The sequence below is a fragment of the Aureimonas sp. Leaf324 genome, from assembly GCF_001423245.1.
GTDB lineage: Bacteria > Pseudomonadota > Alphaproteobacteria > Rhizobiales > Rhizobiaceae > Aureimonas.
The window spans coordinates 112228-167489 of record NZ_LMOH01000023.1 but is presented as its reverse complement, the minus strand read 5'-3'; the positions used below and the strand labels follow the sequence as shown (position 1 = coordinate 167489).

General features: G+C 67.3%; 59 protein-coding genes, 3 tRNA genes and 1 riboswitch (2 of these 63 only partly in view). Of the genes, 44 read left to right on the top strand and 18 right to left on the bottom strand.

Annotated elements, in window-relative coordinates:
* The 16 genes from ASF65_RS13055 to ASF65_RS12985 all read left to right on the top strand — a co-directional run.
* Positions 1-305, top strand: the 3' portion of a protein-coding gene (locus tag ASF65_RS13055; RefSeq protein WP_055889956.1) for an HNH endonuclease signature motif containing protein. The gene continues 28 nt to the left of window position 1, outside the view; only the last 305 of its 333 coding nucleotides appear in the window; the start codon falls outside the window, past its left edge; it ends in the stop codon at positions 303-305.
* On the top strand, positions 302-439 hold the full coding sequence (locus ASF65_RS21480) for a hypothetical protein (RefSeq protein WP_156369305.1): 138 nt from the start codon (positions 302-304) through the stop codon (positions 437-439). Before ASF65_RS13055 ends, ASF65_RS21480 begins: the two co-directional genes overlap by 4 nt.
* Positions 440-684: 245 nt before the next feature.
* Positions 685-1170 carry a hypothetical protein gene (locus tag ASF65_RS13050; RefSeq protein WP_055889953.1) on the top strand — a complete coding sequence of 162 codons (486 nt, stop codon included), beginning with the start codon at positions 685-687 and terminating at the stop codon, positions 1168-1170.
* Complete coding sequence (locus tag ASF65_RS13045) at positions 1167-2891, top strand: terminase large subunit (RefSeq protein WP_244486651.1); 1725 nt, start codon at positions 1167-1169, stop codon at positions 2889-2891. Before ASF65_RS13050 ends, ASF65_RS13045 begins: the two co-directional genes overlap by 4 nt.
* Positions 2888-4171, top strand: coding sequence for a phage portal protein (locus ASF65_RS13040; RefSeq protein WP_082505541.1), 1284 nt, complete (start codon positions 2888-2890; stop codon positions 4169-4171). Before ASF65_RS13045 ends, ASF65_RS13040 begins: the two co-directional genes overlap by 4 nt.
* The gene (locus ASF65_RS13035) at positions 4143-4820 is read left to right on the top strand and encodes an HK97 family phage prohead protease (RefSeq protein ID WP_055889947.1); all 678 of its coding nucleotides are present in this window, start codon (positions 4143-4145) and stop codon (positions 4818-4820) included. The genes ASF65_RS13040 and ASF65_RS13035 overlap by 29 nt, the downstream gene beginning before the upstream one ends.
* 22 nt (positions 4821-4842) lie before the next feature.
* Entirely contained in the window at positions 4843-6264 is a 1422-nt protein-coding gene (locus tag ASF65_RS13030; RefSeq protein WP_082505539.1) for a phage major capsid protein, read from the top strand.
* 65 nt (positions 6265-6329) lie between these two features.
* The gene (locus ASF65_RS13025; RefSeq protein WP_055889944.1) at positions 6330-6767 is read left to right on the top strand and encodes a hypothetical protein; all 438 of its coding nucleotides are present in this window, start codon (positions 6330-6332) and stop codon (positions 6765-6767) included.
* 3 nt (positions 6768-6770) lie between these two features.
* A complete protein-coding gene (locus ASF65_RS13020) occupies positions 6771-7364 on the top strand; it encodes a hypothetical protein (protein ID WP_055889942.1) in 594 nt (197 codons plus the stop codon).
* The gene (locus ASF65_RS13015) at positions 7364-7702 is read left to right on the top strand and encodes a hypothetical protein (protein ID WP_055889939.1); all 339 of its coding nucleotides are present in this window, start codon (positions 7364-7366) and stop codon (positions 7700-7702) included. Before ASF65_RS13020 ends, ASF65_RS13015 begins: the two co-directional genes overlap by 1 nt.
* Positions 7699-8295, top strand: coding sequence for a hypothetical protein (locus ASF65_RS13010; protein WP_055889937.1), 597 nt, complete (start codon positions 7699-7701; stop codon positions 8293-8295). The genes ASF65_RS13015 and ASF65_RS13010 overlap by 4 nt, the downstream gene beginning before the upstream one ends.
* Positions 8295-8690, top strand: coding sequence for a phage tail terminator-like protein (locus ASF65_RS13005; protein ID WP_055889933.1), 396 nt, complete (start codon positions 8295-8297; stop codon positions 8688-8690). Before ASF65_RS13010 ends, ASF65_RS13005 begins: the two co-directional genes overlap by 1 nt.
* A gap of 9 nt (positions 8691-8699) precedes the next feature.
* Positions 8700-8945 carry a hypothetical protein gene (locus tag ASF65_RS13000; protein ID WP_055889930.1) on the top strand — a complete coding sequence of 82 codons (246 nt, stop codon included), beginning with the start codon at positions 8700-8702 and terminating at the stop codon, positions 8943-8945.
* A 91-nt stretch (positions 8946-9036) separates the two neighbouring features.
* Complete coding sequence (locus ASF65_RS12995; RefSeq protein ID WP_055889926.1) at positions 9037-9501, top strand: hypothetical protein; 465 nt, start codon at positions 9037-9039, stop codon at positions 9499-9501.
* A gap of 102 nt (positions 9502-9603) precedes the next feature.
* Positions 9604-9963 (top strand): hypothetical protein, encoded by a 360-nt coding sequence (locus ASF65_RS12990; protein WP_055889923.1) that lies wholly within the window; start codon positions 9604-9606, stop codon positions 9961-9963.
* A 74-nt stretch (positions 9964-10037) separates the two neighbouring features.
* A complete protein-coding gene (locus ASF65_RS12985) occupies positions 10038-10238 on the top strand; it encodes a hypothetical protein (RefSeq protein ID WP_055889919.1) in 201 nt (66 codons plus the stop codon).
* On the opposite strand, the gene ASF65_RS12980 is transcribed toward ASF65_RS12985, so the two are convergent.
* Positions 10239-10562 (bottom strand): hypothetical protein, encoded by a 324-nt coding sequence (locus ASF65_RS12980; RefSeq protein WP_082505590.1) that lies wholly within the window; start codon positions 10560-10562, stop codon positions 10239-10241.
* Positions 10563-10614: 52 nt separating this feature from the next.
* On the opposite strand from ASF65_RS12980, the gene ASF65_RS12975 reads away from it, so the two are divergent.
* From ASF65_RS12975 to ASF65_RS12930, 10 genes are all read left to right on the top strand, one after another.
* Positions 10615-15885 carry a D-alanyl-D-alanine carboxypeptidase family protein gene (locus ASF65_RS12975; protein WP_055889913.1) on the top strand — a complete coding sequence of 1757 codons (5271 nt, stop codon included), beginning with the start codon at positions 10615-10617 and terminating at the stop codon, positions 15883-15885.
* Entirely contained in the window at positions 15882-17420 is a 1539-nt protein-coding gene (locus ASF65_RS12970) for a hypothetical protein (protein WP_055889910.1), read from the top strand. Before ASF65_RS12975 ends, ASF65_RS12970 begins: the two co-directional genes overlap by 4 nt.
* Complete coding sequence (locus ASF65_RS12965) at positions 17417-18301, top strand: hypothetical protein (protein ID WP_055889908.1); 885 nt, start codon at positions 17417-17419, stop codon at positions 18299-18301. The genes ASF65_RS12970 and ASF65_RS12965 overlap by 4 nt, the downstream gene beginning before the upstream one ends.
* Positions 18298-18726, top strand: a complete 429-nt coding sequence (locus ASF65_RS12960; protein WP_055889904.1) for a hypothetical protein — start codon at positions 18298-18300, stop codon at positions 18724-18726. The genes ASF65_RS12965 and ASF65_RS12960 overlap by 4 nt, the downstream gene beginning before the upstream one ends.
* A 3-nt stretch (positions 18727-18729) precedes the next feature.
* A complete protein-coding gene (locus ASF65_RS12955; RefSeq protein ID WP_055889901.1) occupies positions 18730-19074 on the top strand; it encodes a hypothetical protein in 345 nt (114 codons plus the stop codon).
* Positions 19071-19757 carry a hypothetical protein gene (locus tag ASF65_RS12950; RefSeq protein WP_055889898.1) on the top strand — a complete coding sequence of 229 codons (687 nt, stop codon included), beginning with the start codon at positions 19071-19073 and terminating at the stop codon, positions 19755-19757. The genes ASF65_RS12955 and ASF65_RS12950 overlap by 4 nt, the downstream gene beginning before the upstream one ends.
* 7 nt (positions 19758-19764) lie before the next feature.
* Positions 19765-20364: a DUF4376 domain-containing protein gene (locus tag ASF65_RS12945; protein ID WP_055889896.1), complete on the top strand. Its 600-nt coding sequence runs from the start codon at positions 19765-19767 to the stop codon at positions 20362-20364.
* Positions 20352-20870 carry a hypothetical protein gene (locus tag ASF65_RS12940; RefSeq protein WP_055889893.1) on the top strand — a complete coding sequence of 173 codons (519 nt, stop codon included), beginning with the start codon at positions 20352-20354 and terminating at the stop codon, positions 20868-20870. The genes ASF65_RS12945 and ASF65_RS12940 overlap by 13 nt, the downstream gene beginning before the upstream one ends.
* Positions 20870-21220 carry a DUF1353 domain-containing protein gene (locus tag ASF65_RS12935; protein WP_055889890.1) on the top strand — a complete coding sequence of 117 codons (351 nt, stop codon included), beginning with the start codon at positions 20870-20872 and terminating at the stop codon, positions 21218-21220. Before ASF65_RS12940 ends, ASF65_RS12935 begins: the two co-directional genes overlap by 1 nt.
* A 139-nt stretch (positions 21221-21359) precedes the next feature.
* Entirely contained in the window at positions 21360-22622 is a 1263-nt protein-coding gene (locus tag ASF65_RS12930) for an SGNH/GDSL hydrolase family protein (RefSeq protein WP_055889887.1), read from the top strand.
* 90 nt (positions 22623-22712) lie between these two features.
* Here ASF65_RS12930 and ASF65_RS21475 read toward each other — a convergent pair whose 3' ends face one another.
* From ASF65_RS21475 to ASF65_RS12915, 4 genes are all read right to left on the bottom strand, one after another.
* On the bottom strand, positions 22713-23123 hold the full coding sequence (locus ASF65_RS21475; protein ID WP_156369303.1) for a hypothetical protein: 411 nt from the start codon (positions 23121-23123) through the stop codon (positions 22713-22715).
* 1466 nt (positions 23124-24589) lie between these two features.
* The gene (locus ASF65_RS12920; protein WP_055889882.1) at positions 24590-24784 is read right to left on the bottom strand and encodes a hypothetical protein; all 195 of its coding nucleotides are present in this window, start codon (positions 24782-24784) and stop codon (positions 24590-24592) included.
* 249 nt (positions 24785-25033) lie between these two features.
* Positions 25034-25171, bottom strand: a complete 138-nt coding sequence (locus ASF65_RS21470) for a hypothetical protein (protein ID WP_156369302.1) — start codon at positions 25169-25171, stop codon at positions 25034-25036.
* 148 nt (positions 25172-25319) lie between these two features.
* A complete protein-coding gene (locus ASF65_RS12915) occupies positions 25320-25529 on the bottom strand; it encodes a hypothetical protein (RefSeq protein WP_055889879.1) in 210 nt (69 codons plus the stop codon).
* A gap of 206 nt (positions 25530-25735) precedes the next feature.
* On the opposite strand from ASF65_RS12915, the gene ASF65_RS12910 reads away from it, so the two are divergent.
* From ASF65_RS12910 to ASF65_RS12895, 4 genes are all read left to right on the top strand, one after another.
* Entirely contained in the window at positions 25736-25960 is a 225-nt protein-coding gene (locus tag ASF65_RS12910) for a hypothetical protein (protein ID WP_055889875.1), read from the top strand.
* Positions 25957-26499: a lysozyme gene (locus ASF65_RS12905; protein ID WP_055889872.1), complete on the top strand. Its 543-nt coding sequence runs from the start codon at positions 25957-25959 to the stop codon at positions 26497-26499. The genes ASF65_RS12910 and ASF65_RS12905 overlap by 4 nt, the downstream gene beginning before the upstream one ends.
* Positions 26499-26942 (top strand): hypothetical protein, encoded by a 444-nt coding sequence (locus ASF65_RS12900; protein ID WP_055889869.1) that lies wholly within the window; start codon positions 26499-26501, stop codon positions 26940-26942. Before ASF65_RS12905 ends, ASF65_RS12900 begins: the two co-directional genes overlap by 1 nt.
* A gap of 181 nt (positions 26943-27123) precedes the next feature.
* The gene (locus ASF65_RS12895) at positions 27124-27540 is read left to right on the top strand and encodes a hypothetical protein (RefSeq protein WP_055889867.1); all 417 of its coding nucleotides are present in this window, start codon (positions 27124-27126) and stop codon (positions 27538-27540) included.
* 157 nt (positions 27541-27697) lie between these two features.
* Here the strand turns inward: ASF65_RS12895 and ASF65_RS12890 are convergent, their stop codons facing one another.
* Complete coding sequence (locus ASF65_RS12890; RefSeq protein WP_055889865.1) at positions 27698-27937, bottom strand: hypothetical protein; 240 nt, start codon at positions 27935-27937, stop codon at positions 27698-27700.
* Between the two features lie 19 nt (positions 27938-27956).
* On the opposite strand from ASF65_RS12890, the gene ASF65_RS12885 reads away from it, so the two are divergent.
* On the top strand, positions 27957-28301 hold the full coding sequence (locus tag ASF65_RS12885) for a hypothetical protein (protein WP_055889861.1): 345 nt from the start codon (positions 27957-27959) through the stop codon (positions 28299-28301).
* 77 nt (positions 28302-28378) lie between these two features.
* On the opposite strand, the gene ASF65_RS12880 is transcribed toward ASF65_RS12885, so the two are convergent.
* Positions 28379-28451, bottom strand: a tRNA-Ile gene (locus tag ASF65_RS12880).
* A 141-nt stretch (positions 28452-28592) separates the two neighbouring features.
* Here ASF65_RS12880 and ade point away from each other — a divergent pair.
* Positions 28593-30299: an adenine deaminase gene (gene ade / locus ASF65_RS12875; protein WP_055889858.1), complete on the top strand. Its 1707-nt coding sequence runs from the start codon at positions 28593-28595 to the stop codon at positions 30297-30299.
* A 401-nt stretch (positions 30300-30700) separates the two neighbouring features.
* Here ade and ASF65_RS12870 read toward each other — a convergent pair.
* Positions 30701-30777 (bottom strand) — tRNA-Pro (locus tag ASF65_RS12870).
* A gap of 139 nt (positions 30778-30916) precedes the next feature.
* On the opposite strand from ASF65_RS12870, the gene ASF65_RS12865 reads away from it, so the two are divergent.
* The 5 genes from ASF65_RS12865 (at position 30917) to ASF65_RS12845 (ending at position 37740) form a co-directional block, all read left to right on the top strand.
* A tRNA-Gln gene (locus tag ASF65_RS12865) sits at positions 30917-30991 on the top strand.
* Between the two features lie 230 nt (positions 30992-31221).
* Positions 31222-32217, top strand: coding sequence for an inositol 2-dehydrogenase (iolG, locus tag ASF65_RS12860; RefSeq protein ID WP_055889856.1), 996 nt, complete (start codon positions 31222-31224; stop codon positions 32215-32217).
* A gap of 174 nt (positions 32218-32391) precedes the next feature.
* Positions 32392-33960: a Re/Si-specific NAD(P)(+) transhydrogenase subunit alpha gene (locus ASF65_RS12855; protein ID WP_055889854.1), complete on the top strand. Its 1569-nt coding sequence runs from the start codon at positions 32392-32394 to the stop codon at positions 33958-33960.
* Between the two features lie 13 nt (positions 33961-33973).
* The gene (locus tag ASF65_RS12850) at positions 33974-35410 is read left to right on the top strand and encodes an NAD(P)(+) transhydrogenase (Re/Si-specific) subunit beta (RefSeq protein ID WP_055889851.1); all 1437 of its coding nucleotides are present in this window, start codon (positions 33974-33976) and stop codon (positions 35408-35410) included.
* Positions 35411-36000: 590 nt separating this feature from the next.
* Positions 36001-37740 carry an EAL domain-containing protein gene (locus tag ASF65_RS12845; RefSeq protein ID WP_162239490.1) on the top strand — a complete coding sequence of 580 codons (1740 nt, stop codon included), beginning with the start codon at positions 36001-36003 and terminating at the stop codon, positions 37738-37740.
* On the opposite strand, the gene ASF65_RS12840 is transcribed toward ASF65_RS12845, so the two are convergent.
* Positions 37703-39133 carry a PLP-dependent aminotransferase family protein gene (locus tag ASF65_RS12840; protein WP_055889845.1) on the bottom strand — a complete coding sequence of 477 codons (1431 nt, stop codon included), beginning with the start codon at positions 39131-39133 and terminating at the stop codon, positions 37703-37705. The genes ASF65_RS12845 and ASF65_RS12840 overlap by 38 nt on opposite strands.
* Before the next feature lie 125 nt (positions 39134-39258).
* Here ASF65_RS12840 and ASF65_RS12835 point away from each other — a divergent pair, with 125 nt between their 5' ends.
* A complete protein-coding gene (locus tag ASF65_RS12835; protein WP_055889843.1) occupies positions 39259-40119 on the top strand; it encodes a DMT family transporter in 861 nt (286 codons plus the stop codon).
* Positions 40120-40128: 9 nt separating this feature from the next.
* Here the strand turns inward: ASF65_RS12835 and ASF65_RS12830 are convergent, their stop codons facing one another.
* On the bottom strand, positions 40129-40419 hold the full coding sequence (locus ASF65_RS12830) for a hypothetical protein (protein ID WP_055889840.1): 291 nt from the start codon (positions 40417-40419) through the stop codon (positions 40129-40131).
* Positions 40420-40467: 48 nt separating this feature from the next.
* Positions 40468-40572, bottom strand: a riboswitch (SAM-I-IV-variant riboswitch).
* A gap of 255 nt (positions 40573-40827) precedes the next feature.
* Here ASF65_RS12830 and ASF65_RS12825 point away from each other — a divergent pair.
* Complete coding sequence (locus ASF65_RS12825; protein ID WP_055889836.1) at positions 40828-41232, top strand: diacylglycerol kinase; 405 nt, start codon at positions 40828-40830, stop codon at positions 41230-41232.
* On the opposite strand, the gene ASF65_RS20960 is transcribed toward ASF65_RS12825, so the two are convergent.
* Positions 41207-41392 carry a DUF2256 domain-containing protein gene (locus ASF65_RS20960; RefSeq protein WP_082505535.1) on the bottom strand — a complete coding sequence of 62 codons (186 nt, stop codon included), beginning with the start codon at positions 41390-41392 and terminating at the stop codon, positions 41207-41209. The genes ASF65_RS12825 and ASF65_RS20960 overlap by 26 nt on opposite strands.
* Before the next feature lie 99 nt (positions 41393-41491).
* On the opposite strand from ASF65_RS20960, the gene ASF65_RS12820 reads away from it, so the two are divergent.
* Positions 41492-42184, top strand: coding sequence for an SDR family oxidoreductase (locus tag ASF65_RS12820; protein ID WP_055890288.1), 693 nt, complete (start codon positions 41492-41494; stop codon positions 42182-42184).
* A 4-nt stretch (positions 42185-42188) separates the two neighbouring features.
* Here the strand turns inward: ASF65_RS12820 and ASF65_RS12815 are convergent, their stop codons facing one another.
* The 7 genes from ASF65_RS12815 to ASF65_RS12785 all read right to left on the bottom strand — a co-directional run bounded on the left by ASF65_RS12815 (position 42189) and on the right by ASF65_RS12785 (position 49943).
* A complete protein-coding gene (locus ASF65_RS12815; protein ID WP_055889834.1) occupies positions 42189-43571 on the bottom strand; it encodes a deoxyribodipyrimidine photo-lyase in 1383 nt (460 codons plus the stop codon).
* Positions 43572-43600: 29 nt separating this feature from the next.
* Entirely contained in the window at positions 43601-44302 is a 702-nt protein-coding gene (locus ASF65_RS21700) for an ABC transporter permease (protein WP_244486691.1), read from the bottom strand.
* Between the two features lie 32 nt (positions 44303-44334).
* A complete protein-coding gene (locus ASF65_RS21695; protein ID WP_055889827.1) occupies positions 44335-45273 on the bottom strand; it encodes an ABC transporter ATP-binding protein in 939 nt (312 codons plus the stop codon).
* Positions 45270-46451 (bottom strand): ABC transporter permease, encoded by a 1182-nt coding sequence (locus tag ASF65_RS12800; RefSeq protein WP_156369322.1) that lies wholly within the window; start codon positions 46449-46451, stop codon positions 45270-45272. Before ASF65_RS12800 ends, ASF65_RS21695 begins: the two co-directional genes overlap by 4 nt.
* Positions 46452-46633: 182 nt before the next feature.
* Positions 46634-47263 carry a DUF4166 domain-containing protein gene (locus ASF65_RS12795; RefSeq protein ID WP_055889825.1) on the bottom strand — a complete coding sequence of 210 codons (630 nt, stop codon included), beginning with the start codon at positions 47261-47263 and terminating at the stop codon, positions 46634-46636.
* On the bottom strand, positions 47260-47685 hold the full coding sequence (locus ASF65_RS12790) for a thiol-disulfide oxidoreductase DCC family protein (RefSeq protein ID WP_055889822.1): 426 nt from the start codon (positions 47683-47685) through the stop codon (positions 47260-47262). The genes ASF65_RS12795 and ASF65_RS12790 overlap by 4 nt, the downstream gene beginning before the upstream one ends.
* Positions 47686-47786: 101 nt before the next feature.
* On the bottom strand, positions 47787-49943 hold the full coding sequence (locus ASF65_RS12785; RefSeq protein WP_055889819.1) for a TonB-dependent siderophore receptor: 2157 nt from the start codon (positions 49941-49943) through the stop codon (positions 47787-47789).
* A 185-nt stretch (positions 49944-50128) separates the two neighbouring features.
* Between ASF65_RS12785 and ASF65_RS12780 the strand changes: the two genes are divergently transcribed.
* From ASF65_RS12780 to ASF65_RS12765, 4 genes are all read left to right on the top strand, one after another.
* Positions 50129-51052 carry a methyltransferase gene (locus tag ASF65_RS12780; protein ID WP_244486650.1) on the top strand — a complete coding sequence of 308 codons (924 nt, stop codon included), beginning with the start codon at positions 50129-50131 and terminating at the stop codon, positions 51050-51052.
* Positions 51049-51786, top strand: a complete 738-nt coding sequence (locus ASF65_RS12775; RefSeq protein WP_055889815.1) for a pseudouridine synthase — start codon at positions 51049-51051, stop codon at positions 51784-51786. Before ASF65_RS12780 ends, ASF65_RS12775 begins: the two co-directional genes overlap by 4 nt.
* A 113-nt stretch (positions 51787-51899) precedes the next feature.
* Complete coding sequence (locus tag ASF65_RS12770; RefSeq protein WP_082505531.1) at positions 51900-53039, top strand: efflux RND transporter periplasmic adaptor subunit; 1140 nt, start codon at positions 51900-51902, stop codon at positions 53037-53039.
* Positions 53036-55262: the 5' portion of an efflux RND transporter permease subunit gene (locus tag ASF65_RS12765; RefSeq protein WP_055889809.1), read on the top strand. 926 nt of this gene lie beyond the right edge of the window; 2227 of the gene's 3153 nt are visible here — the first part of the coding sequence; its start codon is at positions 53036-53038; the stop codon falls past the right edge of the window. The genes ASF65_RS12770 and ASF65_RS12765 overlap by 4 nt, the downstream gene beginning before the upstream one ends.

Sequence of the window (55262 nt, the reverse complement as noted above, 5' to 3'; positions counted from 1 at the left end):
GCCTTCGCACCGCCCGCACCTCGATCGCGCCTCTGATGCGCGGGGATGCGGCGGCGCGCTCGGCCAAGCCGACAATGGACTTCTACGGCTCGGCGGCTTGGAAGAAAGTCCGGCTCGAGGTGCAGCGCGCCTGCAACCGGACGTGCCAGGGCTGTGGCAAGACGGACACCCGGATCTACGTGGATCACGTCGTCGAGCTGAAGGATGGGGGCGCGCCGCTCGATCGGGGCAACCTCGTCGGGCTGTGTGCACCGTGCCATGCGAAGAAGACGTCGCGCGAGCGGGCGAAGAGGGCAGGGCGATGAAGCTTTCGGACCTCCTGACGAAGGCTGAGGTCGAGGCTCGGCGCCTGTCGGCCCTCGGCGACGACGAGGCGGCAGAGACCATGCGCCTCTTGGCCCAGTTCGCCCGCGGCGTCGCCGAGGCCCTCGCCGGCTGACCCGCCGACCCCGTCGAGTGTGGCCGATCGGTCACAGAGGGGTGGGGGGGGTCGAAAGTTGACCCTTGGGGACCCTCCACCGTCACAGGGGTACTCACGCGGAGATTTAATTCGGGGCCGCGGGAAATCCGGGGCCGGGTTGGCGGGGCCGACTGTCTGGACACCCTGCGATGCAAGGGTTGAACGCGACGACGGGCCCCGGAACAGACCAATACTTTTCGCCCGATCGGGCTGGAGCCTAAGCCGTGTCCGACATCGTCGATCTCTTCGGCGACCCGGTGCCTTCCAACCATGGAGCCCGCGGGCGCCCCGCGCATGCGCCAAGCCGGGCGAGCCGTGACAAGGTGAACCTGCTGCTCGCGCTCGGCTGGTCGAACGAGCGGATCGCCAACGCGATCGGCGTCAGCGCCCCGACCCTGCGCAAGTGCTACCGGGGCGAGTTGAAGACGCGCCTCCTGGCGCGCGACCGGCTCGATGCCCGCGTCGCCGAGAAGCTGTTCGAGGGCGTGAACGCCGGCAACGTCGGGGCGGTGAAGGAATTCCGGAAGCTCGTCGAGCGGAACGATCAGATGGAGGCCGCGCGCAGCTTCGAGCGTCCGACTGCGCAAGTGGCAAGGCCGAAGGCGGAGAAGCTCGGAAAGAAGGAAGCGGCGCGCAAGGCCGCCGAGACCGCCGGCGCCGATTCCGAATGGGGCAGCGACCTGATGTTCCCTGGGAGCCGTCCGAATTGACCCCCTCGTGGTCCACGGCCTGCCCGGATTGGGAAGACCGCATCGTCGAGCGGCGCACGCTGGTGCCCGACCTGCCGCTGTTCGCGGACGAGGCGGAGAAGGCGCTGAGAATCTTCAACCGGCTGCGGCTGCCGGACGTGATCGGTCAGCCGACCATGGCCGAGGCCGGCACCGAATGGCTGCACCCGATCGTCTCGGCGCTGTTCGGATCCTACGACGAGCGATCGCATCGGCGCATGGTGCAGGAACTGTTCCTCCTGGTGCCGAAGAAGAACTCGAAGAGTTCGGGCGCTGCCGCGATCATGGTGGTGGCACTGATCATGAACCGGCGCCCGGAGGCCGAATTCCTCCTGATCGCCCCGACGAAGCAGATCGCGGACATCGCCTTCAAGCAGGCGTGGGGCATCATCCGCGCCGACCGGAGCCTGTCGGAACTGTTCCATCCGCAGGAGCACCTGCGGAAGATCACGCATCATACGAGCCGGGCCTCGCTGCAGATCAAGGCGGCGGACACGGACGTCATCACCGGTTCGAAGTCGACGGGCATCCTGATCGACGAGACCCACGTCTTCGCCAAGAAATCGAATGCGGCGGACATCTTCGTCGAGATCCGCGGCTCGCTGGCGGCGCGGCCCGATGGGTTCCTGATCCAGGTCACGACGCAGTCGAAGGAACCGCCGCAGGGCGTATTCAAGGCGGAACTGTCGAAGGCGCGCCGTGTGCGCGACGGGCAAATCCGGCTGCCGCTTCTGCCGGTGCTCTACGAGCTGCCGGCGCGGCTGATCGACAGCGACGGCTGGAAGGACCCGGCGACCTGGGGGCTGGTGAACCCGAACCTCGGGCGATCCGTCGACGAGCAGTTCCTCGCCAACCAGCTCTTGGTCGCCGAGGACGAGGGGCGTGAGGCGCTGGCGCTTCTTGCCTCGCAGCACTTCAACGTCGAGATCGGGCTGCGCCTGCGATCCGATCGGTGGGCCGGTGCCGACGTCTGGGAAGAGCGCGGGATCGACCTCAACCTCGAAGCGCTGCTCGAGCGTTCGGAGGTGGTCACCGTCGGCATCGACGGCGGAGGCCTCGACGACCTCTTCGGCCTCAGCGTCATCGGGCGCGAGCCGATCGAGGTTGAGGAAGAGGTCGAGGTCGACGGCATCAAGACGGTGCAGCGGACGAAGCGTTGGCTTGGCTGGTCGAAGGCCTGGTGCCACCGTGGCGTCCTCCAGCGGCGCAAGTCGATCGAGACGAAGCTGCTGGACTTCGAGAAGGCTGGGGACCTTGTGATCGTCGGCGACGAACTGGCTGACGTGACCGGCATCGTCGCCGTGGTCGAGCGTGTCATGGCGGCGGGGAAGTTGGCGGCGGTGGCGGTCGATCCTGCCGGCCTCGGCGAGCTCGCCGACGCCCTCGATGGCATCGGCATCACGGCCGAGAACAAGATGCTGATCGGCGCCCCGCAGGGCTTCGGCATGATGAACGCCATCAAGACGGCCGAGCGCAAGCTGACAAACGGCACCTTCCACCACGCCAAGAGCGGCTTGATGGACTGGTGCGTCGGCAACCTGAAGATCGAGCCGACGGCCACGGCGATCCGCGCAACCAAGCAGAACGCCGGTGACGCCAAGATCGACCCCGTGATGGCGATGTTCGACGCGGTCTTCATGATGGCGACGAACCCCAAGGTCTCCACCTTCAACGCTGCCGAGTGGATTGCGAGCTACGGATGAACTGGCTTTCAAGATTCCTCCGGCTTGGCGGCACCAAGGACATCGAGCCGTGGCGCGGCCAGCAGGTGTCCACCGAGAACGGCAACAACTTCGTCACCAATCAGGTGACGGTCGCCGACTATCGCGATCAGCGGCTCACCTCAGGCGGAGGCGTCGTGGGGCTTTCGGCTACCTGGGCCTGCGTCCAGCTGATTGCCGGTACGATCGCCTCGCTGCCGCTCGTCGTCTATCGGACCGATGCGGACGGTATCCGAAGGGTGGCGAAGGATCACCCGCTCTACTTCGTGCTGCATGACAGCCCGAACTATGACCAGACGGCCGTCGACTTCTGGGAAATCATGGCCGCCAGCATCGAGCTGCACGGCAACGCCTACGCGGTGATGGAACGTCGCACCGGCGGCGCGCTGAACGCCCTTCACCCGATCCGCCCGGATCTGGTGAAGGTGCGGCGGCTCCCAGGTGGCGCGCTGGAATACGAGTGGACGGAGGACAACGTCCGTCGGGTAAAGCGGGGCGAGAACGTCCTCCACATCCGCGGGCCCCTCGGCGACGCGGTGTCCGGCGCATCCACCCTGTCGATCTGCCGTGGTGTCTTCGATGACGCGCTCTGGACCGAGTCCGCGGCCGGGGCGATGTTCCAGAACGGCGTCAGCCCGAGCGGCGTGCTCTCGACCCCCGACACGGTTCGGCTCTCGCGCGAGCAGCGCGACGAACTCGAGGTGCTTCTTCAGCAGAAGTATGCCGGCGCGCTCCGGCAGGGGCGCCCCATGCTGCTCGACGGCGGCCTGAAGTGGACGCAGCTGTCGATCGACCCGCAGGACGCGCAGATGCTCGAAAGCCGCAAGTTCAGCGGCGAGCAGATCTGCCGGATCTTCGGCGTCCCTCCCGCCATGGTTGGGTTCGGCGACAAGGCGTCGAACTGGGGGACGGGCAAAGAGGTCGACGTGCTCGGCTTCCAGAAGTTCACGCTGCGCAAGCGGCTCAAGCGGATCGAGCAGGCGCTCGTCAAGCAGCTGGTGCCGCTGGCGGAGCGCCGCTCGCAGGGGCTGGTCATCGAGTTCAACTTCGAGGGGCTTCTGCGGGGTGACACCGCGAGCCGGTACGAGGCCTACGAGCGCGCGATCCGCATGGGTCTGGCGACGCGCAATGAGTGCCGCGCCCTCGAAAATCTGCCGCCGGTCGACGGCGGCGACGTCGTGACGGTGCAGATGCAGGACATCCCGCTCGCCCAGGCGATCAACGGAGGCCGAGATGGACAAGACGACAGCGCCGCTTCTTGAGATCAAGGCGCTCAAGGACTCGGGCGAGTTCGAAGGCTACGGCTCGACCTTCGGCGGCGAGCCGGACGCTTATGGCGACGTGATCGCCGATGGCGCCTACGCTGACAGCCTCGCTTCGCATCAGGCCAAGGGCACGATGCCGAAGCTCTTCTGGCAGCACGACCCGCGCGAGCCGATCGGCAAGTGGCTGTCGGCGAAGGAGGACAGCCATGGGCTCCTCCTCACTGGCAAGCTGAACATGGACGTGCAGCGGGGTCGCGAAGCCTACGCGCTGCTGAAGGCGCGCGACATCGACGGTCTGTCGATCGGCTACCGGATCAAGGAATACAGCGTCGACACCGAAACCGGTGTCTGGACCCTGCAGAAGCTCGACCTCGTCGAGGTCAGTGTGGTGTCCGTCGGCGCGAACGAGAACGCGGTCGTGCAGAGCGTCAAGGCCGCCAAGGCCGCGCACGACCTTTCGGAACGACTGAAGGCCGGGGACCGGCTGACGGAACGTGAGTTCGAGACCTGGCTCAAGGGATTGGGCTTCTCGAACTCGCAGGCGGAGCGCGCCGCGCGCGTCCACCTGAAAGGGCAGGGGGAACCTGCCGAAGCGGCTGATGATGGCGTCGCCTTCCTGCGCGCCTTGACGGGCCACGCGGCCTAACCCTTCCCAGGAGAACACACCCATGAACCTTCGTTCGATTGTCGCCTTCGCGACGATCGCGCTGCTTGGCGTCATCACGTCGGCCAGCGCGCATGCCGCCGTCGGTCCCATCGGGCCGGCTGAACTGTCGGCGCTCTCGCATCTGGCGCCGGTCGCCGCCGGCGGGATCGCCTATCTCGCTGCCGGCCTCGCAACGCTGCCGTTCGGCCCGCGCATCGCATTCGACGTCGCCGATCGCCCCGGTGGCGGCAGCAAGTCCGCGGCCGAACTGGCCGCCGAGGTGAAGCGCGACTTCGAGACCAAGCACGACAAGGTCAAGGAGATCGCCGAGCAGGCCCTCGCCGAGGCCAAGAAGGGCGCGCCGCTGTCCGAGAAGGCGAAGGAACTCGCCGACGAGGCGCTGACCGGCATGAACGAGACGAAGTCGCGTCTCGACGAGCTCGAGCAGAAGTTGGCGCGCGGCGGCGGCGGTGAAGAAGGCCCCCGCACGGCGGGCGAGCGTTTCGTCGAGGACGACCAGTTCAAGGCCTTCGCGTCGCAGACCCGCCCCCGCGGGCGCGTCCTCGTTGAGGTGAAGGACATCACCTCGCTCTCGACCGACGCGCCCGGCTCGGCGGGTGCGCTGGTCAACAGCGATAGGCGCGGTCTTCAGGTGCAGCTTCCGCAGCGCCGCCTCACGGTCCGTTCCCTCATCCTGCCCGGCGAGACGGCGAGCAACGCCATCGAGTACGAGCAGGAGAAGCTGTTCACGAACGCCGCCGCGCCGGTCGCTGAGGGGGCTCTCAAGCCTCAGTCCGAGCTGCAGTTCGAGGACAAGACGGCGACGGTCCGCACGATCGCGCACTGGATGCGGACGTCGGTGCAGATCCTCGCCGATGCGCCCGGCCTGCGTTCGATCATCGACCAGCGCCTGCGCTTCGGCCTGGCCCTCGCCGAGGAAAACCAGCTGCTTAACGGCTCGGGCACCGGGCAGAACCTGCTCGGCCTCGTGACGGCTGCGACCGCCTATGCGGCGGCCGGTGGTCTTACGGCGACCACGCAGGTCGACGTCCTGCGCCTGATGATCCTGCAGGCGGCGCTCGCCGAGTATCCGCCGAACGGCATCGTCATCAACCCCATCGACTGGGCGGCGATCGAGATGGCCAAGGACGCCGGCGGCAACTACATCATCGGCAACCCGCAGGGCACGCTGTCGCCCACACTGTGGAGCCTGCCGGTGGTACCGACGCAGGCGATGGGGGTCGACAAGGCCCTGGTCGGCGCCTTCAACCTCGCGGCGCAGATCTTCGACCGGCAGGATGCCACGGTCGACGTCTCGACCGAGGACCAGGACAACTTCGTCCGCAACAAGGTGACGATCCGCGCCGAGGAACGGCTCGCCATGGCGATCTATCGCCCGCAGGCGATCGTCTACGGCGATCTCGGCCGCGTCCCGAACAACTAAGCCGGTCGGCTCGTCACGAGGGGCTGGCGCAAGCCCGCCCCTCTCACGAACCGAAGGAGCGAACCATGGTCAAGGTCATCACCACCAAGCCCCTCGATGGGGAACCGGCAGGCGTCGAGCGCGAGTTCGACCATGCGGAGTTCGAGATGCTGAAGGGCTTCGGCGCCGTGCGCGAGATCGGCGACGAAAGCCTGCGGTCCGATGGCCCGACAGTCGAGGAATATGTCGCGGCCGGCTACCAGGCGACCGGTTATCCCCCGTCGGGCTATGCCAGCCTCAGTTCGGAAGGTGAGATCGCCGCAGCGATCGCAACGCAGGCATCCCCGTCGCTCGGTAGTTCGAACGCGGGCGCCGGTGACGGCGGCGGTGCCGGTGCCGGAGACGTCGGTACCGATGCGGCCCCCGACGTCAGCGGCGAGAAGACCGCGCCGGACGTCGAGAACAAGGCGGCTCCCGAGGTGGTGAACAAGGCCGCACGCAAGCCGGCGAACAAGGCCAACTGATCCATGCGGCCTGTCCTCGTCTCTCCGCCGGCGCAGCGCCCGATTGAGCCTGAGGCTGTCATTGCGAACGTGGAAACGCTCGCCGATGCGGCGCCCAGCGTCATCGGCGTTCTGATTGACGCTGCCGTCAGCCATCTCGACGGCTGGTCGGGCACGCTTGGACGATGCCTGGTGGAGCAGACGTGGAAGGTCACCTATGGCTCGCCCGCCTGCCGCCTTCTGATCCCGTTCCGCGACCTGATCGCGGTTACGTCCGTCAAGGTGGCAGGTCAGGACATTCCGACCGCGAGTTTCACCGTCAGGGACTGCGCAGAAGGCCATCGCTTGTCGCCGATTGCCGCTTGGCCCATCGGTGAGGTCACGATCGAGTTCACTGCGGGATATGGCGGCGCCGAGCAGGTGCCGGCGGCGATCAAGCAGGCGATCACGCTTATGGTGACGAACCTTTACGCGCAGGCCAGCGAGGACGGGCGCAGCCGGTCCTTCACGGTCGACGGCGCCTTCACCGAGGCATTCAATAGCCCGGAGCAGCAGGGCGCGCAGTCGAACGCCGCCGTGCGGATGCTGCTGGCTCCGTTCCAGCTTATAGCGATCTGATGAAGCCTCGCGCTGCGTATCGTCGTCTCTTCTCGCGCGGGGGCCGCCGGGTCTCCATCGAACGCCGGGTGGCGAATGCCGACCCGATGCGAGTCGAGGGCGTGCGTGCGCGGATCCGCGAGGCAACCGACGAAGAGATCGCGGGCGGTATCCGATCGACAGAGCGGCGGGTTCTGATCCTGGCCGAAGACGTTCCGGCGGGCATGCTGCCGCTGGTGACGGACGACGCGGTGCTGGTGGACGGGTTGCGTATGACGTTCACGCAGCGGCCGGACGACCAGACGCATCGCGACGGCGAGATGCTGCTCGCGATCGCCGGGGTGGTGTCGAGCGCATGAAGATCGAGCCCCTCACGCAGCAGATCGCCGTGTTCGTGAACGAGATCAAGTCGCCGCAGGCGCGCTCGGCGCGTCTGGCGCAGGTCGCGAAGGATGGGATCGCCGAGATCCGCAAGTCCAACGCGGCGGCGAGCGGTGGGCGCGATCATCCGCCGGAAGTGTCCGTCGATGGCCGCCGCGGTGCGCCGCTGGAAAGCGTGAAGCCCGACGGCATGATCGTCGCGCAGTTCGACCCGCTGCGGAACGTCTTGGAATGGATCGGCGAGGCGCTGGTCGAGGAATCGCCGGTTCGCTCCGGTCGCTACGCTCGCAGCCATGTGCTGCTGGTTGACGGTGTCGAGCAGATCATTGGAACGGAGGTGCCTGCGGGCGATGTCTACCGGTTCGTGAACCGCCAGCCCTATGCGGCGAAGATCGAGCCGGATGGCTACGCGGCAGGTCAGAGCCCGCAAGCGGCGCAGGGCGTCTATCAGGTAATCGCGGCCGTCGCGGCGCACCGCTTTAATCAGGTCGCGCAGATTTCCTACTCGACATCGTATTTCGACCAGACGACGCGGTACATGCACCCCTCCATCGTCGTGCGGAGCCTCTGATGGCGCACCTTTCCGTCGTTCGCGCCGTGGAGGACCGCCTCAAGGACGGTTTCACCGGGTGCCCGGTCTATGTCGAGAACGAAGTCAGCGAGACGCCGACCAACGCCACCGCGTGGGCGCTGCTGGACTTCCCTTGGTCGCGGGCTGACTGGATCACGGCCGACGAGTTTCAGGAAGAGGGTGGCTTCCGCGTCGTGGTCGCGGTTCCGCGGCGAGACGGCGCGCACCGGGCACGCAGCTGGCTCGACGAAATCGCCGCCCTGTTTCGCGGGCAGAGCTTCGAGGGTGTGCAGTGCTACGCTCCGCAGTCCGCGTCATCCGACGACCAGAGCGAGCGCGGAGCGTATTTCCGGCTCTCCCTGACCGTGCCCTACGAGTTCATCATCACCGAATAGGAGGCCGTCGTGGTCCAGATTGCAAACGTGTCCTTCGGGCCGCTCGTGTTCCGCGAGAAGGCGAAGGAGGGCGAGGAGGGCAAGATCGTCGAGATCCTGCCCGGCGAGACGAAGGCGGTCGATATCGACCCGAAGCACCATGATGTCGTGGCGCGCGTCAACGCCAAGCTGATCGTCGTCGGCACCAAGGCGGAGGTCGAGAAGGCGGTCAAGGAATCGCCGGTCGCGCCGTCGGCGGACAAGCCCGCCGCCTGATCGGCCCCGCATCCCATCCCGGCAATCCCGCCGGATCCATGGCCCGCCTTCGTGCGGGCTTTTTCATGCCCAGGCTCAAGGAGAACAGGCCATGGCGCCCAAGACCCCGCTTCCGGTCGCTCGGACCCGGATTTCGATCGGCAGCGCGACCGCCGACTACACGCAGACGGCGCTCGCGGCCGACACCTACACCCGCGTCGGGCGCGTGCGCTCGATGCCCGGCTTCGGCGAGACCTACGCCGACATTACGGTCGAAGAGGTCGACGACGGTCGCACCCGGTACGGCAAGGGCACGGCATCGGGCACGGCGATGGATATCGTCTGCTCTCGCCAGCTGACCGATCCCGGCCAGGCCAAGATGAACGCGGCCTCCCTCTCGGCGCTCTCCTACAACCTGAAGATGGAGATCCCGAACGAGGCTGGCACCTTCGACGTCATCTACTTCTGCGTCCTGGTGAACTCGTCGAACACCGGTCTCGGCGGTCCCAACGACACCCAGACGGTGACTTACAACTGCCGCCCGCAGGAAGCGCCGATCGTCGTCCCGGCGACGTAACCGCCCGCACACCATCGCTCGCGAGCGAGAGCCGGTGGCGTTGTCAGGGCGCCGCCGGCTCACCCCCTGACCCATCCCTGACGCATCAACGGAACCTGACCCATGTCTCTGACCTCGCATCTGACCATCACACTCGGCGACGACGAATTCGAGCTCGTTCCAAGCCTCAAGGCGGCCACCGCCGTTTCCAACCGATTCAGCGGTTTCCAGAATGCCATGAACGCGGTGCAGGCGGCAGATCTGGCGTCCGTCCAGTTCGTGATCCGCCAAGGCGTTCCGCTCAAGCAGCTGTCGACCGAGGCTCTGAACGAGGCCATTTATCGCAAGGGCACGTTCAAGACGGCCGGGACCGCCATCAAGTTCCTTACTCGGCTTGCCAATGGCGGTCGCGAGATGGGCGACGAAGAAGGCGACGACGAAACCTCCGCGGCGGAGGGCGACGAGGGAAACGGCGAGGTCTGACGCCTGAGCAGGCGATCGACGACCTCTACCGGGCAGCGGTGAGATTGCTGCCCGGATGGAGCGACACTTCGATCATGGCCTGCGATCTTCTTCGCCTGCGCATGGCTGTCGACGCGGCCCGCGAGCAGATCGAGGAAGACTGGCGTCAGCGTTACCGGATCGCCGGGTTCAAAGTCCCCGACCGCATTTCCGAAGAGGAAATGTCGAACGAGGACCTCAATGCGCAAGCGAGGAACATGGTGTCGCTGATCGCCGCGCAGTTCAACGGTGCCTGATCAGCTGCAGCGTGTCAGTTCGAATGTGTCGCCGGAAATCGGCGAATGCCACGTCATGGATTTGCGACTGACGTCGAAGAGGGCGACCCGGTAGCCGTCAGGGAACGACAGCAGGAAGTTGCGTCCGTCGCGCTCCACCTTCGCGACCTTGATCGGACGCGACCCGGGCGCGGTGTATCGAGAGGGCGTGAAGCTGAACGGGGTTTGGCAGGTGGCTGGTCCACCGCTCCATCTTCCCTGGAACGGCAAGTCTGCCGCCCCTGCGGGGGGCAGCGACACCGCAAGCAAAACCGAAACCAGCGCGCCGATCGTCTGCAGTTTCATCTGAACTCGTCCATCAAAAGTGCCGGCCTCATCGGGCCGTATCGGAGCCATCATGGCCGGTCAAACCATCGTCACCACTGCGAAGTTCGTAGCGAGCGAAGAAGGCGTCGAGGAAACCGCTGCCGCACTCGCCAAGCTTCAGGCTGAGGCGAGAAAGGCCAGTGGCGCTCTGCCGGCGTTTTCGAAGGCAACGCAGGCGGCGCTTGCCCAGGTTGCGAAGGATCAGGAGAACGCCCGAAAGGCGGTCGAGGCGGCACGCGCTTCCATGACCGACAAGGGGGCCTCGAAGGAGGTGACGATCTCCTTCGAGCAGAACGCTCGGGCTCTTCAGAAGATCGCAGACGAAGCGCGCAAGGTTACGGGGGCGCTGGACCCTGTTGCTCGCGCAACGGCCGATCTCGCTCGCAAACAGGAGCAGCTCAACGCGCTCGTCGAAGCGGGGGCGATCTCGCAGGAGGACTACGGTCGCTTCACCGCCGTCGTGAATGACCGGATGGCGAAGTTCAGCAACGTTGCGAACGATGCCGGCGCGAAGGTCAAGCTGACGTCCGAGCAGGTCAGAAATCTCGGCTATCAGGTGAATGATGCCGCGACCATGCTGCTCTCCGGTTCCTCGCCGTTCCAAGTCATGGCGACGCAGGGCGGCCAAGTTATCCAGGCGCTCGGTGACGGTCCCGGAGGCGTGCGTGGCTCAATCTCTGCTATTGTGTCCAGCATCGGCAGCTTTGCCATCGGGCTCGGCCCTGCCGGTCTGGCCATCGGCGGTCTCACCGCTGCGGCGGGCGCTTTCGCTCTGGTGGCGCGCCAAGACATCAAGCCGATTGAGGACGTCATCAAGGCGCAGGCCGATGCCGTTCGCGATTTGCGCGACGCTTACGGTCTCGCCGGGGAAGCTGCTGGCGACTATGCGAAGCGCAGCCAGGATGCCGTGCGACTGTCGACGCAGGACGTCACGAACGAGAGCTTAAAGCGGGCTCGCGAGGCAATCCAGTCTCAGGGTGAATCGCAATTCGCCGGGCGAGACAACTATCGCTTCCGGGCGCAGCCGCAGTATGCCGACTTGCGGAAAGCGTTTGCCGATCTGATGCAGTCGGCGAAGGACGGCCCGCCTGCCTTCGCCGAGTTCGAGGCAGCGCTGGCACGGATCCCCGCTGAACGCCTTACCGGTGAGGTGAAGGAGGTCATCAAGGCGAACCGGCAGTGGGCACAGGGGCTCATTCCTCTTCAGCAGGAGATTGCCGGGACAACGGCTGTCGTCGACGGGTCGGCTGAGGCGCTCGTCCGCTATCGTCGCGCGATGGATGAACTTCGCGGTCTGATCCCGGATCTGCGGACCGAGGCGCAGCGCATCAACGACGCCTTTGCCGAGGCCGCCAGCATTGGGCGAGCCGATGGCGACGAGATGGTGGCGCGTTTTCAGAAGCAGAAAGCTTTGGCGGCGGATGCCGCCGGCGCCTTGGATCTCCTCAACGCAGCACGCGCCGAAGGTGCATCGATCGGTCTTGGCGAAGAGGCGAAGGCCGTTGCTGCCGTTGAACAGGAGTACGCCAAGCTTCGGGCGCAGTACAACGGGAACGCCGAGGCGTTGGCCGCTCTCGACCAATGGCGTCAGCAGTCGATCGGCAATGCCGGGCGCCAGGCGGCGTTCGATCGCGACCAAGAGGCTGCCAAGGAAGCCGAATCCGCAGCGAAGCGCGCAACCGACGAGGCGCAGCGCTATGCCGAGGCAACTCGCTCGCGCATCGCCGGGATCGATCAGACAGTTGCCGCACAGCGCATGGAGATCGACATCCTTGGCCGCAGCGAAGGCGAGGCGGCCGCGCTGCGGTTCGAGTTCCAGGCGCTGGCGGCTGCGCGTCAGGCGGCCGCATCAGCCGGGAAGGTGGTCTCCGACGACGAGATCGAGGCAATCCAACGTGCCGCAGGGGAAGTCGGGGCGCTGACGACGGAGTTCAAGGCGATGCAGGAGGCGCAGGAGCAGGCCAAGCGCCTCGGCGAGATGTTCGACGACCTCGCGTTCGAACGCTCCATCATCGGCCTGTCGGATGCCGAGCAGCGGGTGCGTGAAAGTATTCACGGGCTGGGCATCGACTACGAGTCCTTCGATGGCCAGAGGCTCGCTGGCGAGATGCGGTACAACGATGCGCTCCGCCAGACGCAGGACGAGATGCGCAAGACCGGCGAGATCGCTGAGGACGCGTTCGGGGGCCTGATCGATGCCCTGACGCAGGGCGGCGATCTCATGCAGAACCTGATGGGGTTCGCGGCCGACCTTGGGCGTCAGTTCGCGAGCATGGGCGCACAGAAGCTGTTCGGCAACCTGTTCGGCACCGGGCAGAGCAGCGCTACCTCGCAGGGCAGCGGTATCGTTGGGGCGATCGTGTCGGCCGTTGGTGACGCCCGCGTGCCGACCCCGACACCGCGCCCGGTCGTTCAGGCGGCGAGCTATCCTTATGCCGAGAAATACGCGCTGCCGGCGCCCACGCCCGCCATGCGCTCGCAGTCGGCGGCCTTGGCGCAAGGTGTCACCAAAGCTGTTTCGTCGAACCTTCTGTCTTCGCTGCTTGGCGCAGGTAAGAGCCAGGGGCACATCACGGGCCTTAACGACCGGTTCGCTACGGCGCTGACGAACATGCTGGATGCGGCCCCCGCTGCAGTCCAGTCGGCCATCACCATCAACTCGGGGTTCCGCTCGGTTGCACGCCAAGCTGAACTCTTCGATGCCGCGCTGAAGAAGTATGGATCGGTCGCGGCCGCGCGCAAATGGGTCGCGCCCCCGGGCAACTCTCAGCACAACAAAGGCATGGCCGCCGATCTGGGCTATGGCTCGACGGCAGCACGCCAATGGATCCACGCGAATGCCGGGAAGTACGGCCTCGCATTTCCGCTCGGGAACGAGAACTGGCACATCGAGCTTGCCGGCGCGCGAGGTGGAGCGAAGTCGGCATCGGCCGCCTATAACGACCAGCGCATCGTCGCGCGTGGCGTTTCCGATGGCATGAAGGATTACAGTCGGGACGCTAGCGTTGCGCAGCCGCAGCGCTCTACTGGTCCGTCTACTGAGAACGCGGGCGGTTTCTTCAGCCCGCGGGCGCTTGCCGGCCTCGAGGTGCTCGGCGCTGGCGCGGGAGCTTTCGGTGCGGGCTATCAGTCCGGCTCGCCGCTCTCCGGCGGCGTGTCAGGCGCACTCGGCGGGTATCAGGCAGGCGGGGCGATCTCGTCGTTCCTTGGTGTTGGCGCTGGCGCGGGCGCTGCGCTCGGTGTCGTTGGCGGCGCTGCGCTTGGCATCCTCGGTGGCATCCTCGGCGCGCGGAAGCAGCGCGAGCAAGCGCACCGGGACAAGGCCGCAAAGTGGGAGGAGCTTCGTCCGCAGTACGAGGCCTTCGACAAGTCGCTCTCGGGCGACGGCAACGGCCAGCTGCGCCAGTGGATCACCGAACAGGAAGGAGCCTTCGCGCAGTTCCGGAAAGTAGGCGGCGACGCTTGGAAGTACGGCCAGGGCAACTCGTCGGCGCAGTTCGCCTCAACTGGGACCAAGATGTGGACCCGGTTCATGGAAATGCAGGAGGAGTTCCGCGAGGGCTTCACCGACATGGTCGAGGATCTGTCCTCGGGCGAGGGCCTCGGTGGTGCCTTCGCCAAGGGCCGCGCGGCAACCAAGGACCTGAAAAAGCAGATCAAGGACATGATCGACGACGTGTCGATCGCGTTCGGATCCGACGACATCGGCGTCGGTGTGAATGGCGCTTGGACCGAGGCGTCCAAAGCCATGGAGGAGACGCGGAACAAGGCGATCGCCGAGGCCAAGGTGGCGGCAGGCGAATATGCCCTATCGCTGCTCTACACCGCTGCGACAACCTCCGACGTCGAGAAGAGCCTCGACGGCTTCCGCGGCACGGCTGCCGGGTTGCAGAAGGTGCTGACCGATCTCGGCTGGACGGCCGAGGCGGCAGCGGCCGACATCGATGACCGACTGAAACAGGCCATCGCCAAGATGGGCGAGACGTTCACGGACGGCTTTCAGGCGCAGATCAACGACCTATCGGGCGTCGGCTATCTGAACGACGTCAAGGACCTCATCGCCTCTCGCGACACAGCGCTGAACGATGCCGAGTTGCTCGGCGTCGACCCGGAGATCGTGTCGCGCTGGTTCAAGCTCGCGAGCCAGGATCTGGTCGACGGGTCCGAACTCGTCGGCTCGGCGTTCGACGACCTGATCAAAGCGTTCCCCGAACTCTCAGGCGTCGTCCATGCCTTCACCGGGGCATCGCGCACGGCGGCCGAGGCGGCAAAGGCTGCGCAGTCGGCAGCGCTTGCGTCCTACGAGGCCTCTCGCTCGCAGCTCGAAAGCGTCTACTCGGCGGTCCTCAGCTATCGTGACGGGATCCGCTCGTTCCTCGACGACATGAAGCTAGGCGACGAATCGACCCTGTCGCAGAAGGACCAGGTCGCCGAGGCGCGCCGGGTCTATGAGGAGACGCTCGCCAAGGCGAACGGCGGTGACAAGGAAGCGATGGCCGGGCTGACCGGCGCCGCGCAGGACTATCTCGCCGAGGCCAAGGACTACTTCGCGTCGAGCGCCGACTACACCGCGATCTTCGACAGCGTGAACGCCTCGCTGAAGTCGACGGACGTGAAGGCGACGAGCCAGATCGACTTGATGCGTGGCCAAGCGGCGTGGCTCGAGGATATCGCCGGATCGAACATCGAGATCGCGAAGGCCATGTCCGACTTCCTGGCAGCACAAAAGGGGCTGAACTCGACCCGCTCCTGGGGTGTGATGGCCGACCAGAACAAGGCGATCTGGTCCGACCTCAACGCCAAGGGAATCGACTACTCCGGCAACTTCGGCAGCGGCCAGTTCCTCGACTGGGTCGCTTCGCAGACGCCTTCGATGCAGGCGATCATTCGCCCGATCATCGACAAGTGGAGTGCGGCCTATGCGCCGAAGGGTTTCGCCACCGGCGGCTGGACCGGCGACATGGCGAAAAACGCGGTTGCGGGAGTCGTGCACGGTCAGGAGTTCGTGGCGCATGCCGAAGCGACCCGACGCTGGCGTCCGCAGTTGGAGGCGATGAACTCCGGAGCGACCCGGCTTCCCAACGTCGATCCGGTGCAAATGCCGTCCGTGACGCCCACGGGCAGCGATAGCCGCGCGCTGATCGCCGAACTGAAGGAAGCCAACCGGCTATTGCGTCAGCAGATCGCCACGACGGGGCAGGGTCTCGCGCAGAACGTCCAGGCGACCGAGCGGGGCAACCGTGCGACCGAGGACATGGCGATGGCGTCGCGCCGCGATCAGATTCGGGCTCGCGCAGCATGATCTATCTCGTCGAGTTCCGCCCGATCGACAAGGCGACCGGCGAGACCGTTGTCCTGCGCTTCGGTTCGCACGGCTACACCACGGCGCCCGGCGACGATCCCCCGAACGCGCAGTTCGTCGGACGGCTGCAAGGGCCCGGCCAGTACGACCGGTTCCTGTTCTCCCGCGGTCGCACGCGTGGCGAGAGTGCCGTCGGGGCCGGCGAGATCACGATCGTCAACGCCGATGGCAAGCTCGACTGGCTGCTCGAGCTTGCCTTCGATGGTCGGCCCTTCACGCTGTGGGGGCTGCCCGATCGGTTCTCGCCCTGGTCCACGCGGCAGGTCCTTCTCGCTGGATCGACGGAGCAGGCGGAGTTCCCGGGCCGGCTCGTATCGATCTCGATCCTTGGCCGCCTTGTTCTTTTGCGCGAGGCGATCCAGCCGCTCGCTTACCTCGGTACGACGACGAGCGGTGGCCTGTCGGTCGCCGAGGGTAACGTCGATCTTCGGGACGTGAAAAAGCCGCTGCTCTTCGGATCGGCGCGCAACATTCCGGCGCTCACGGTCGATCAGTTCGACAACGTCTACCAGGTGTCGAGCAACGCGCTGGCGGCGATCACGGCGGTTCGCGACAGCGGCGTCGCACTGACGGCGACGCAGGACTATCCGACGCTCGCGGCGCTCAAGGCGGCGATGATGACCGGCGGACAGTTCGCGACCTGCCTCGCCCTCGGCCTCGTGCGGACGCAGGTGCGTCCGGACGGTTCGCTGACTGTCGATGCCGCCGAGGGCGCGGCCGTGGCGGATCGCTCGGCCGCGCGTCTCGTGCGCCGGATGATTGGCGACCTGATGCCGGTGGCCGAAGAGGACTTCGACTTGCTGCACGAGGCAAACCCTGCCGAGTGCGGCCTGTGGATCGCGCAGGGCGAGACGACGGTGCTTTCCGCTGCCATGTCGGTCCTGAACTCGGTCGGCGGGTATCTCACCGACGACCGGCTCGGGCAGATCCGGGTCGGACGATTCGATCTGGCCGCCGACGGCGGCGAGGTGACGATCGGGCGGTCCGTCATCCTCGACCAGGGACAGGGCTTCGCCCGCGAGGCGACGCAGGACGACGGGGCCGGGGTGCCGGCGCGTTCGGTAACGGTGCGCTACGCCCGCGCCTACACGACGCTGTCCGACGAAGATCTGAAGGATGTGGCTGCCACTGACGCCTATCGCTCGTTCGCCAAGGAAGAGTGGCGGCAGGTGAAAGTCGAGAGCGCCACAAACAAGGTCCAGCACCCGAAGGGGCCGGAGCTGGTGTTCGACACCAGTCTGACGACAGAAGCGGACGCCCGCGCCGAGGCCGAGCGGCTGCTCGCGATTTACGGCACTCGGCGCGACCTTTTTGCGGTCATGGTGTCGAGTGGCAAGGCGACGACTCTCGACGTCGGCGACGCGATGACGCTGCGGGTCGACCGGTTCGGCATGGGCGAGGGGCGTGCGTTGCGCATCGTCGGTCTCGTCCAAACCTTCGCGAACAACCTGACACGCATCGAGGCGATCGGATGACGGCGCACTGCCTGTTCCTGCACCCCAACCTCAGCGACCAGCCGCGGGGCTCGCGGCCCGGCGCGACGCTGTCGGGCGGCAGCTGGGTTCTGCCGCTGACGAACCTTCAGGAGCGCGAACTTTCCGAGGTGGCGCGCTCGGCCAGCACCCGCCCGACGGATACGCAGTTCGACGTCGACTTCTCCGCCTTCGGCGAGATCCGCGCCATCGTCCTCGTCAACCACAACCTGTCGGTGACGGCACGGCTCCGGGTGACGGCCTGGTACGAGGACGGGTCTTACTTCTCGCCGTCGTACCGCGCCGAGTTCGACGCCTATCCGACGCTCGCCTACACCGAGGATCTGCCGTCGGAGGCGGAGAACTGGTGGGACGGCAAGCCGCTGACCGCCGACATCGAAGGCTTCACGCAGAACGCCATTCACGTCCTGCCGGAGCCGTCCTTCGCGCCGCACTGGCGGATCGAGATTATCGACGACGGAAACCCGGCCGGGCACATCGACATCGGCCGGCTCTGGATGGCGACTGGCTGGCAGCCCTCGCGCAACCCGGCCTATGGCGCGGCGCTGCGCTACGAGGACGAGACCACGATCGAGAAGGCGCTGTCGGGCGCCGAGTTCTTCGACGAGCGCGAGCCGTTCCGCGTCTTCAACATCGCCTTCCCCTTCCTGCCCGACCAGGAAGCGCTTCAGCGCGGGCTCGAGCTTGAGCGACGCGCCGGGACCAAAGGCGAGATCTTCTACATCCACCGGCCCGACGACGCGCAGAACCTGACCCGCCTCAGCTTCCTCGCCCGGCTGCGCGTGCTGAACCCGTGGGAGCAGGTGGCCGCCTTCGACGGGCGAGCGGCCATCGCGTTCGAACTCAAGGAACTGATGCCGTGAACCTGACACCGGAAGAGGAAGCCGAGGCCAACCGGCTGGCGACCGTCTACAACGAGCGCCCGTTCGACGCGCAGACCAACCCCGGCGGGTTCGGGCGCGGCGGCAACTCGGCGATCGGCCTGTTCATCAAGTCGCTGCGCGACATGGTCGGCTTTGGCCGCGGCGTCGTGCGCGTTGCGACCGATTCACTTGCAGCGATCACGACGCAGGCCAACCGCTTCTCGGCGGCGGTCGCCGCGATCGAGACGGGCCCTGTGACCAGCGTCAACGGCAAGACAGGCGCCGTCGTGATCGACCTCTCGGAAATCTCAGCCGACGTGACCGAGCAACTGGCCGAGGTCCAGTCGACGCTGGATGGCGTTGTCGCGCAGCAGGCGTCCGCCGCTCGCCATTCCCGCGCCTACGCGCGCGCCTTTGGAGGCTGATCCATGCCCGATACGAAAGCCGTCGGAGGCCTGTCCCTCACGACCTCGCTGCAGACGCTCGTCACGAACACGGCCGCGGACGCCAAGATCCGCAGCTATGTCCTCGACTTCGTGAACATCGACGGAGTGAACGCCGCGGACATCACGCAGTGCATCTGGATCGACAGCAGCGCATCGAATGCGCAACGGCCGATTCTGCCGGTCAACACGACGGTTCGCCCGGGCCGCGACGGCGCGTTGTCGCGCGAGTTCATTCTTGATCCCGGCGACAGCATCCAGGTTTCGGCGTCGGCGGCCGGCGACATCTACGCCACCGTGTTGCAGGTCTACGAGGAGCCGTCGGCATGAGGTCGATTCGGACCGGGCTGCGCAACCCGGTAATGCGATCGGGCGATCGGCTCGGGGCCAACCGTCTTCTGCCGGCCAAGCACTGGTTCTGGACCAATCAGCAAAGCCAGAGCGTGGGGCAGAACGTCGAGAGCGTCACGGCGACCTGGCAGGCCCCAGCCGATGGTCTGGTCGACGTCACGGCCATCGCTCCCGGTGGTGGCGGCAACGGCGCCTCCAACGTCGCCAACCAGCGTGGCGGCGCGTCCGGCGCCGTTGGGCGAACGACTGGGTTGGAGGTTCGAAAGGGTCAGCAGATCCAGATTTCCGTCGGACCTCGCGGTGGTGGCAGCACGACCACGCCTCGCGAAGGAGGCAATGTCTCGGCGACGTTCCCGAATGGCGACGTCGCCGTGGCTCGAGGCGGCCCTGCAGGCTCTCGCGACACAACTCCGGCTGCGCCGACAGCGACCGGCTTCAAGGAAGCCTATGCCGGTCTTGTCACAGGCGTCACCGGCGGCGGAACGTCTCCGATCCTCGGACAGAACCTGACGGTGCTGGAGATCGTCGCGCAGCCGAACGATGGCAGCGGCGAAAGCGGGCGCGGGTTCGGCAACGGCGGGAACTCGCGGGGCGTCACGGATCAAGCTGGTGGATCGGGCGCGCCAGGCGCGCTGACGATCGACTTCTACGCCTACGAGTGAGGACGCCATGATCGACCTCTACCGCCGCAACGACGGCCCGCCGCAGCCGCTGCCAGCTGTCGCCTACACGAAGGACGGCTTCTCGCGCACCGACCTCGCCAACCAGCCCGACAGCCGGCGCGAGCTCGGCTTCGTCCTGTTCGGATCCTATGACCCGAAGACGCAGGCTGTCGTGAAGCGGGGCGACGGTTATGCCATCGTGCCGATCGACCAGGCGGGCGACCCGGACCCGGCTGACGTTCCGAAGCTGATCGACGCAGAGCGCGACCGGCGCATCGATCTCGGCATCACCTTCGATGGCAAGTTCTTCCAGACGGCCGACCTCGACCGCGAGCGGATCGACCGGTCGCGCATCTCGGCGATGGCCGCGCTGATGAACGGCGTCCAGGAAGGCGACCTGCGCTGGCACGGTCTGCCGGTCGACTTCTTCTGGATCGCCGCAGACAACAGCCGGGTGCCGATGGACGCGCAGACGATGGTCGCCTTCGGCAACGCCGTCGCGGCGCGCGAGGGCGTGATGATCGTCGCCGGTAACGACCTCAAGCGCCGCATCGCGGCCGGGGAGACGATCCCCGACATCACGGGGAACTCGCTATGGCCGGAGTAGACCTGCGCAACGTCACCTTGCCGATCGGGCTGCTGCGGCACGCCCTCGTCGATGACATCGGCCCCGCCTGGCTGCGGCTCGACGGCAAGACCGAGTATCAGCGCGCCATGTATCCAGACTTCGTCGCCAAAGCGGCCGGTCAGGGGTGGTTCCTGGCCGGCTCCCTGCCTTCGACGTTCAAGCTGGTGAAGGTGCCGGCCGGGACGGCGACGGTCGCCAGCGGGTTCGACAGTGCCGCGGGTGCTCTCATCGGATCCGACAAGGTGACACTCACCCTCGCCAACCTGCCGGAGCACGACCACAGCTACATCGACGACACGGCGACGGCCACGGCGGGGAAGGCCGGGCTGGTGACCGGTCTCCTGCCGCTGCTGACGGGGCTCACCGCCTCGTCGCCGCAGAAGACGACAGGCAAGGCCGGCAAGGCGACGCCCGACGCCGTGCCGATCAAACCGCCGGGCTTCACGGCGCACCTCTTCGTCTTCGCAGGGCGTCCTCGAGGCTGATGGGCGCCTATACCGACGCCCCGATCGTCTTCGAGCGGCTCGACGGCATCCGGTATCGCCAGCATGGCCGTACCAGCTGGGAGCTGGGGCACAAGGGTTCAGATCACTGGGAGCATGTAGAAGACGTCACGGTCTTCGACGTCTCGATCCCGTTGGCTCTCCGCTGGATCTTCGATCCGCACGACCCACGATACCTGAAAGCGGCAGCGCTGCATGACGAGCTGCTGCGCCGAGGCTTCGACCGCGTCACGGCGGCCGGGGCGTTCAATGAGGCGCTGAAGGCGGACGGGGTGTCCGCCGCTCGCCGTCTCGCGATGGTCTCGGCCGTCGCTTTCTACCGCTGGTCCTGACTAGCTGGGTGAGGATGCCGGACGCTGTGTCACGGCACCCTCAGGCGTAAGCCGCATGGCGACATAGCCCGAAACGACCACAGACACATGACAACCATTCGGCGCCTGAGGGCGCCATTTTTATGAGGGGATGCCTCTTATGGCGCAGTCATCTCGCGTTCGTCAGAACAAGGTCAACGCGGCCGCCTACATCGGCGCCGGCATCATCACCCCTGGCGCGGGTGGCGGGGGCTCGACCATCCGTCGCCTTGCCGGCTTCGGCGGTGATCAGGGCAACCAGATCCGGCCTTCGGACGGGTCGAAGAACTCGTTCAACGCACGCAAGCGGTTCTACACGCCAGTCCCGATCCCAAACCCCGAGGTCGCCTACACCGGCATCTACTACAACTCGGGGAACGAGTATGACTATCCGAACGAGGTGGCGTACCACAGCGCAATCGAGCTGCCGGACGGTACGATCCGCGACATGGGTGCGACCGTCACCGTGTCGCCAGGGACCATCCTCGCCAAGTCGGCCAAGGCGGATGGCTTTACGATTCCGGCCGGGTTCTACTGGATCCGGACCAACGGGAAGGTCGCGACCGGCGGGCTCTGGTACTATACGGACGCGTTCCGCGCGGCCAACGTTGGGAACATGGAAGAGGGCGTCGATCTCGTCGATAAGGCCGTATCAGGCACGATCGGGAATGCCTCGCAGCAGATGCCTGCGGCGGCGATAGGCGTCATCGGCGATATGCCGGCAGCCCGCCGCCTATTCGCGCTGACGGGTGACAGCCTGTCGCAAGGCGTCGGCGGCTACTCCCATGCGACCGCCCCGAGCCTGGCGCTCGGCGTTCTGGCGGGACTGGTCCTGCAGCGTGATGTCGGCAGCGTCCTCCACCTCGGCCGCGCAGGCGCCTCGGCGCTGGCGAACAAGGACAAGTACGCCAAGCGGATCGCCCTGATGCAGGCTCTCGGCGTCACCGACATCTTCTCCGATCTTGGCGTCAACGACCTATCGTCGACCTCGTCGGCCGCGACGCTGAAGACCAACCTGACGGCGCTTTTCAACACGTTCAAGGCGGCCATGCCGACCGTGCGGATCTACCAGTCGACGATCACGCCCTCGACGACGGCGACCGCGCCGATCACCGAGAGCAACCAGACTGTGCCGACTGCGATGCAGGACGGGCGTCGTCTAACGTTCAATGCGGACCTGCGCGCGGGCGGCTTCAGCTCGCTCCTGGCAGGCGTCGTCGAGTTCGCGATCCCCGCGCAGCTCGACGCTGATCCGAACCTTTGGAAGGCGGGCTACGCTTCTGATGCCGGCAACCCCGGCGCCCAGCAGCACCCGAACCAGACTGGCGGCGAGGCGATCGTGGCCTATGCGGCTGCGCAGAACGCCTTGGCTATGCCTGTTTGATCCAGCACGCTGCTACGAATGGTGGGGTGAGCAGATCTTGGTAACCCTTCCTTGGGGTTTGGTGATGGCTATTGATCCCCTGATTGAACGTCAGGCGATGCTGTCCTGTAGCGCATACAATTCATCTAAATGGAAATGTCTTTTCTTGCCTGCTGAGCGGGAGGACTGACTAGGCCAAATCAGTCTTGGAAGTTCTGCTGAGTCAAAATCTGCAAAACTCCTAGTAAATTGGCGTAGTCTATCGGAGCTGGCACTGACGGTACGAAAAGCAACGCGTTCCACGCAGAAAATGCATGCTTGCACTCGAAGGTTTCTACCTTCACCTAGGCCAAGTGGGAATTCGAATATACGCGTGTAGCTCCAGCCGCCGTGCTTCCAGGTGTCCATTTTGCCTATTGCTACAGACCAGCCCTCTGGCATCAATCCGTTCATCAAAACTTTCCTCGCAAACTGAGGCGTGTTTCCAAGGTGTCCGGCTACCTCGAGGTTGATGGTCACCATGGTAGCCCATCTTGCAAGAGTAGTGGCCTGTGCGTCGCTGAATTTAGGCCAAAACCCGTCAGCAAGAACCGAGACTAGGGGCTTTGCTTCATTCTGAAGGCGGCTCATCCAGCCGTGGTTGCACTTCGGACAAACGTGGTTGACAGTTAGGTTGTAGGCGGTCCCTTTTCGAGCGGTTTTGTTCTCGTGCCATTTTGCCTCCTCGCCAAAACGGTGCTCCTCAGGTCTTCTTAGTATGTGTGTCCGATTGTCTGGTCTTGGATGTCGACGATCTAACCAGTCGCCGAAGGCATGTTCCTTGCTGAATTGCGATTTGGACTCGCAATACGAACAAACGCCGAATGTTGGGCGCTTTGGTGAACCGTATCGAAGGTCTAGTCCGCACTCGCAGAATGGTGCGAATTGGTAGGTATCGCGTCCACACCGTGGGCACTTATCAGGCACATGAGGTTGGGAAGGCGTATTCCAATAGTGTCGTTCTTCCATCGCTGATTGCCTGTAGCCTCGCTATCCGAATGGAGCGTAATTGGCGCAAGCATAGGCGACAACTGCCACTGAACCCGCAACCCCCGCCTCATCTGAGGGCAACCCACGCGGTCTCGATTCCGTCTTTTAAGGGGCTTCGCGTCCAGACTTTCGGAATGCTAGATGCCCCCATTCACCCGAGGCGCGTATTTCATGACGCAGTACAATTTTAACGTTAGACGCTTTCGAAACGTGGTATGACCCACCGATCGGTCGGAGGCACTTCAGCTTTTCTACGAACGGTTGGGGTCGCCATGTTCCTTCCGAATGAAGACGACACGATCTTAAGTGCCGCCCGTAAGCGACTTTACCTGAAAGATGCAATGCGCCGGTGGCCCTGGCTGACCACCTTCGAGTGTCTCGATTTGCAGACGGAGGAGCAATTGATCACCGCGGTACAACGCGGGTCGCCAGGGTCTGCCGTCAATACCGCAGCAGAGGTAACTCTTTGGATGCGTGGAAAGACGTTTTAGAACGTCACCTTGCTGGATTGTCCCTGCGGGGTCACCTGCGCGTTCAACGGAAGACTCGCTTTGCCAGCATGAACAACCCGACAGCGACAGCCACACCCACGCTGCTAGCGATGAACCCAGTCCACCCAGGTCCCCGGTCTGGGATGAAATTCTGAGCTAACTCGCAGGCGCCGGCGAGGATGCACAAGCCAGCATGCCACCAAACGACAGTGCGGGTTCGCCAGTGGGCAAAAGCTACGAGCAGGGCTTCCCCGAGGTAGGCGATAAAGTGCTCTTGGCCGCCCGAGGGCAGCACGTGTGGCCTAGCCTCGCCGGGCACCAGCGAGAGGTACAGGATCAGGAAGACGCCCCCAATGGAGGCTAGACGGCCAAGCTGCTGAAGACAGGGCATGCCGCCTCCTAGCATTGCATGATGACAGCTAGAACCCCGCGCTGACCTAAGTCCTCGTTCGACGCGCCACCCCCAGCTCAAAAGCTGGGACCGGCATCCGGCTGAAACCGCTTCTCCAACTCGTTCATCAGCCTGACGACTCGTTCGCATTCTTCGAGGGACATCTTCGCCATGTATTCACCGGAGAGAGGCTGAAGATCGCCTGCCTGTTGGTCGATGACGTCCCAAAGGCCGCTACCGTAGTGGCGGATTGCGTAGCGAGCATCGGACATAGCAAGTCCTCTTATCCCGCACATAAAGGCGATCCGCCCGGATTTAGCGGGGCCGGACGGATCTTCGCGTCGAGCCCGTAGGAGACGCAACACGACGCAATGGCGACAGGCCGCGCTTTATTGAGAGCACTGTCAACGCAGCCAAGAAATTTAGGGTCTGGGTGCGTTTCTGTGCTATCTACGGTAATGATAGAACATACGGACCAACGCGACGTCTTGCCTCGGCTTTGGTACCGTGCGGCAACCACCTCACATCTCGAGGATAAGAAGCTGTTTCTCGAAGCTGCGAACCTCATCATGCAACTTCGCAATCTCTATGGTTTCGCGCACGGTATAGACGAAAAGATCGCTTTCGAGCTTGGCATCCGCCCAAAGCCTGGAGAGCACTAGAACGTCTTTCTATGGAGGTTCAGAAAGGCGACCCGCTCGACCTTTGGCGCAAGATATCGGACGAGCGGGTCTTCGCGTCGCGACTGGAGGGTATCGACACGATTGAGGAACTCCGCCAGTACCCCAAGGCAGAGTCAACTCCACCTCAAATGATAGCGTGGGTCGCGTCGACTTCAGAGCCGCCGGTTCCTGACGCTACTGGCTGCGGGGCGAGAGATCGCACAACCAGCGCGTTGCCGATCTGATCTCCGTCGCCCAAGCCGGCGAGAACCGCGCTGACGATACGCTGCGCCTGCAACCGGCTCATACGGTCGTCTTGGATCTCGAAGGCGAGACGTCGCACCAAATCGTCCATATCATACCTCGACGTTTCGTTGGCAAAGGTACGGACGAGTGTAGCGTTTGGATGCAGCGCACCCGCTTTGGGCGACTTTGAAGCTGCACGACGTGGGGTAGGTTCCCGCCACCCCTGCCTCAACTGGTGGGGGCCTCTCCGCCAGCATTCATCACCAAGGCCGTCCTTCGGGGCGGCCTTTTTCGTTCCCGAAAGGACGCATCTCCATGACCCTCGTCGCCAACTGGCGCCGGGTGCTATCGCGCGCCTGGTCCGTCCGGTTCATCGCCCTGACCTTCGCGCTAATCGCGCTGGACGTCGCGCTGCCTGCCTTCGAAGAAGGGATGGGGCTCCCGCCTCGCACCTTCGCTGTCCTGTCCGGCCTCTGCTCGGCGGCCGCGTTCGTCGCACGCTTGCTCGTGCAGCCGGCAGTGTCAGGAGGCGAGCAGTGAGCGCCGCGGGGAAGGGGGCGCGCGTCGCCCGTGTGAAAAGCCGCTACCTCGCCGGCGGCGCTGCCGGCGCCGCGCTTCTCACCTTCGCCACGACCTACACCGCCGGTTGGGAGGGCACGAGCTACAAGGCCTATCTCGACACGATCGCCCAGCCGCCGGTGTGGACGATCTGCCAGGGCGACACCTACGACGTGAAGCCCGGTATGGTCGAGACGAAGGCCGGCTGCGAGGTTCGCCTGCGCCGCCAAATTCTCGAGCACGAGGCGCGGATGCTCTCCTGTGCGCCCGAGCTGCTGATGGCCCCCGGCGAGACCTACGTCGCGATCAACGACTGGGCCTACAACGCCGGCACCGGCGCCGCGTGCCGCTCGTCTCTGATCCGCAAGGTGAAGGCGGGCGACCTGCGCGGCGCCTGCAACGAGTTGAGCCGATGGGTCTTCGCCGGCGGCAAGGTCGTGAAGGGCCTCGCCAATCGCCGCGTCAACGGGCTGCCGGGCCTGATCAGCAACCGCGCGCTGTGCCTTCGGGGGCTCGGCTGATGGGCGCGCTCGAAGCGATTAAGGCCGCGATCGTCTTGGTCGTCGGGACCGTCCTCGGCTGGCTCGTGGCCGGGCTCTACGCCGATCTCGTGTCGCTGCCTGCAGCGCGCGAGGCCGGCGCGGTCCACGAGCGCGGGATCTGGGAGGCTCGCCAGCGAGAGGCCGAGGCGAAGGCGGAAGCGGATCGCCGCGCTGTGCAGTCCCGCATCGACGCGATCGAGCGCGATTTCCACCAGCGCGAGGCCGAGCGCCTCGCGGAACTTTCCAACCTTGAAGCTGCCCTCGACCAGGAGGCCAATCGTGTCTCGATCCCGTCTGCCGCTGACCGCGGCGCTGTTGCTTGCCGCCCTGCCGTTCCTCGCGGCCTGCGTGACGCGCTCGACGGTATCGGTCGTGCCACGCCTCGCGACGATCCCCCAGGCGCTCCTGCTGTCATGCGCTGAAGCGGTGGCGCTTCCCGAGCGCGATCTTACGACGGCCGAGACCGTGCGGCTGTGGGGGAGGGACCGGCAAGCGCTCGGCGCCTGTCGTGACCGGCATTCGGCCCTCGCGCGCTCGGTTGGGGAAATTCAGTCTCAGGTCGGGCCCTGACGCATCCATGCATACCCGAAAGGCATTCAGAGAATGAACCAGAACCAGGAGCCGGACATGCTCACGCGGTGGATCACCAACAACGTTGCCGTGCTGCTGACTGGTGCAATCCTCACTGGCGGCGGGATCGCGGGCTACACCAGCCTGCAGAACAAGGTCGAGTACCTCGACGCCTACCGTGAGGAGCGGACGAAGCTCGTCGATACGAAACTCGCCGAGGTTGGGGCGGCCGCCGCTGCTATGCCGAACCTCGTGTATCGCGTCGCTGCAGCTGAAGAGGCGCTGAAGGCGACCAACGCTCGGGTCGACGTGAGCCTGACAAACATCAGCGCTCGGCTGGCCGAGATCAATCAGGGTCTGGGTTCGCTCTCGACTCAGGTGGCTGTTCTGACGCAGCGCTTCGATCAGTCGGGGCCGGAGCGCCGGTCGAGCCTGCAGCCGCCTCGATAGCTCGGAGCCGCTCGATCTCGCGCGCGATGTTGTCCACCGCGCGCTCCCATCCTTCCAACCGCCTCTCTTCGGCGATGATCGTCGGTACATGCACGCTGCGGATGCCGTGAGATCTACGGGCGAGGAAGGTGCGCCATGGGTTGTCGTCGCTCATGCTTTAGGTCCTCCCCACTTCGCGGATGGTCCGACCTCGCGCGGTCAGGCGAAACCAGACCGTGCCGCGCCAGCCGGACGATGCCTCGACCAGACCCATGCGCGAGAGTTCGTAGCAGGCCACAAGCACGGCATCCGATAGTCGCTCGGCTTCCTGGCCCACGCTGTCCATGTGGCCGTGGCCGTCGTCGAGCCGCACGAGCGCGCGGATATGGATCGGTGTCAGCTTGGAGAGATGCGGCATCGGTGTCCCCTTTTCGATCTTGTCGAATCGTCCGAACGTTCTCTATCCGTTCTCGATGCCCCCGCGCGACAACCATGGTCTGTTTCTTGATGACGCTCAACGGCTCGGGCTGGTCGTCGAGGTCGCATGTAACTTCTGCCGCACCACCCGCTACTACAGCCCGGCCGACATGCGGATGCTCCTCGGGAACGTCGAGGTGGACAGTCTACGCCGGCGTCTGAAGTGCGAGGATTGCGGGAAGCGCGATTACGTCGAGGTTGTCGGGAAGGACCTTCCGGCACACGAGAAGAACGGGAAGGTGCTGCGGAAGCTGACGATGATCCAGGTGCTTAGGCGGCCGGTCTGGAAGGACGTGCCGATGTGATTTCCGGCCGTGGCTAACAGGCTGGCTAACGCCCTTGGCTAACGTGTCTGCAAGCGTCTGTAAAATAACGATCCGGGTGGGCCCGGCAGGACTCGAACCTGCAACCAAGCGGTTATGAGCCGCCGGCTCTAACCATTGAGCTACAGGCCCGACCCGGAGCCGCAGGCCTATCGCAAAGGCGGTGTCTTCTCAAGCCGGCCCTCGCCGCACGGCCGGGGGATTTCGCCGATCCGCCCGGGCCGCTAGAGGTGGAACCCGGTCGGGTGGTCCGGCCGGGGACGAGGAACACGCATGGCATCCGATCTGTCGCGCCGCATTTCCGCCGGTCAGGGCCTGCGGCCCGCCGATCTCGTGATCCGCAACGCGCGGCTCCTCGATCTCGTGACCGGGTCGGTGGACGAGACCGACATCGCCATCGTCGGCGACCGGATCGTCGCCACCCACGGTCGGTTCGAGGGCGAACGGGTCGTCGAAGCGGCGGGCCGCTTCGTCGTGCCCGGCTTCATCGACACCCACCTGCACATCGAGTCCTCGCTCGTCTCGCCGCTGGAGTTCGACCGCTTCGTACTGCCGCGCGGCGTCACCACGGTGTTCTGCGACCCGCACGAGATCGCCAATGTCCTCGGGGCGGAAGGAATCGCCTATTTCGTCGCCTGCGCCGAGGCGAGCGTCATGGACATCCGCATCAACCTGTCCTCCTGCGTGCCCGCGACGCCGTTCGAGACCGCGGCGGCGCGCCTCGAGATCGATGATCTTCTGCCCTTCCTCGACCATCCGAAGGTCCACGGGCTGGCCGAGATGATGAACTATCCCGGCGTTCTGACGCAGGATCCCGGGATCCTCGCCAAGCTCGAAGCCTTCCAGGGGCGCCATATCGACGGCCACGCGCCGCTCCTGCGGGGCGCTGCGCTGAACGGCTATCTCGCAGCCGGCATCCGCACCGACCACGAGGCGACCGGCGCCGACGAGGCGATGGAAAAGCTGCGCAAGGGCATGGCCATCCTGATCCGCGAAGGATCGGCCTCCAAGGATCTCGAGGCGCTCGCCGGAATCCTCACCGCCGATACCTCCGCCTTCGTCGCGCTCTGCACCGACGACCGGAGCCCGCTCGACATCGTCGAGGAGGGTCATCTCGATGCGATGATCCGGCGGCTGATCGCGAAGGGATGCCCGGTCCATCACGTTTACCGCGCCGCCTCGCTGTCGGCGGCCCGGATCTTCGGCCTCAGCGATCGCGGCATGGTCGCGCCGGGCTGGCGCGCCGACCTCGTGCTGCTCGACGATCTCGCGGACTGCCGCGTTTCGGACGTCGTGGCAGGTGGGCGGCTGGTGGAACCGACCCTGTTCGATTCTCGCCCCGCGGTCGCGCCTGTCGGCCTCGGCTCGATGAAGGCGCAACCGGTCCCGCCGGAGCGGTTCCGACAGCCGGGCGCGGGGCTCGAGGCCGAGGTGCCGGTGATCGGTGTGAAGGCTGGCCTTCTCCTCACTTCGCGGCGGGCAGCAGTCCTTCGCGTGTCCGACGGGGAATTGCAGCCCGATCTGGCCAAGGACGTCCTGAAGCTCGCCGTGGTCGAGCGCCATGGCCGCAACGGCAATGTCGGCCTCGGCTTCGTCAATGGGTTCGGGCTGAAGCGTGGCGCCATCGCCTCCTCGGTGGCCCACGACAGCCACAACATCACGGTGGTCGGGACCGACGCGCGCGATATGGCGGCCGCGGTCGATGGCGTCATCGCGAGCGGCGGCGGTTTCGCGGTGGCCGACGAAGGCCGCGTCGTGGCGGCCCTCGCGCTGCCGATGGCGGGGTTGATGAGCCTCGAGCCGGTCGACACCGTCGTCCACGAACTCGAGGCGCTCGTCCGGGCCGCCCGCGCGCTCGGCTGCACGCTGCCCGAGCCCTTTCTCCAGCTGGCCTTCCTGGCGCTCCCGGTGATCCCGCACCTCAAGCTCACCGATCGCGGCCTCTTCGACGTCGACCGATTCGCGTTCGTGGAGGCTTGAGCAGAGGGGCTGGCGCAGTTCCGCCGGCCGCCTCGAAAGGCGTGAACGGGTGCGGATGGGGAGGCGCTGTCCTGGCGAACGCCCGGCCGGAGGAGCGGCGTGCGGCGCATGATCCGGCGAAGACCAGGCCGATCCCCGGTCGCCCCCCTTGCGTCGCGCACGGCGCCTCTCGGCTTCGGGGCGAGGGGAGGCTCGACCCGAATGTGGAAAGCCAGCCCACGGCGGTCCGGAAGGCCCGGCGTCACGCGTCACCGTCGAACGCGCCAGCTGCTCGATCGGCCGTGGTCGCGATGCCACACGAACCTGTCGTCCGCGAGAACCGACGCCGTCTTGATGGGGAAGCTTTGTGGGGATCGTCTTCGAAGGGCTTGTCGGGAAAGCCTCAGACGCTCCGGATTGGCTGGTCGGAGTGGCAGGATTTGAACCTGCGACCCCCTCGTCCCGAACGAGGTGCGCTACCAGGCTGCGCTACACTCCGTGGCCGAGCGGGTCTATAGCGGGCCGCGAGGCGGCGCGCAACTGGATTCGCGTCGCTTTTGATCGCCTTTCGAACGACAGCCTCTTCCTTGCACGCCCGCGCGCGACGGACTATAGAGGCGCTCGCCGTCGGCGGGTTTTGGGGCGTAGCCAAGCGGTAAGGCAGCGGTTTTTGGTACCGCCATCCCCTGGTTCGAATCCAGGCGCCCCAGCCATCTTTCCTTTCCTCCGAACAGAACCACCGCGGTCCGCGATGTCTCAGCCCTTCGCCGCGGAAGCGATCGCGGCCCGCTTCGCCAATGGCCGCAAACACTCTCTTCGTTGCGGGACGCCGTCGCAGGCCATTGCGCGCCCAACGGCTCGACACTAGACCGTTTGCCGGACGCGCCGGGAGGCGTGCGGGTGGAAACGTGCCGACGCGTCGGCCAGTCGAGAGAATCAGATCATGCGTGTTGCCTTGCTCGGTGCCGGTCGCATCGCGGAAGTCCATGCCCGCGGCATCAAGGGCGCGGGTGCGGAACTCGCCGGCGTCTATGATCTGCGACGCGAGTCGGCGGAGGTCGTGGCCGGCCGGTTCGGCGGGCGCGTCTATGGCGACGTCGCCGAGGCGCTGGCCGACCCGAGCGTCGAGGCCGTCGCGATCGCCACGCCCACCGACACCCATGTCGACTACCTCGTCCAGGCCGTCGCGGCCGGCAAGGAGGTGTTCTGCGAGAAGCCGATCGACCTGTCCGTCGCCCGCGCGCTCGAATGCCTCGACAAGATCGGGCCGGCCGCGGACCGCGTTCAGATCGGCTTCAACCGCCGCTTCGACAAGACCTTCGCCCGGCTGCGCGAGCGCCTCGCCGAGCGCGCGATCGGCAAGATCGAGAACCTCACGATCATCAGCCGCGATCCGGCGCCGGCTCCGATCGGCTATCTCGCCACCTCCGGCGGCATCCTGAAGGACATGGCGATCCACGACTTCGACATGGCCCGTTTCATCCTGGGCGAGGAGCCGGTCGAGGTCTTCGCGACGGGCTCGGTGCTGGTCGACCCGGCGATCGGCGAGGTGGGCGACCACGACAGCGTCAGCGTCGTCATGCGCACGGCGTCCGGCGTCCAGTGCCAGATCCTCAATTCGCGCCGCTGCGCCTACGGCTACGACCAGCGGATCGAGGCGTTCGGCGAGAAGGGCTCGCTGCGGGCGGAGAACCCGCTGAGGGACGAGCTCCGCGTCAATCTCGCCGACACGACCGACGCCCGTTCCGAGCTTTCGACCTTCTTCCTCGACCGCTACGCCGACGCCTACGCGGCGCAGTGGAACAGCTTCTTCGCCAACCTCAAGGCAGGCAAGCCGCCGGCCGTCACCTTCCGCGACGGCCTACGCGCGCTGGAACTGGCCGAGGCCGGCAACCGCTCGATCGCCGAGCGGCGGGTCATCGACCTGACGTCGCACTGAGGCGCGCGCCCGTCGCGGGCGACTTCGACAGGGGCATCTCGCCGCACGCCTTCGGGCTCGGCGGGATTTGTTGCAGCGCGAGACGATCGTGCGACTGTCGCATTTCCACCGCAGCGAATCACTGGTGGACTGTTGCGGGACGGGCGATAGTCCTGCCCATAGGGGAGGAAGAGCATGAAGTTCGGAGTTCCGAAGGAGCGCTTCGCCGGCGAGCGGCGCGTCGCGCTGACGCCGGAAAGCGTCGGTCGGCTGCAGAAGCTCGGCTATGAATGCCTGGTGGAGACCGGCGCGGGCGATGCCGCGCGCTTTTCCGACGCGGCCTTCGAAGCGGCCGGTGCGCGCGTGGTGCCGGATGCGGCGGCGCTCTGGGCCGAGGCCGACATCGTCGCCAAGGTCCGGCCGCCGGAGGCGGACGAGGTCGCCCTGGTGCGCTCCGGCCAGATCCTGATCTCGTTCCTTTACCCCGCGCAGAACGCGGCGCTCCTGGAAGACCTGCGCGCCAAGGGCGCGACGGTGCTGGCGATGGACATGGTGCCGCGCATCAGCCGCGCGCAGAAGATGGACGCCCTGTCCTCCATGGCCAACATCGCGGGCTACCGCGCGGTGATCGAGGCCGGCAACCAGTTCGGCCGGTTCTTCACCGGCCAGATCACGGCGGCCGGCAAGGTGCCGCCGGCCAAGGTGCTGGTGCTCGGCGCCGGCGTCGCGGGTCTTGCCGCGATCGGCACCGCGCAATCGCTGGGGGCGCAGGTCCGCGCCTTCGACGTGCGACCGGAGGTCGCCGAGCAAATCCAGTCGATGGGCGCAGAATTCCTGTTCCTCGACTTCGCCGACGCGGCGGACGGCGCGGCGACGGGCGGCTATGCCGCGCCGTCGTCCCCTGAGTTCCGCGCCAAGCAGCTCGAGCTTTTCCGGGCTCAGGCGCCGGAGGTGGACATCGTCATCACGACGGCGCTGATCCCGGGCCGTGATGCGCCCAAGCTCTGGCTGGAGGACATGGTCGCGCTGATGAAGCCCGGCTCGGTCGTCGTGGATCTCGCCGCCGATCGCGGCGGCAACTGCGATCTCACCGTGCCGGACGAGGTCGTCGAGACGGCGAACGGCGTGCGGGTCGTCGGCTACACCGACTATCCCAGCCGCATGGCGACGCAGGCCTCGACGCTGTTTGCCACCAACATCCGCCACATGATGGACGACCTGACGCCGAAGAAGGACGGCGTGCCGGTGGTCAACATGGAAGACGACGTCATCCGCGGGGCGACCGTCACGCACGAGGGCGCGATCACCTATCCGCCCCCGCCGCCCAAGATCGCGGCGATCGCCCGTCAGGCGCCCAAGAAGGTGGTCGAGGAGACGGGGGCCGAGAAGGCCGCGCGCGAGGCGCTCACCGCCAAGAAGTCCGGCCAGCGTCAGGTCATGCTGCTCGCCGGCGGCGCGATCTTCCTGATGCTGATCGGGCTGACGGCGCCGCCGAGCTTCCTGCAGCATTTCGTGGTTTTCGCGCTGTCCTGCTTCGTCGGCTACCACGTCATCTGGAACGTCTCGCATTCGCTGCATACGCCGCTGATGGCCGTCACCAACGCGGTGTCGTCGATCATCATCCTTGGCGCGCTCCTGCAGGTCGGCACGTCCGGCTGGTTCGTCTCGTTCCTCGCCGCGCTCGCCATCCTGATGGCCTCGGTCAACATCTTCGGCGGGTTCATGGTGACGCGCCGGATGCTCAAGATGTTCCAGAAGAGCTGAGGAGGTCGAACCCATGAGCCCAGGTCTCGTCGGCGCGTCCTATATCGTCGCCTCCATCCTCTTCATCCTCTCGCTCGGTGGCCTGTCCAACCAGGAGAGCGCCAAGCGCGCCGTCTGGTACGGCATCGTCGGCATGGCGCTGGCCGTCTTCGCCACGATCACCGGACCGGCGCTCAGTGCGCTCTGGCTCGTCGTGCCGCTGATCGTCGTCGGCGGGCTCGTCGGCGGCTGGCTCGCCGGCCGCGTTCAGATGACGCAGATGCCCGAACTCGTCGCGGCGCTGCATTCCTTTGTCGGCCTTGCCGCCGTCTTCATCGGCTTCAACGCCGATCTCGAAGCCGCCCATGTCGCCCATGCCATCGCCACCGGGACGGACCACCTCCTGACCGGCTTCGCCGCGACGCTGGCCACCAAGATGCCGGTCGAACTCGCGATCATGCGCGTCGAGGTCTTCCTCGGTGTCTTCATCGGCGCCGTCACCTTCACCGGCTCGGTGGTCGCCTACGGCAAGCTGTCCGGCCGCCTGGGGTCCAAGGCGCTGGTCCTGCCCAATCGCCACGCGATCAATCTCGCCGGCGTCGTCGTCGCCCTCGTCCTCGGCATCGTCTACTTGAACGGCGCGGGGCTGTGGACGCTGATCCTCGTCGCGATCCTCGCGGGCGCGCTCGGCTGGCACCTCATCATGGCGATCGGCGGGGCGGACATGCCCGTCGTCGTCTCGATGCTGAACTCCTATTCGGGCTGGGCGGCGGCGGCGATCGGCTTCACGCTTGGCAACGATCTCCTGATCGTCACCGGCGCGCTGGTCGGCTCGTCCGGCGCGATCCTCTCCTACATCATGTGCCGGGCGATGAACCGGAACTTCGTGTCCGTCATCCTCGGCGGATGGGGCGGAGCGACGGGTCCTGCGCAGGAGATCACCGGCGAACAGGTCGCGATCGACACGGACGGCGTCGCGCAGGCGCTGGACGAGGCGGACTCGGTCGTCATCGTCCCGGGCTACGGCCTCGCCGTCGCACAGGCGCAAGGGTCGATCTCGGAACTGACGCGGCGCCTGCGCGCCAAGGGCAAGACGGTGCGCTTTGCGATCCACCCGGTCGCCGGGCGGCTGCCGGGCCACATGAACGTGCTCCTCGCCGAAGCTAAGGTCCCCTACGACATCGTCCTCGAGATGGACGAGATCAACGAGGACTTCCCCTCGACGGACGTGGCAATCGTTATCGGCGCCAACGACATCGTCAATCCGGCGGCCGAGGAGGACCCGAACTCGCCGATCGCCGGCATGCCGGTGATCGAGGTCTGGAAGGCGCGACGCGTCATCGTGTCGAAGCGCGGGCAGGGCACCGGTTATTCCGGCATCGAGAACCCGCTCTTCTACAAGGAGAACACGCGCATGTTCTACGGCGACGCCAAGAAGTCGCTCGACGAACTGCTCAAGCAGATCGGCTGATCTGGGGGCATCGGCTCCCGGCTGATCCCTGCGACAAGAGCGGGCGCCGATGGTCGCTCGCCCTTGTCGCGTCTTCGCGAACGCCGGCGCGCCTCCTCCCATGCGGCCACGCCTGAACCGCAGGTTCTGTTCCTCCGACTTCTTTTACCCTTCGCGTCTATCCTTGCCCGTGGTCTGTGCCACGCCACGCACGGGATATGATGGAAAACCGGAACAACACACCCTGCGCCTGGTTCGGCCGGCTGAAGACGCTGCACGGCGGCCAGCTTTCGCAATGCGCGGATTTCGCGAGACGTGTCCTGTGTGCCTCGGACGTCGAAATCCACATCATGGACGGCGACGGCCTGATTCTCGTTCATTGTTCGGACACGCCGTCCTCATTCGACGGCTCCTTCGCCGTCGACCCGTGTGAGTTGCGCCAAGCGACCGCTATCCTGGTTCGCGACCTCGAGACATCGAGGGGACGTGGTGGCTTCCAGCAGCAGGTCGCCATCGCCCCCATCCGGCTCGCCGACGGGACGCTGGCGGGTTCGCTGTCTGCGTACGTTCCCGCCGGGAAGCCCCCTTTCGGCGCCGTCGAGGGACGGGTTATGAGCGAACTCGCCGCCTTCCTCGCCGGGCAGATCGAATGCGCCCGCGGGACGGCCGGGGCGGCTGCCCCGTCCAACTTCGACGGCATCGCCTCGACCTCGCCGGACGGCATCGTCGCCGCCGATGCCGCCAACACGATCGTCGCGTGGAACGCCGGGGCCGAAAGGCTCTTCGGCTACACCGCCGAGGAAGCGATCGGCCAGCCGCTCGACATCATCGTGCCCCTCGGCAACCGCAACGCGCACCGTGCAGGCGTCGCGCGCGTCGCCGGAAACGGGCCCGCGAACCTCATCGGCCGCTCGGTCAACCTCCACGGACTGCGCAAGGACGGGACGCAGATCCCGATCGAACTCTCGCTGTCGCAGTGGATGGAGAGGGGCGAACGCCGCTTCGGCGCGATCATCCGCGACGACAGCGAGCGCCAGCGGCTCGAGGAAAGCCTTCGCGGCGCGACGATGCTCGATCACCTGACGGGCCTCGCCAACCGCGCCAGCCTCGACCGACGCCTCGCGGCCCTCGCCGCAGCGGGCCGCCGGGTGACGCTTCTCCTGATCGATCTCGACGGCTTCAAGGAGGTCAACGACACGCTCGGGCATCTGGCCGGCGATCACGTCCTCGCCGAGGTCGCCGCGCGCCTGCGATCCCACGTCGTCGGCGGGCAGTTCGTCGCGCGCATGGGCGGCGACGAGTTCGTGGTCCTGATGGAGGACGACGCGAACCCCCTGGCGGGCGCCTGGCTCGGCGAAACGCTGATCGACGCGATCGAGCAGGCGATCACGATCGAGGACGCGATGGTCAGCATCAGCGCCAGTATCGGCGTCGCCTGTTCCAGCGGCGACGCCACGGCGGACCGTCTCGTCGGCGACGCCGATCTTGCGCTCTACAAGGCGAAGCGCGGCGGGCGCGGGCGCACCGAACTCTTCACCCCCGATCTTCGGCTGAAGATCGTCGAGAAGGGCCTTGCGCGCGCCGAGCTCGCCGCCGCCTGGGCCGGTGACGAGTTCGAGCTGTACTATCAGCCGCAGATTTCACTGCGGAGCGGCCGCCTTTGCGGCGCGGAAGCGCTCCTGCGCTGGATCCATCCCCGGCGCGGCGTCCTGGCGCCGGGCGCCTTCCTGCCGCTTCTGGAAGCGGACGCGCTGGCCATATCGGTCGGCGGCTGGATCATCGACGAGGCCTGCCGTCAGGCGGCCGAATGGCGCGCGGGGCCGTTCCCCGATTTCCGGATCGCGATCAATCTCTTCGCGCTGCAGTTCAAGTCCGGCGACATCGTCGGCGAGGTCACGCGGGCGCTGGAGCGCCATGCGCTTCCGCCGGACGCTCTGGAACTCGAGATCACCGAGAACACGATCCTGAAGTCCGACGAGCGGATCCTGAAGCAGCTGAACCGGCTGCGCGAGATCGGCGTCGGCCTCGCCTTCGACGACTTCGGCACCGGCTTCGCTTCGCTCAGCATGCTGCGGCACTATCCTGTCACGAAGATCAAGATCGACCGCACTTTCGTCAGCGGCGCCGACGTGTGCGAGCGCGATCGCGCGATCACGCAGGCGCTCGTGCAGATGGCGCACGGCCTCGAGATCGAGGTGATCGCGGAAGGGATCGAGACCGTCGAGCATCACGCGCTGATGCTCGGGCAGGGCTGCGACATGGGGCAGGGGTATCTCTACAGCCGTCCCGTCAACGCGCGGACGTTCCGCGCGCTCAGCGAGGCGATGCCGACGCTTCGGGCGGCGGGCTGAGGGGGCCGGCCGACCGCGCGAGCCCGCGCTCGATCGCGTCCCAGACGCCGGGCGCCGCCATCTGCGCCGCGTTGAAGCGCATCATCGACCCTGCGGTGCCCGACGAGCTGAACACGTCGCCGGGTGCCAGGACGACGCCCCGGCCGGCGCAGGAGCGCGCAAGCTCCGCCGCGCTGGCGGCGCCCGGCATCTCGCACCAGAGGCCGAAGCCGCCGCGCGGCTCGGTCCAGAGCCGGAAGCCGAGATCGTCGAGGCGTCGCGCGGCGTCGCGGCGGGCCTTCGCCAGACGGCCCCGCACGCTCTCCATGTGCCGGCGGTAGCCGCCATCGGCGAGAACCTCGTGCACGAGGCCGGCCGACAGGGGGCTCGCGGCGCCGAATTGCGTCGCGATCTGAAGGTCGGCCAAGGTCTCGATCCATTCCGGCCGCGCCGCGATGAAGCCGCAGCGCACCGACGCCGACAGTGTCTTGGAGAAGGAGCCGATCCGCAGCACGCGCTCCAGTCCGTCGAGGAGGGCAAGGCGTGCGGACGGCTCGGGCTCGAAGTCCGCGAAGATCTCGTCCTCGACGATGGCGACGTCATGGGCGGCGGCCGCCGCGAGCACGCGGTGCGCGACAGTGGGCGACAGGGTGGCGCCCGTCGGATTGTGGATCGCCGAGTTCGTCACATAGAGGCGAGGCCGAAGCCGGGCGGCCCGTTCGGCGAAGACGGCGGCGTCCGGGCCGGCCGGCGTCATGGGAATTCCCACCACATCGACGCGGTGTGCCGAGAGAAGCGCGCGAAAGTTGAAATAGCAGGGATCGTCGACCAGAACCGTGTCGCCCGGCTTCAGGAGGAGGCGGCAGATGAGGTCGAGCGCCTGCGTCCCCGAGCTTGTCAGCAGGATCGCGTCCGGTCCGACGTCGAGCCCCTCCGCCGCGAACTGTCGCGCCAGGAGACGCCGCAGCGGCGCATGGCCGCGCGAGACGCCGTAATCCGTCAGCATCGCGTCGTCAGCCGCCCGTGCGGCGCGGCGCATGGCGCGGCGCAGCGCGTCGGTCGGCATCCAGTCCGCCGGCAGCCAGCCACACCCGGGCTTGGCGACCTGCGCATCGGCATCGAGCGACTGCCGTGACACCCAGAACGGATCGATGGCCCGCTCGGCATCGCTGCGGGCGACGGAGAGCGGCGGCGGGGCGATGCCTCTCGCGACGAAGAAACCCGAGCCGGGACGCGCCCGAACGACGCCCTCTGCCACGAGACGCTCGTAGGCCTCGACCACGGTCGAGGGCGACACGGAAAGGCGGGTGGCGAGCGCGCGGATCGAAGGGAGCCTGTCGCCCACCGGCAGCTTTCGCACCGCGATCTGCTCGCGCACCGCCTCCATCACCGCTTCGGTCCGCTGTCCGGCCATGCCTCTTCGCTCCTCCGACCGTACCGGTCGCATCACCCATACGGTTCGGTGCGATTGTATGCTTCCGTGTCTGGCCCCGCCAAGCGGCTATCCCTACCCCTGAACCGGAAATCGGAGGGCAGGCGATGGCGAGATCGATGGCGGGTTGGGGCAGCGGGCTTCTCGGGGTGCTCATCTTCAGCGGTTCGCTGCCGGCGACGCGCGTCGCGGTCGCGGATTTGCCCCCGCTGTTCCTCACCTCGGCACGGGCGACGATCGCTGCGGTCCTGGCGGGTGTGGTTCTGAGCGTCTCGCGCCAGCGCCTGCCTCTCAGGTCCGACCTGCCTGGTCTCGTCGTCGTCGCGCTCGGGGTCGTGGTCGGCTTCCCGCTTCTCACCGCGCTGGCGCTGCAATCCGTCACCGCCTCCCATTCGATCGTCTTCATCGGCCTTCTGCCTCTCGCGACGGCGCTGTTCGGCGTCGTGCGCGCGGCCGAACAGCCGCGCCCGGCGTTCTGGGTGTTCTCGGGCCTCGGCGCGCTTCTCGTCTCCGGCTTTGCCTTCATGCAGGGCGGGCGGGGTTCGTGGCAGGGCGACGCGCTGATGGTGGCCGCCGTCCTCGTCTGCGGCCTCGGTTATGCCGAAGGCGCGCGGCTCTCCCGGCGGCTCGGCGGATGGCAGGTCATCTCCTGGGCGCTGGTCCTGTCGCTTCCCGCCATGGCCTGCCTCGCCGTCGTCACGCGACCTGCGAGCCTGTCGGCGACCGGCGTGCCGGCCTGGGCGGGGCTCGCCTATGTCTCGGTGTTCTCGATGCTGGTCGGCTTCGTGTTCTGGTACCGCGGCCTTGCGCGCGGAGGCATCGCGGGCGTCGGCCAGTTGCAGCTGCTCCAGCCGTTCTTCGGCCTCGCTCTCGCCGGCTGGCTTCTCGGCGAAGCCGTGCCGCCGCTCATGGTGGCGGCGACGCTCGGCGTGGTCGCCTGCGTCGCGGGCGCCCGGCGCTTCGCCTGACCGGCCGGTTCAGGCCGCGACGCGGACGCCGGCCGCTTCTTCGGTCGCGATCGCAAAGGTCTCGCAGGCCCAGCGCGTCGCCTCGTGCCGCCGGTCGCCGTCGAGCGCGCGTTCGAGATGGACGGTCCGGGCGTCGCGCGGATCGAGGCGATAGACCGCCGTCCAGTCGCCGTGGAAGACCATCCACACCTCGCCCGGCCGCTTGGCGTGGCCGGTGCCCGGATGGCGGGACAGGCCGAGGAACAGCCTCTGCGACCCGGCGCCCGCGAGGGGATGGGGAACGGTCTGCGGGTTCGGCATGCGTCTGTCTCCGCCATTCGTCGCGGGACCGATGCGCTGCGATATGGCGGGGCTCCGTTTGGTTGCCGGTGCGGCCACATCCCCCTTGCGGAGCGCCACCTTGCCCGGACGGCAGGTTGGCGTTGGACATCGGTCCAACTCTTGATGCTGGTGGGTGCCTAACAGGTCCCGTCGCCGGTTTCAACGGGGCCGACCAACGCGCATAGTGCTGCACCGTCATCGTGGACACGGCGAGTTGTGCTGCCGGCCGGCGCTTGGACGGTTATGAAGCGAGAGGATGGCGTGTCGAGAAGCCGCGGGCGCGTGGACGATCAATGGCCCGCAAGCCTTCATGCCGCCATCTGCGTGCCGTATCGCGCGGCGCCCGCCATCGCACGGCACCCGTCCACCGCATCGGACACTCCGCCCATGACCGACCCCGACGGCTCCGCAGGCCTTCCACCCCCCAAGCTGCGGGGCGTCGAACATGTGCTTGCGGCGGCCGGTTACTCGATCAACGGCGGGCGGCGGCTCCTGCGCGAGCCCGCCTTCCGGCACGAGATCCTGTTCGGGTTGGTGCTCGTCTTCCTCCTGGCGCTGCATGGCGCCTCGGCCGCGGCCTTCCTGATCCAGCTCGTGCTTCTGGCGATCCTCGGCGCGATCGAGGCCGTCAACACCGCGATCGAACTCATCGTCGATCGCGTGTCGCCGGAGTTCTCGTCCTTCGCCAAGCACGCCAAGGACCTCGGATCCTTTGCGGTCTTCTGCCTTCTCGTCGCCAACGCCGCCTTCTGCGCGGCGGTGCTTCTCAAGGATTCGACGTCGTTTCTTTGACGGCGCCCGCGCGGCGGCGCTTGGCCTCGGCGCGGCAGCGGTCGGAGCAGTAGAGCACCTCGTCCCAAGTCTTGGCCCAGGCTTTGCGCCAGACCATCGGGCGGCCGCAGTTGAGGCACGTCTTCTCGGGCAGGTCGGCCTTGCGCCGCATTTTCGGCATTGATGTCCTCGCGCGATCGGGTCGCAGGAACCGAACGGCGCGGCGCCAAGTTCCAGCGCGCAGGTCGCGCGAAGGACGCGGCAGGCTGGGAGGATGATGATGCTGGCATCGCTGCAGACGGGCTACCGGGCCCTCGTGTTCGGGGCGACCGGCGGGATCGGCAGCGCGGTGCTCCGGGCGCTGGAAGCGGACGCGCGATGCGGCGAGGCGCTGGGTCTGTCGCGGCGCAACGGCTTCGACCTCGAGGACGAAGCCTCCATCGCTGCGGCGGCCGAGCGTCTCGGCAGCGGTGAATTCGACCTCCTGTTCGACGCGACCGGCGGCCTCCAGCTCGACGGCTACGGCCCGGAGAAGTCGCTGCGGGCGATCGATCCGGCCGGCATGGCGCGACAGTTCGCCGTCAACGCGATCGGTCCGGCGCTGATCCTGAAACACTTCGCGCCGCGCCTGCCGCGCGGGCGGCGGGCGCTCTTCGGAACCTTAAGCGCTCGGGTCGGCTCGATCGGCGACAATCGCCTCGGCGGCTGGATTTCGTATCGCGCAGCCAAGGCGGCGCTGAACCAGATCGTGCGCACGGCGGCGATCGAGGTCGCGCGCCAGCGCCCGGAAGCCGTCCTCGCGGCGCTTCATCCCGGCACGGTCGCAACGCGCCTGTCCGAGCCGTTCGCGGCAAGCCACGACCGCCTCGAACCCGACGAGGCGGCCGCCGCACTGCTTTCCGTTCTCGACAGCCTGCCGGCCGAGCGGAGCGGATGCTTCGTCGCCTATGACGGCAAGCCGATCGAGTGGTGAGGCGTCAGCGGTCGGTCTCCGCCTTCGCCAGCTTGTCGACCGTCGCGACATAGGCGTCGGCATCGAACTTCTTCAGCGTCGCCGGTCCGAGATAGCGGATGCTGCCGAAAACGGGACGCCTGCCCCAGGGCCGGTCGTGCAGGCCGAAGAGCCAGGCGACGTTGGTGAAGGAGTTGGCGTCACGCCCGTCGAGGAAGTAGCGGTTGTTGAGCCGCAGTGTCCTGGCGAAAGCCTCCTCCGGCGAGGCCGACCATTCCAGGATCTTCTTGCCCCAGTACATGCGCAGCTGGTTGTGCATGTAGCCGGTCTCGCGCATCTCGCGCATGGCGGCGTTCCAGTAATGATCGTGCGTCTCGCCGGCCGCGAGTTGGCTCTCCGAATAGACATGCTCGCGCTTGTCCTCCGCGTGCTCGCCGAGCGTCTTGCGGCACCAGTCCGGCAGGCAGGCGTAGTCGTCGTATTTCTCCTCGTAGAAGACGTGGTTGATCGCGAGTTCCCGCCGCACGATCAGTTCCTCGAGGTAGGACGTCTTGTCCTCGTCGCCGCCGGTCTTCGCCTCGCGCACGGCCAGCGCGATCTCCAGCGGCCCGATCTGCCCGAAGTGGAGATAAGGGCTCATGTGCGAGGCGGCCGCCGCCTCCGGCCGGTTGCGGTTGGTGCCGTAGGTCGCGAAGGACTTTCCGAGGAACGCCTTCAGGCGCTTGCGGGCCTCGCCCTGGCCGCCGCGAAAGCGGGTGACGGCCCCTATCTTGTGGTCGAGCTTCATCGAGGCGACGAGCTTGGCGGGGTCCGAAAGGTCGAACTTCGACTTCGGCACGTCGGCAGCCTGCTTGTGCTTGACCCGCCGCTCCGACAGGGGCTGGAGGAACTCGTCCCAGAGCCTGTGGATCTTCGGGCGCAGCGTGCGTGCGGCGTATTCGTGCTTGGGCGACGCGGTCTCGACGGGGACCACCGTCTCGGTCTCGATCTGGTGCAGCGGGCAGTCGATGGCTTTCGCAAGCCTCCGCCGCCACTCCTTCTCGATCCGGAGATAGCCGCGGTCGCACACGGTCAGCGCGGCCTTCTTCGACAGCCGGAGGGCGATCTCGTCGGGGTCGCCGAGCGCGCCGTGGAAGGTTACGTGCCGCTTGGCGAGATCGGCCTCCACCTCGGCCAGTCCCTCGACCATGAAATGGTAGTGCCGCGCGTTGCCGTCGGGAAAGGCGTCGGTCATCCCGAAGACGCAGACGAGTGGCAGATCGAGCTCGTTGGCCCTGTCGATCGCGTATTCCAGCGCATGGTTGCCGTGCGCGCGCTTGGCCGCCTGCATCCAGTAGAGGACATAGGCGCCGTTCTCGCGCGGGTCGCCCTCTTTCAGCATGCGGATGCGTTGCGGCTGGATGGTCATGCCACGGGTCCTCGGTACGGGGGCAGGGGTCAGCCGCGACGCGGCAGGGCGAGACGGCGTTCCAGAACGGTGAGGCCGTCGAAGACGAGAACGGCGAGCAGGCCGACGATCACGGCGCCCTGCACCACGAAGGCAGTGTTGCCCGACAGGAGCCCGGCGATGATGACTTCGCCAAGCGTCGGCGCGCCGACGGTGGAGCCGATCGTCGCCGTGCCGAGGCCGACCACGACCGACAGACGCAGCCCCGCGACGATCAGCGGCAGGGCGAGCGGCAGCTCGACGCGCCAGAGCCGCTGCCATGGCGTCAGCCCGACCCCGCGCGCGGCTTCCATCACCGGCGGTCCTGCCGCGTTGAGGCCCGCCACCGCATTCTCGAAGATCGGCAGCAGTCCGTAGAGGAAGAGCGCGAACAACGTCGGCGCGAGACCAAAGCCGACGGCCGGCACGGCGAGCGCAAGAACGGCGACGGGCGGAAAGGTCTGGCCGATGTTGACGATGCTGCGCGACAGGGGAAGGAACTCCGCACCGAAGCGGCGGGTGACGAGGATCGCCAGCCCCAGGGCCACCACGAAGGCCGCAAGGATGGATGCGAGCACGAGCTCGACGTGGCTCGCCGTCAGCGCGAGGAGGCTCGTCTGCGTATAGATCGCCGGCGCGCCGTTGTTCGTCAGCGGCTGGAGCAGCGGCGCGAAGGTCTCCGGCTTCAGGACCGCGGCGGCCAGAAGCGCGATGCCGAGCGTGCGGGCGAGGGGCGCGGCAAGGTTCACGCGGGGCGCGCCGCGCTCTGGATCAGCGCATCGCGCCGGATGATGCCGGCCGGAATGCCCCGCTCGTCGAGCACGGGCGCCGACTCGCGGCCCGACCACAGAAGCTCGGCGAGGGCGTCGCGCCGGTTGAGGCCGCGCGCGAGCGGCGCGCCGAATGCCTCGCCGGGCTCCAGCAGCCCGTCGATGTCCTCGACCGCCAGGAGGCGCAGCGCCCGGTCGCCGCTGCCGACCATCTCCTCGACGAAGCCGTCGGCCGGCCGCGCCAGGATCTCCGACGGCGTGGCGCACTGGACAACGCGCCCGGCGCGCATCACGGCGATCCGGTGGCCGAGGCGGATCGCCTCCTCCATGTCGTGGGTGACGAGGACGATCGTCGTCTCCGTCGCCTTCTGCAACGCCTCGAGGTCGCTCTGCGCCTTGGCGCGGATGATCGGGTCGAGCGCGCCGAAGGGCTCGTCCATCAGGAGGATGTTCGGCCGGGCGGCGAGCGCGCGGGCGACGCCAACGCGCTGCTGCTGGCCGCCGGAAAGCTCCTGCGGCAGCCGGTCGGCGAACTCGCGCGCCGGCATCTGGAAGAGCTCGAGCAGTTCCTCGACGCGGTGCGCGATGTCCCGCTCGCTCCAGCCGAGAAGGCGCGGCACGGTCGCGATGTTCTCGGCCACCGTGCGGTGCGGGAAGAGACCGTGGTTCTGGATGACGTAGCCGATCCGGCGGCGAAGCAGCGGCCCGGGCACCGAACGGATGTCGGTGCCGTCGATGCGGATTTCGCCCGATGTCGGCTCGATCATCCGGTTGATCATCCGCATCAGCGTGGTCTTGCCCGAACCGCTGGTGCCGACGATCGCCATCACCGTGCGCGGCTCGATCGTGAGAGACACCTCGTCCACCACCGGGCCGGCGTCGTATCGCTTGGTGACGCGGCGGATCTCGATCATGGCGCGGTCCCCTTGGGCGAAATGGAGGCGAAGTCGATGGCGGCATCGAGCACCGTTGCCGATGCGAAGGCGAGAGCGACGGTCGGCAGCGCGCCGAGAAGCACGAGATCGGTCGCGTTCTGCCCGAGCCCCTGGAACACGAAGACGCCGAACCCGCCGCCGCCGATCAGTGCGGCCACGGTGGCGAGCCCGATGTTCTGGACAAGGACGATGCGGATGCCGGCGAGGATGACGGGAAGCGCCAGCGGCAGTTCGACGCCGACGAGGCGCTGGCGCCGCGTCATGCCGAGGCCCGTCGCCGCATCGCGCGCGGCCTCGGGCACCGCGGCAAGGCCCGCCAGCGTGTTGGCGACCACGGGCAGCATCGAATAGAGGACGAGCGCGACCAAGGCCGGCGCCGCGCCGATGCCGCGGATGCCCAGCGCTGAGGCGCCCGGCACATGCAGCGCCACCCAGCCGAGCGGCACGATCAGGAGGCCGAAGAGCGCGATCGACGGTACGGTCTGCACAACGTTGAGGACGGCGAGCGCAGGCGCACGAAGCGTCTGGATGCGCCAAGCCAGCACCGCGAAGGGCACCCCGAGCGCGACGGAAATGGCCATCGACCCGTAGGCGAGCGCGACGTGGCGCGCGCCCTCCGACCAGAAGGTGCCGGCGCGCACGGCGTATTCGCGCATGACCGAAAGACCGTCGAAATGGCCCGTTGCCAGTAGGGCGCCGAGGACGAAGAGGATGCCGGCGAGGAGCGCAAGCCGCGCCACCGGACCGGGCCGCAGCCGGGTCAGGGCGTCGGTGAAGAGAAGCGCGAAGGCCGCGAGCGCCGTCCAGAAGCCGGAGGCCGGCGAGACGCGCGCGTAAGGGTTTTCCGGCGCGGCGAGGACGCCGGGCGCCAGGCCGATCGCCAGAAGCAGGACCACGAGACCGGCGAGCGCGACGCCGACACGCAAGGTCGGGCCGAGGCGAAGGGCGCCGAGCGCGGCGCACCCGACGAGAAGCGCGAGGAGAACGGGCCCCATGCCCGCGGGGAGCGAGGCCAGAAAATCGTTCGCGACGCCTGGCACGATGCGATTCGCCTTGGCTGTGGCGAACGGCAGAAGGACGATCGCGCCGAAGAGCAGGAGCGCGGCCGGAACGCCCACCTTGTCGAGCCGCAAGGCGATCCTCGATCGTCGTCCCATGTCCGTCTGGTCGGATCGGAGCACAGGCGCGTTCGCCTCGGCCGGCGGTGTCGGAAGAAGGGCGACGGACATGGCGGGTGTCTCCGGTGCTCGTCGCGGGGTCGGCGCCTCGCGGGCAGGCCATGGTCATCGTGCGGGTGTCACCGCGTCACCCCAAGATTATGGGGCGGGCAAACGATTCGTCAGGGGTGTCGTTCCCGCCGCGACGGGATGGCGCGGTCGCCGGAGGTGCGAGGGCCCGTGACCGGGTCGCTGCCGGGAGCCCCGGACGCGTCCATCAGGTGCCCGCGATAGGCGACGACGAGCCCGATGAGCGGCGCCCGGATCGTGACGTCGAAGCGGAAGCGCCCGTCGCTCGCCGTCTCGACGGCCTCGCCCGACGGCCACAGCCATCGCGGCAGCGGCAGGCCGAGACACGTTGCCCGGCGCTGGACGAGATGGAGACGATCGCCGTTGCGCACGAGGGCGGCACCGACGCAGATCGGACCGAAGCGCTCGAACAGAAGCCGCTCGCCCCGATCGCTTCCCGCCCATTGCGTGGAGCGAAGGACATGACCACCGAAGTCGCGCGTCCAGGCCTCACCCGAGCCCCAGGGTTCGACCAGGACCGAGACGGGCACCGCCTCGCCGGCCTTGGGCAAGCCGAAGGCGAGGGCCGCGAGCCGGGCCAGCGGTCCCCGCCCGCGCCGGATCGTGGCGGTCCCGGACCAGCGATGCGGCCCCCGGCCGTCGTGGAAGGCCCGAACCTCCCGCGGAAGGGCCTCGAAGGCGTCGCCCAAGACGACCTGATAGGACGAGGCCGAACCCTTCAAAGGATGCGGCCGCGATACTCGGGGGCGGGCACCCAGCACGTCTCCCGTTTTCCGAACAGCCGGTAACGGTTCCGGGCGATCACCCGGTACACCGCGTCGCGGATCGGTCGGGGCACGACCCGGAACACCCCCATCAGCTTCCAGGGGAAGCCGATCGTCTCGTAGATGCTGAGAACCGCATCGCTGTCGCGGCGCAGGCGATCGCCCTCGACGATGATCATGGTGGAGGGATCGTTCGGATCCATCCCGTGCCTTCGGTAGAGCGCCTGCCCGACATCGCCCTGCATCGAGGCCAACCGGAACCGTCCTGCCTTGTCGTGGTCGAGCACGAACTGGGCGTTGGCCGAACACAGGACACATTCCGCGTCGAACAGGATGATCGGGCCGTCCGCCTCGGGTCTCAGTTGGGCGGCCTCTCGCATCCGTTCGTCCTTTGCGGCGCAGGCGGCGCTTCGACGCAGCCGCCGCGCCAGAGGTAGACCGCGCGGCGGCGCCGGAAAAGCCCGTGCGACGTCCTGGAGCGCTAGAACCGGAAGCGCAGCGATCCGATCACGTCGCGGCCCTGCTCGCGGTAGCAGTAGGCATTGTTGCAGAGGGACGCGCGGTTGTCGAAGAGGTTGTTGGCGTTGATCTGGGCGCGCACGCCTTCGAGCTTCGGGTTCGCCGCGCCGAAGTCGTAGCTGATCGCCGCATCGATCAGGATGCGGGAATCGTTCTTCCGCGTGTTCGTGTCGTTGGCCGCGTTGGCGCCGAGGAACCGGCTGCCCACCCCAAAGCCCAGACCTTCGGCGACGCCGGAACGGACCTCGTAGTTGCCCCAGAGCGAGAACTGGTGCTCGGGAATGCCCGCGACCTGATTGCCGACATTCTCGCCTTCGGTGAACGCGATGTCGGTGTAGGAGTGGGCCGCAACGAGGCTGAGACCGTCGGTGAGGGCGGCGTTCGCCTGCAGCTCGAAACCCTGCGAGCGCACCGCCCCCGTCTGGACCTGGAAGAAGCTCGACGTGTTGACCGGGTCGGTGACGAGGAGATTGTTCTGCTCGATGCGGAATAGGGCGGCGTCCACCGTCAGGGCGATCCAGTCGGGCGCGTATTTCACGCCCACCTCGACCTGCTCGCCCTCCGTCGGATCGAACGCACTGCCGTCGAAGGCGGTGCCAACCGTCGGGGCGAAGGAGGTCGAGTAATTGGCGTAAGGGGTGATCCCGTTGTCGAAGAGGTAGGAGAGACCGACCCGGCCGGAGAAGTTGCGATCCTCGGCCCGAACCGTCGCCTCTGGGTCGTTGTTGTCGAACGTGTCCGTGTCGAGCCAGTCGTAGCGACCGCCGACCGTCAGGACGAGGCGCTCGTATTTGGCCTGATCCTGCAGGTAGAGCCCGATCTGGCTCTGGTGCGTCGTCGTGTTGACGAGGTTGTGCGAGGTGGGCCCGAAGATCGGCTGCTGCCCGTAGTTCCGGGCGACGAGGTTGAGATCCGGCGCGGACGAGCCGCCGTAGCGGTATTGGCCGTCGAAATAGGTGTAGTCGAGCCCGCCGAGCAGCGTGTGGCCGATGGCGCCGGTCTCGAACTGGCCTTCGATCTGGTTGTCGACCGCGAACCCCCTGGCGTCGTCCAGGATTTCGCCCGCGCTTCGGCTCGCCGACAGCCCGTCCGGGTTGATGCCGAGAACCGAGACGAAGCGCATGTCGGTTGCGATCGTCTGGTAGCGGAGGTTCTGGCGAACGGTCAGCGTATCGTTGAAGCGATGCTCGAACTCGTACCCGACGCGCCCTTGGGTCTGGTCGAGATCGCGGAAGGCCGGGTCCCCCTGCTCGATGCCGGTGATGCGGGCGTCGGGCGTCGTGAAGAACCCGCGCCCACCGCCCGACTTGGTGTCGGTGTACTCGCCGAGGAACGTGAACTGCGTGTTCCGATCGTCCGAGCGCAGCGTGAAGGCCGGGGCGATAGAGGTGCGGTCGTCGCGGGCGGCGACGAACTCGGTATCGGCGGAACGCTCGATCCCGGTGATCCGGTAGAGCACGTTGTCGTTGCCGCCGAGCGGGCCGGATGCGTCGAAGTTCGCCTGATAGTGGCTGTCGGTGCCGATCTGGCCGACGACTTCGCGGAACGGCGCGTCGGTCGGGCGCTTGGTCACGAGGTTGACGATGCCGCCGGGCGCGGAGGCGCCGTAGAGGACGGAACTCGGACCCTTCAGGATCGACACCCCTTCGAGGCCATAGGGCTCGTTGCGGAAGGAGGCGAAGGAGCCGCCGAGCGAGCGCAGGCCGTCGCGGTAGTAGCCCGTGTTGGCGACGTTGAAGCCGCGAATGAAGAGCGTGTCGAACGCCGGGTCGAAGCCGAACGTGCCCGCCCGCACGCCCGCCGTGTAGCGTGCGGCCTCGACCAGCGTCTGCACGTTGCGATCGTCGAGCTCTTCGCGCGAGATGACGGAGACGGCCTGCGGCACCTTGCGCAGGTCGGTATCGGTCTTGGTGCCAACGCGCGCCTCGCGCCCGACATAGCCCTCGGTCGAGATCCCCCCGCCGACGCCGACGCCCTCCGACGCGGCGCCGCTTCCCGCGCCATCCACCACGACGGTGTCCAGCACCACGTCCTGTGCGAGTGCCGGACCGGCCATCACCACGCCGGCCAGAAGGGCGGCGCGTCGCGCGGAACGGATGGAAGGACGGGGGAGGGGCATGGATCGGCTTTCACTTCGTGGCGATTTCGTGGCATGCCCTCTCAAACATGAGTGCATGAGTCAAGTATAAGGGCCACGAAAAACGTCAGTCCGACTGACGACGAGCGGCAGGCCTGCGGAAGAACGTCTCCATGCGATGCCCGCGCGTCCTTCGACAGGACGCGCAAATGCGCTATGGGACGGGGGTGAGCGATATTCCTTCCGTTTCCGTTCGGTGCGCCGTCTACGGCGCGCCGCCATCCGACCTTCTCGACGTGCCGGACGACGCCGTTCAGGTGTCGCCGCTGCGGCCGGGGTCGGTCGCGCTCGACAGCCTTCCCGATGCGACGCTTGAGGAAGCCGTTGTCGCCGCGCCGCCCGGCTCGATCGAGCGCCGCCATGTGCTGGCGCACGCCCTTCGGGCCCTGCGGCCGGGCGGAACGCTGGACGTGCTGGCACCCAAGGACAAGGGCGGACAGCGCCTGCGCGGCGAGCTGGAGGCCTTCGGCTGCGCGGTCGCCGAGCGATCCAAGGCGCGCCAGCGCATCTGCCGGGTGGAACGGCCGGACGATCCGATCGGTCTGGGCGCCGCGATCGCGGAAGGGGCGCCGACGGTGGTGGTGGAGACCGGCCTCCATTCGCAGCCCGGCGTCTTCTCCTGGAACCGCACCGATCCGGGCAGCGCCCTCCTCATGCGTCATCTCCCGGCCTTCTCGGGGCGCGGCGCCGACCTCGGCGCCGGGCTCGGCGTGCTGGCGCGTGCGGTTCTGGCGGCGCCCGCCGTCGAGGAGCTGACGCTCGTCGAGCTCGACCGGCGGGCGGTCGAGGCGTCGAGGAAAAACGTTACGGATTCGCGCGCCCGGTTCCTCTGGGCGGATGTGCGTTCGGTGCCGCTGTCCGATCTCGACTTCGTCGTGTCCAATCCGCCGTTCCATGCCGAGGGCATCGAGGACCGCGCGCTGGGCCAAGCCTTCGTCGCTTCCGCCGCGCGCATGCTGCGGCGATCGGGAACCTTCGTCCTCGTCGCCAACCGGCACATGCCCTACGAGGAGAGCCTCCGCGCCGCCTTCCGCAGCATGACCGTGCTCGCCGACGAGGCGGGCTACAAGATCATCGAAGCGCGCAAATGACCAAGGCTCCCTCCGCTCGGCTGGACAAGCTTTTGGCCAATCTCGGCTACGCGTCGCGCCGCGAGATCCAGCTTCTGGCGAAGAACGGCCGCATCCGGCTGGACGGCGCGCCGCTCGCGCGGGCCGACGAGCGCATCGCGGTGACGCCCGATCTCGAAGCGCGGCTTGTGGTCGACGGCGAGCCCCTCGACCCGCTGCCGGGCTTCGCGCTGATGGTGCACAAGCCGCTCGGCGTCACCTGTTCCCACAAGGAGGCGGGACCGCTCGTCTACGACCTTCTGCCCGCCCGCTGGCGGCGTCGCGATCCGGCGATCTCGACGGTCGGCCGCCTCGACAAGGAGACGTCCGGCCTTCTTCTGATGACCGACGACGGCGCGCTGCTCCATCGCATCATCTCGCCGAACCGGCACGTGCCGAAGGTCTACCGCGCCCATCTTGCGGGGCCGATGACGGGCGACGAAGCCACGCTCTTTGTGTCCGGCACGCTGATGCTGGAGGGCGAGGACAAGCCGCTGAAGCCGGCCGAACTTGCAGTCGTGGGGGAGCGGGAGGCGCTCCTGACGGTGCACGAGGGCCGCTACCATCAGGTGCGCCGGATGTTCGCGGCCACCGGCAATCATGTCGAGGCCCTGCACCGCGAGATGATCGGCCGCCTCTCGCTGCCGCCCGATCTCGAGCCGGGCGCGATCCGGCGCCTCTCGGCCGAGGACGTCGCCGCGATCTTCGCCGCTTGAGCGGCGGGACGTCGCGTCGCGGTTGACGCGGATGGTCGGCGACACGATGTCACGCTGAGGCCAAGCTTTCGCGCTTTTCTCCGCCCTTGTTCGAACGGATACCGGATCAAGACATGGCCGCAAGGCTTCGCAGGGTTATGACGGGCCTTCTCGTCGTCGGGCTCGGTGCCGGCGCCTATGTCGCGCTGGACCGGGGCACCGACCGCTCGGATGCGGCCGTGCTGGCGCCCGCCGCGCGCGAGACGGGACCGATCGAACTCGCCGCCTTCGAGGTCGAAACGCTGGCGGCGCGGGACTTTGCCCGCACCGTCGCGGTCTCGGGCCCCGCCCGGCCGATCCGCCGCGCCGTGGTGACGGCCGAGGTTTCCGGTCGCCTCTCCCAGGTGACGGTCGAGGTGGGGCAGGCGGTGAAATCCGGCGAGGTTCTGGCGCGGTTCGACGAGACGCTTCTGCGCTCGGCGCTTGCGGCGCGGGAGGCGACGTTGGAGGCCCGGCGCTCCGAGATCAAGCTGGCGGAATGGACGCTGGAGCGGCGCCAGCAGCTGGGCACGCGCGGAATTACGTCGGACGCCGATCTTCTGAGCGCGCAGTCGCAGCTTCTCAACCTGCAGGCCCAGGCCCGCGCGCTGGAGGCCGAGGTCGCCGACGCGCGTAAGGCGCTGGACGATGCGGTCGTGACCGCCCCGTTCGACAGCGTCGTCGCCGCGCGGCCGGTGGAGCCCGGCCAGACGGTCGCCGTGAACACCGAGCTTCTTCAGCTTGTCGACCTTTCCACGATCGAGGTCGCCGCCAGCGTGCCGACGAGCCGGATCGGCGAGATCGCGGTCGGCCAGACGGCGCGTCTGCGCTTCGAGGGCGCCGACGATCGACTGTTCGAAGGCCGCGTGTCGCGCATCGCGCCGGAAGCCGAGGCCAGTTCGCGCGCCATCACCGTCTTCGTGACGATCCCGAACCCCGACGGCGCCATCCGCGGCGGCATGTTCGCGGTCGGCGAGATCGCGGTCGAGGCGATGGACAAGGTCGTCGCCGTTCCGCCCGCCGCCATCCGGCAGGATGAGGCAGGCGCCTTCGTGCTGGCGGCGGAGGGCGGAAAGCTGGAGCGCCGCGCCGTTGAGGCCGGCGCCACGCTGCCGCGCGAGGGGCTGGTCGTCGTCACCACGGGCGTCTCGCCCGGCGACACGGTGGTGGTCGCGCCGCTGCCCGATCTCAAGGCGGACACGGCGGTGACGATCGAGGGCGACGGCCCCGCATGATCCTTACCCGCATCAGCGTCGCCCATCCGGTCTTCGCCACGATGATGATGGCGGCGATCGTGGTGATCGGCCTGTTTTCCTATGGGCGGCTCGGCCTCGACCAGTTTCCGGACGTCGACCTGCCGGTCGTCGTGGTCACCACGACCTATTCCGGCGCCTCGCCCGAAACGGTCGAGTCCGAGATCACCCGGCCCGTCGAGCAGGCGGTGAACACGATCGGCGGCGTCGATCGCGTGACCTCGCAGAGCTTCGAGGGCCGCTCGCTGGTCATCGTCGAATTCACGCTCGACACGGACTCGCGCACCGCCGCGCAGGAGGTGCGCGACCGTGTTTCGCGCCTCGAAGCGGGCTTTGCCGACGGTATCGACACGCCGCAGGTGACGCGCTTCAACCCGGACGACCAGCCGATCCTCTCGTTGGCCGTCTCGTCGGCGACGAAGACGCTGCCGGAACTGACAACCCTGGCCGATCAGGTCATCACCCGCCGCCTCAACACCGTGCCGGGCGTCGGCCAGACGGCGATCGTCGGGGGCGCCGAGCGGCAGATCCAGGTCCTGCTCGACCCCGAGCGCATGGAGGCCTTCGGCGTGGCGCCCGGCACCGTGATGGACGCCATCCGCCGGGAGAACCAGGATATCGCGGCCGGTACGCTCACGGCGGGCATCACCGGCCGCAACGTCACGGTGGAAGGACGCATCACGGATGCCGCCGGGTTCGAGCGAATCATCGTGAAGTCCGACGAGGGCGCGCCGATCCGGCTCGCCGATGTCGCGACGGTGCGCGAGGCGGGCGCCGAACTGACGAGCCGCGCGGCCTATCGCGGCGTGCCGGCGCTCGGCGTCGATGTCGTGAAGGTGCAGGACACCAATACGGTGGCGGTCGCCCGCGCGCTGAGGGCCGAGATCGAGACCCTGAAGGCCGAGCTGGCGGGGCAGGGGGTGGATCTCGCGATCTCCCGCGACAACTCGCGCTCGATCGCCGCGCAGGTCGCCGACGTGCAGCGCACACTGATCGAGGGGGCGCTGCTCACCGTCGCGATCGTCTTCCTGTTCCTGAACTCCTGGCGCTCGACCGTCATCACCGGACTGACGCTGCCGATCTCGGTGATCGGCACGTTCGCAGTCATTCATGCTCTCGGCTTCACGCTCAACACGATGACGCTTCTGGCGCTCTCGCTCGCCATCGGCATCCTGATCGACGACGCCATCGTGGTGCGCGAGAACATCACGCGGCACCTCCACATGGGCAAGTCGCACCGGCAGGCGGCGATCGACGGCACCGAGGAGATCGGCCTCGCGGTGCTGGCCACGACCCTCTCCATCGTCGCCGTGTTCCTGCCCGTGGCCTTCATGGGCGGCATCATCGGTCGTTTCTTTCTCGAGTTCGGCGTCACCGTCGCGGTCGCCGTCCTGATCTCGCTCTTCGTCTCCTTCACGCTGGATCCCATGCTCTCCAGCGTCTGGTACGATCCCGCCTCGCAGCCCGATGCCAGGCGCGGGCCGCTCGGCCGGCTGGTCGCGCGGTTCGATCGCGGGTTCGAGCGGACCGCCGCGCGCTATGCGTCCGTGATCCGCTGGACGTTTCGCCACCGCATCCTGACGCTCGGTGCGATCCTTCTGACCTTCGGCATCAGCCTCGCGCTCGTGCCGCGCATCGGCGCGGAATTCGTGCCCGCCGGCGATCTCGGCGAGTTCACGGTGTCGATCGAGACGCCGGAGGGCTCATCGCTCGACTACACCGCGCGCAAGGTCTCGCAGGTCGAGCGCGTGCTGGCCGGTGTGCCGGAGATCGCGACCTACTACTCCACGGTGAATGCTGCCGCCGCGCGCGGCTTCAACTCCGCGACGGTCGCCGTCACGCTGAAGCCGATCGCCGAGCGCACGCGCGCCACGATGGATCTCGCCGAGCCCCTGCGCGAGCGCCTGTCGCGCATCGCCGGGCTGACCGTCTCGGTCAACCAGCCTTCGCTCGGCGGCGGGGGCGGCGGCGCGAACGCCAAGCCGCTGCAGGTCTCGGTGCTCGGCGAGGGCGAGGCGGAACTGAAGCGCCTGTCGGACGAGATCATGGCGCGGCTGCGGGCCATCCCCGGCGCCGTCGAGATCGAGTCCTCGCTCGACGACGAGCAGCCGACGCTCGCCGTGCGCGTGCGCCAGGAGGCGGCGAGCGATCTCGGCGTGTCGCTGCAGGCGATCGGTGACACGCTGCGCCCGCTCGTGGCGGGCG

Coding starts and splice junctions, on each gene's coding strand:
- ASF65_RS12820 (WP_055890288.1), top strand. CDS start 41,492: ATGCTGGCATCGCTGCAGACGGGCTACCGGGCCCTCGTGTTCGGGGCG.
- ASF65_RS13025 (WP_055889944.1), top strand. CDS start 6,330: ATGGTCAAGGTCATCACCACCAAGCCCCTCGATGGGGAACCGGCAGGC.
- ASF65_RS12845 (WP_162239490.1), top strand. CDS start 36,001: ATGAGCGAACTCGCCGCCTTCCTCGCCGGGCAGATCGAATGCGCCCGC.
- ASF65_RS12940 (WP_055889893.1), top strand. CDS start 20,352: ATGGCCGGAGTAGACCTGCGCAACGTCACCTTGCCGATCGGGCTGCTG.
- ASF65_RS12800 (WP_156369322.1), bottom strand. CDS start 46,451: ATGGGACGACGATCGAGGATCGCCTTGCGGCTCGACAAGGTGGGCGTT.
- ASF65_RS13030 (WP_082505539.1), top strand. CDS start 4,843: ATGAACCTTCGTTCGATTGTCGCCTTCGCGACGATCGCGCTGCTTGGC.
- ASF65_RS12825 (WP_055889836.1), top strand. CDS start 40,828: ATGACCGACCCCGACGGCTCCGCAGGCCTTCCACCCCCCAAGCTGCGG.
- ASF65_RS12835 (WP_055889843.1), top strand. CDS start 39,259: ATGGCGAGATCGATGGCGGGTTGGGGCAGCGGGCTTCTCGGGGTGCTC.
- ASF65_RS12970 (WP_055889910.1), top strand. CDS start 15,882: ATGATCTATCTCGTCGAGTTCCGCCCGATCGACAAGGCGACCGGCGAG.
- ASF65_RS12790 (WP_055889822.1), bottom strand. CDS start 47,685: ATGCGAGAGGCCGCCCAACTGAGACCCGAGGCGGACGGCCCGATCATC.
- ASF65_RS20960 (WP_082505535.1), bottom strand. CDS start 41,392: ATGCCGAAAATGCGGCGCAAGGCCGACCTGCCCGAGAAGACGTGCCTC.
- ASF65_RS12930 (WP_055889887.1), top strand. CDS start 21,360: ATGGCGCAGTCATCTCGCGTTCGTCAGAACAAGGTCAACGCGGCCGCC.
- ASF65_RS13005 (WP_055889933.1), top strand. CDS start 8,295: ATGGCGCACCTTTCCGTCGTTCGCGCCGTGGAGGACCGCCTCAAGGAC.
- ASF65_RS12995 (WP_055889926.1), top strand. CDS start 9,037: ATGGCGCCCAAGACCCCGCTTCCGGTCGCTCGGACCCGGATTTCGATC.
- ASF65_RS12775 (WP_055889815.1), top strand. CDS start 51,049: ATGACCAAGGCTCCCTCCGCTCGGCTGGACAAGCTTTTGGCCAATCTC.
- ASF65_RS12840 (WP_055889845.1), bottom strand. CDS start 39,133: ATGGCCGGACAGCGGACCGAAGCGGTGATGGAGGCGGTGCGCGAGCAG.
- ASF65_RS13020 (WP_055889942.1), top strand. CDS start 6,771: ATGCGGCCTGTCCTCGTCTCTCCGCCGGCGCAGCGCCCGATTGAGCCT.
- ASF65_RS12920 (WP_055889882.1), bottom strand. CDS start 24,784: ATGTCCGATGCTCGCTACGCAATCCGCCACTACGGTAGCGGCCTTTGG.
- ASF65_RS12850 (WP_055889851.1), top strand. CDS start 33,974: ATGAGCCCAGGTCTCGTCGGCGCGTCCTATATCGTCGCCTCCATCCTC.
- ASF65_RS21695 (WP_055889827.1), bottom strand. CDS start 45,273: ATGATCGAGATCCGCCGCGTCACCAAGCGATACGACGCCGGCCCGGTG.
- ASF65_RS12855 (WP_055889854.1), top strand. CDS start 32,392: ATGAAGTTCGGAGTTCCGAAGGAGCGCTTCGCCGGCGAGCGGCGCGTC.
- ASF65_RS21480 (WP_156369305.1), top strand. CDS start 302: ATGAAGCTTTCGGACCTCCTGACGAAGGCTGAGGTCGAGGCTCGGCGC.
- ASF65_RS12815 (WP_055889834.1), bottom strand. CDS start 43,571: ATGACCATCCAGCCGCAACGCATCCGCATGCTGAAAGAGGGCGACCCG.
- ASF65_RS12770 (WP_082505531.1), top strand. CDS start 51,900: ATGGCCGCAAGGCTTCGCAGGGTTATGACGGGCCTTCTCGTCGTCGGG.
- ASF65_RS21475 (WP_156369303.1), bottom strand. CDS start 23,123: ATGGTGACCATCAACCTCGAGGTAGCCGGACACCTTGGAAACACGCCT.
- ASF65_RS13015 (WP_055889939.1), top strand. CDS start 7,364: ATGAAGCCTCGCGCTGCGTATCGTCGTCTCTTCTCGCGCGGGGGCCGC.
- ASF65_RS12990 (WP_055889923.1), top strand. CDS start 9,604: ATGTCTCTGACCTCGCATCTGACCATCACACTCGGCGACGACGAATTC.
- ade (WP_055889858.1), top strand. CDS start 28,593: ATGGCATCCGATCTGTCGCGCCGCATTTCCGCCGGTCAGGGCCTGCGG.
- ASF65_RS12830 (WP_055889840.1), bottom strand. CDS start 40,419: ATGCCGAACCCGCAGACCGTTCCCCATCCCCTCGCGGGCGCCGGGTCG.
- ASF65_RS13035 (WP_055889947.1), top strand. CDS start 4,143: ATGGACAAGACGACAGCGCCGCTTCTTGAGATCAAGGCGCTCAAGGAC.
- ASF65_RS12950 (WP_055889898.1), top strand. CDS start 19,071: ATGAGGTCGATTCGGACCGGGCTGCGCAACCCGGTAATGCGATCGGGC.
- ASF65_RS12945 (WP_055889896.1), top strand. CDS start 19,765: ATGATCGACCTCTACCGCCGCAACGACGGCCCGCCGCAGCCGCTGCCA.
- ASF65_RS12910 (WP_055889875.1), top strand. CDS start 25,736: ATGACCCTCGTCGCCAACTGGCGCCGGGTGCTATCGCGCGCCTGGTCC.
- ASF65_RS12890 (WP_055889865.1), bottom strand. CDS start 27,937: ATGCCGCATCTCTCCAAGCTGACACCGATCCATATCCGCGCGCTCGTG.
- ASF65_RS12955 (WP_055889901.1), top strand. CDS start 18,730: ATGCCCGATACGAAAGCCGTCGGAGGCCTGTCCCTCACGACCTCGCTG.
- ASF65_RS12895 (WP_055889867.1), top strand. CDS start 27,124: ATGAACCAGAACCAGGAGCCGGACATGCTCACGCGGTGGATCACCAAC.
- iolG (WP_055889856.1), top strand. CDS start 31,222: ATGCGTGTTGCCTTGCTCGGTGCCGGTCGCATCGCGGAAGTCCATGCC.
- ASF65_RS12915 (WP_055889879.1), bottom strand. CDS start 25,529: ATGGACGATTTGGTGCGACGTCTCGCCTTCGAGATCCAAGACGACCGT.
- ASF65_RS12980 (WP_082505590.1), bottom strand. CDS start 10,562: ATGAAACTGCAGACGATCGGCGCGCTGGTTTCGGTTTTGCTTGCGGTG.
- ASF65_RS13010 (WP_055889937.1), top strand. CDS start 7,699: ATGAAGATCGAGCCCCTCACGCAGCAGATCGCCGTGTTCGTGAACGAG.
- ASF65_RS12935 (WP_055889890.1), top strand. CDS start 20,870: ATGGGCGCCTATACCGACGCCCCGATCGTCTTCGAGCGGCTCGACGGC.
- ASF65_RS12965 (WP_055889908.1), top strand. CDS start 17,417: ATGACGGCGCACTGCCTGTTCCTGCACCCCAACCTCAGCGACCAGCCG.
- ASF65_RS12975 (WP_055889913.1), top strand. CDS start 10,615: ATGGCCGGTCAAACCATCGTCACCACTGCGAAGTTCGTAGCGAGCGAA.
- ASF65_RS13040 (WP_082505541.1), top strand. CDS start 2,888: ATGAACTGGCTTTCAAGATTCCTCCGGCTTGGCGGCACCAAGGACATC.
- ASF65_RS12900 (WP_055889869.1), top strand. CDS start 26,499: ATGGGCGCGCTCGAAGCGATTAAGGCCGCGATCGTCTTGGTCGTCGGG.
- ASF65_RS12985 (WP_055889919.1), top strand. CDS start 10,038: ATGGCCTGCGATCTTCTTCGCCTGCGCATGGCTGTCGACGCGGCCCGC.
- ASF65_RS12785 (WP_055889819.1), bottom strand. CDS start 49,943: ATGCCCCTCCCCCGTCCTTCCATCCGTTCCGCGCGACGCGCCGCCCTT.